Annotated in this window: 54 protein-coding genes (2 of these 54 only partly in view); 18 read left to right on the forward strand and 36 right to left on the reverse strand. The window is 62.4% G+C overall.

Annotated elements, in window-relative coordinates:
- Positions 1 to 302, reverse strand: partial view of a TetR/AcrR family transcriptional regulator gene (locus tag FR699_RS05360; protein WP_154551420.1) — the 5' end (the start) only. Its footprint begins 310 nt before the window's first position; only the first 302 of its 612 coding nucleotides appear in the window; its start codon is at positions 300 to 302; its stop codon lies beyond the left edge, outside the window.
- A gap of 777 nt (positions 303 to 1,079) precedes the next feature.
- On the opposite strand from FR699_RS05360, the gene FR699_RS05365 reads away from it, so the two are divergent.
- Together FR699_RS05365 and FR699_RS05370 are read left to right on the forward strand one after the other, a co-directional pair.
- Positions 1,080 to 4,106 carry an MMPL family transporter gene (locus FR699_RS05365; protein WP_154551418.1) on the forward strand — a complete coding sequence of 1,009 codons (3,027 nt, stop codon included), beginning with the start codon at positions 1,080 to 1,082 and terminating at the stop codon, positions 4,104 to 4,106.
- A gap of 226 nt (positions 4,107 to 4,332) precedes the next feature.
- Positions 4,333 to 5,103 carry an alpha/beta fold hydrolase gene (locus FR699_RS05370; protein ID WP_229770524.1) on the forward strand — a complete coding sequence of 257 codons (771 nt, stop codon included), beginning with the start codon at positions 4,333 to 4,335 and terminating at the stop codon, positions 5,101 to 5,103.
- 51 nt (positions 5,104 to 5,154) lie between these two features.
- Here FR699_RS05370 and map read toward each other — a convergent pair whose 3' ends face one another.
- The 8 genes from map to FR699_RS05410 all read right to left on the reverse strand — a co-directional run bounded on the left by map (position 5,155) and on the right by FR699_RS05410 (position 14,539).
- The gene (gene map / locus FR699_RS05375) at positions 5,155 to 6,051 is read right to left on the reverse strand and encodes a type II methionyl aminopeptidase (protein WP_154551417.1); all 897 of its coding nucleotides are present in this window, start codon (positions 6,049 to 6,051) and stop codon (positions 5,155 to 5,157) included.
- A gap of 65 nt (positions 6,052 to 6,116) precedes the next feature.
- Positions 6,117 to 6,743, reverse strand: coding sequence for a DUF6232 family protein (locus tag FR699_RS05380; protein WP_158854576.1), 627 nt, complete (start codon positions 6,741 to 6,743; stop codon positions 6,117 to 6,119).
- Position 6,744: 1 nt separating this feature from the next.
- Positions 6,745 to 9,984: a carbamoyl-phosphate synthase large subunit gene (gene carB, locus FR699_RS05385; RefSeq protein WP_158854578.1), complete on the reverse strand. Its 3,240-nt coding sequence runs from the start codon at positions 9,982 to 9,984 to the stop codon at positions 6,745 to 6,747.
- Between the two features lie 85 nt (positions 9,985 to 10,069).
- Positions 10,070 to 11,776: a flippase activity-associated protein Agl23 gene (locus FR699_RS05390; RefSeq protein ID WP_158854580.1), complete on the reverse strand. Its 1,707-nt coding sequence runs from the start codon at positions 11,774 to 11,776 to the stop codon at positions 10,070 to 10,072.
- Between the two features lie 72 nt (positions 11,777 to 11,848).
- Positions 11,849 to 12,076, reverse strand: a complete 228-nt coding sequence (locus FR699_RS05395; RefSeq protein WP_370515546.1) for a hypothetical protein — start codon at positions 12,074 to 12,076, stop codon at positions 11,849 to 11,851.
- A 136-nt stretch (positions 12,077 to 12,212) separates the two neighbouring features.
- Positions 12,213 to 12,743: a DUF5815 family protein gene (locus FR699_RS05400; RefSeq protein WP_158854584.1), complete on the reverse strand. Its 531-nt coding sequence runs from the start codon at positions 12,741 to 12,743 to the stop codon at positions 12,213 to 12,215.
- Positions 12,744 to 12,810: 67 nt separating this feature from the next.
- Positions 12,811 to 13,227: a hypothetical protein gene (locus FR699_RS05405; protein ID WP_154551411.1), complete on the reverse strand. Its 417-nt coding sequence runs from the start codon at positions 13,225 to 13,227 to the stop codon at positions 12,811 to 12,813.
- A 67-nt stretch (positions 13,228 to 13,294) separates the two neighbouring features.
- Positions 13,295 to 14,539, reverse strand: a complete 1,245-nt coding sequence (locus FR699_RS05410; RefSeq protein ID WP_158854586.1) for an NAD(P)/FAD-dependent oxidoreductase — start codon at positions 14,537 to 14,539, stop codon at positions 13,295 to 13,297.
- A 207-nt stretch (positions 14,540 to 14,746) separates the two neighbouring features.
- Here FR699_RS05410 and FR699_RS05415 point away from each other — a divergent pair, with 207 nt between their 5' ends.
- Positions 14,747 to 15,352: a DUF6149 family protein gene (locus FR699_RS05415; RefSeq protein WP_154551409.1), complete on the forward strand. Its 606-nt coding sequence runs from the start codon at positions 14,747 to 14,749 to the stop codon at positions 15,350 to 15,352.
- 22 nt (positions 15,353 to 15,374) lie between these two features.
- On the opposite strand, the gene FR699_RS05420 is transcribed toward FR699_RS05415, so the two are convergent.
- Together FR699_RS05420 and FR699_RS05425 are read right to left on the reverse strand one after the other, a co-directional pair.
- Complete coding sequence (locus tag FR699_RS05420) at positions 15,375 to 15,725, reverse strand: VOC family protein (protein ID WP_158854588.1); 351 nt, start codon at positions 15,723 to 15,725, stop codon at positions 15,375 to 15,377.
- A 127-nt stretch (positions 15,726 to 15,852) separates the two neighbouring features.
- Positions 15,853 to 16,005: a hypothetical protein gene (locus FR699_RS05425; RefSeq protein WP_158854590.1), complete on the reverse strand. Its 153-nt coding sequence runs from the start codon at positions 16,003 to 16,005 to the stop codon at positions 15,853 to 15,855.
- A 55-nt stretch (positions 16,006 to 16,060) separates the two neighbouring features.
- Between FR699_RS05425 and FR699_RS05430 the strand changes: the two genes are divergently transcribed.
- The gene (locus FR699_RS05430) at positions 16,061 to 16,468 is read left to right on the forward strand and encodes a hypothetical protein (RefSeq protein WP_158854592.1); all 408 of its coding nucleotides are present in this window, start codon (positions 16,061 to 16,063) and stop codon (positions 16,466 to 16,468) included.
- Between the two features lie 70 nt (positions 16,469 to 16,538).
- On the opposite strand, the gene FR699_RS05435 is transcribed toward FR699_RS05430, so the two are convergent.
- From FR699_RS05435 to FR699_RS05445, 3 genes are all read right to left on the reverse strand, one after another.
- On the reverse strand, positions 16,539 to 16,754 hold the full coding sequence (locus FR699_RS05435) for a hypothetical protein (protein WP_154551406.1): 216 nt from the start codon (positions 16,752 to 16,754) through the stop codon (positions 16,539 to 16,541).
- Positions 16,755 to 16,950: 196 nt separating this feature from the next.
- On the reverse strand, positions 16,951 to 18,261 hold the full coding sequence (locus FR699_RS05440) for an NAD(P)/FAD-dependent oxidoreductase (protein ID WP_158854594.1): 1,311 nt from the start codon (positions 18,259 to 18,261) through the stop codon (positions 16,951 to 16,953).
- A 78-nt stretch (positions 18,262 to 18,339) separates the two neighbouring features.
- Positions 18,340 to 20,553 (reverse strand): histidine kinase N-terminal 7TM domain-containing protein, encoded by a 2,214-nt coding sequence (locus FR699_RS05445; protein ID WP_158854596.1) that lies wholly within the window; start codon positions 20,551 to 20,553, stop codon positions 18,340 to 18,342.
- A gap of 135 nt (positions 20,554 to 20,688) precedes the next feature.
- Between FR699_RS05445 and FR699_RS05450 the strand changes: the two genes are divergently transcribed.
- Positions 20,689 to 21,567, forward strand: coding sequence for a homoserine kinase (locus FR699_RS05450; protein WP_154551403.1), 879 nt, complete (start codon positions 20,689 to 20,691; stop codon positions 21,565 to 21,567).
- Positions 21,568 to 21,582: 15 nt separating this feature from the next.
- Here FR699_RS05450 and FR699_RS05455 read toward each other — a convergent pair whose 3' ends face one another.
- Entirely contained in the window at positions 21,583 to 22,812 is a 1,230-nt protein-coding gene (locus FR699_RS05455) for a mechanosensitive ion channel family protein (RefSeq protein WP_158854598.1), read from the reverse strand.
- A gap of 221 nt (positions 22,813 to 23,033) precedes the next feature.
- Here FR699_RS05455 and FR699_RS05460 point away from each other — a divergent pair, with 221 nt between their 5' ends.
- A complete protein-coding gene (locus tag FR699_RS05460; protein WP_158854600.1) occupies positions 23,034 to 24,794 on the forward strand; it encodes a hypothetical protein in 1,761 nt (586 codons plus the stop codon).
- A gap of 67 nt (positions 24,795 to 24,861) precedes the next feature.
- On the opposite strand, the gene pdxS is transcribed toward FR699_RS05460, so the two are convergent.
- From pdxS to FR699_RS05475, 3 genes are all read right to left on the reverse strand, one after another.
- Positions 24,862 to 25,767: a pyridoxal 5'-phosphate synthase lyase subunit PdxS gene (pdxS, locus tag FR699_RS05465; RefSeq protein WP_154551400.1), complete on the reverse strand. Its 906-nt coding sequence runs from the start codon at positions 25,765 to 25,767 to the stop codon at positions 24,862 to 24,864.
- Between the two features lie 76 nt (positions 25,768 to 25,843).
- Positions 25,844 to 26,053: a helix-turn-helix transcriptional regulator gene (locus FR699_RS05470; protein ID WP_154551399.1), complete on the reverse strand. Its 210-nt coding sequence runs from the start codon at positions 26,051 to 26,053 to the stop codon at positions 25,844 to 25,846.
- 12 nt (positions 26,054 to 26,065) lie between these two features.
- Complete coding sequence (locus FR699_RS05475; protein ID WP_154551398.1) at positions 26,066 to 26,629, reverse strand: hypothetical protein; 564 nt, start codon at positions 26,627 to 26,629, stop codon at positions 26,066 to 26,068.
- Positions 26,630 to 26,726: 97 nt separating this feature from the next.
- Between FR699_RS05475 and FR699_RS05480 the strand changes: the two genes are divergently transcribed.
- The gene (locus tag FR699_RS05480; protein ID WP_154551397.1) at positions 26,727 to 27,968 is read left to right on the forward strand and encodes a tripartite tricarboxylate transporter permease; all 1,242 of its coding nucleotides are present in this window, start codon (positions 26,727 to 26,729) and stop codon (positions 27,966 to 27,968) included.
- 23 nt (positions 27,969 to 27,991) lie between these two features.
- Here FR699_RS05480 and corA read toward each other — a convergent pair whose 3' ends face one another.
- The 4 genes from corA to FR699_RS05495 form a co-directional block, all read right to left on the reverse strand.
- Complete coding sequence (gene corA, locus FR699_RS05485; RefSeq protein ID WP_158854603.1) at positions 27,992 to 28,969, reverse strand: magnesium/cobalt transporter CorA; 978 nt, start codon at positions 28,967 to 28,969, stop codon at positions 27,992 to 27,994.
- Positions 28,966 to 29,127: a hypothetical protein gene (locus tag FR699_RS13120; protein WP_195837620.1), complete on the reverse strand. Its 162-nt coding sequence runs from the start codon at positions 29,125 to 29,127 to the stop codon at positions 28,966 to 28,968. Before FR699_RS13120 ends, corA begins: the two co-directional genes overlap by 4 nt.
- Positions 29,128 to 29,184: 57 nt before the next feature.
- Entirely contained in the window at positions 29,185 to 30,675 is a 1,491-nt protein-coding gene (gene cysS, locus FR699_RS05490) for a cysteine--tRNA ligase (protein WP_154551395.1), read from the reverse strand.
- Between the two features lie 110 nt (positions 30,676 to 30,785).
- Positions 30,786 to 31,253: a hypothetical protein gene (locus FR699_RS05495; RefSeq protein WP_158854605.1), complete on the reverse strand. Its 468-nt coding sequence runs from the start codon at positions 31,251 to 31,253 to the stop codon at positions 30,786 to 30,788.
- A 77-nt stretch (positions 31,254 to 31,330) separates the two neighbouring features.
- Here FR699_RS05495 and FR699_RS05500 point away from each other — a divergent pair, with 77 nt between their 5' ends.
- Both FR699_RS05500 and FR699_RS05505 read left to right on the forward strand, forming a co-directional pair.
- Positions 31,331 to 32,200, forward strand: coding sequence for a CbiX/SirB N-terminal domain-containing protein (locus tag FR699_RS05500; RefSeq protein WP_158854607.1), 870 nt, complete (start codon positions 31,331 to 31,333; stop codon positions 32,198 to 32,200).
- A 101-nt stretch (positions 32,201 to 32,301) separates the two neighbouring features.
- Positions 32,302 to 33,411 carry a DR2241 family protein gene (locus FR699_RS05505; protein WP_158854609.1) on the forward strand — a complete coding sequence of 370 codons (1,110 nt, stop codon included), beginning with the start codon at positions 32,302 to 32,304 and terminating at the stop codon, positions 33,409 to 33,411.
- A 6-nt stretch (positions 33,412 to 33,417) separates the two neighbouring features.
- On the opposite strand, the gene FR699_RS05510 is transcribed toward FR699_RS05505, so the two are convergent.
- The 3 genes from FR699_RS05510 to FR699_RS05520 form a co-directional block, all read right to left on the reverse strand.
- Positions 33,418 to 33,975 carry a hypothetical protein gene (locus FR699_RS05510; RefSeq protein ID WP_154551391.1) on the reverse strand — a complete coding sequence of 186 codons (558 nt, stop codon included), beginning with the start codon at positions 33,973 to 33,975 and terminating at the stop codon, positions 33,418 to 33,420.
- Between the two features lie 33 nt (positions 33,976 to 34,008).
- Positions 34,009 to 34,203, reverse strand: a complete 195-nt coding sequence (locus tag FR699_RS05515) for a methytransferase partner Trm112 (protein WP_154551390.1) — start codon at positions 34,201 to 34,203, stop codon at positions 34,009 to 34,011.
- A gap of 158 nt (positions 34,204 to 34,361) precedes the next feature.
- Positions 34,362 to 35,741 (reverse strand): adenylosuccinate synthase, encoded by a 1,380-nt coding sequence (locus tag FR699_RS05520; RefSeq protein ID WP_154551389.1) that lies wholly within the window; start codon positions 35,739 to 35,741, stop codon positions 34,362 to 34,364.
- Between the two features lie 164 nt (positions 35,742 to 35,905).
- Here FR699_RS05520 and FR699_RS05525 point away from each other — a divergent pair, with 164 nt between their 5' ends.
- Entirely contained in the window at positions 35,906 to 36,211 is a 306-nt protein-coding gene (locus FR699_RS05525; RefSeq protein WP_154551388.1) for a hypothetical protein, read from the forward strand.
- A 23-nt stretch (positions 36,212 to 36,234) separates the two neighbouring features.
- Here the strand turns inward: FR699_RS05525 and FR699_RS05530 are convergent, their stop codons facing one another.
- Positions 36,235 to 38,817: a hypothetical protein gene (locus tag FR699_RS05530; protein WP_158854611.1), complete on the reverse strand. Its 2,583-nt coding sequence runs from the start codon at positions 38,815 to 38,817 to the stop codon at positions 36,235 to 36,237.
- 118 nt (positions 38,818 to 38,935) lie between these two features.
- On the opposite strand from FR699_RS05530, the gene FR699_RS05535 reads away from it, so the two are divergent.
- From FR699_RS05535 to FR699_RS05550, 4 genes are all read left to right on the forward strand, one after another.
- A complete protein-coding gene (locus tag FR699_RS05535) occupies positions 38,936 to 39,325 on the forward strand; it encodes a cox cluster protein (RefSeq protein ID WP_158854613.1) in 390 nt (129 codons plus the stop codon).
- A 79-nt stretch (positions 39,326 to 39,404) separates the two neighbouring features.
- The gene (locus FR699_RS05540) at positions 39,405 to 39,677 is read left to right on the forward strand and encodes a DUF6684 family protein (protein ID WP_158854615.1); all 273 of its coding nucleotides are present in this window, start codon (positions 39,405 to 39,407) and stop codon (positions 39,675 to 39,677) included.
- A gap of 188 nt (positions 39,678 to 39,865) precedes the next feature.
- Entirely contained in the window at positions 39,866 to 41,629 is a 1,764-nt protein-coding gene (locus tag FR699_RS05545) for a cytochrome c oxidase subunit I (RefSeq protein WP_158855713.1), read from the forward strand.
- A 168-nt stretch (positions 41,630 to 41,797) separates the two neighbouring features.
- Complete coding sequence (locus tag FR699_RS05550) at positions 41,798 to 42,070, forward strand: hypothetical protein (protein ID WP_158854617.1); 273 nt, start codon at positions 41,798 to 41,800, stop codon at positions 42,068 to 42,070.
- 19 nt (positions 42,071 to 42,089) lie between these two features.
- On the opposite strand, the gene acs is transcribed toward FR699_RS05550, so the two are convergent.
- The 6 genes from acs to FR699_RS05580 all read right to left on the reverse strand — a co-directional run bounded on the left by acs (position 42,090) and on the right by FR699_RS05580 (position 50,134).
- Complete coding sequence (gene acs, locus FR699_RS05555; protein WP_158854619.1) at positions 42,090 to 44,102, reverse strand: acetate--CoA ligase; 2,013 nt, start codon at positions 44,100 to 44,102, stop codon at positions 42,090 to 42,092.
- A 170-nt stretch (positions 44,103 to 44,272) separates the two neighbouring features.
- Positions 44,273 to 45,073, reverse strand: coding sequence for a CBS domain-containing protein (locus tag FR699_RS05560; protein ID WP_154551384.1), 801 nt, complete (start codon positions 45,071 to 45,073; stop codon positions 44,273 to 44,275).
- 63 nt (positions 45,074 to 45,136) lie between these two features.
- Entirely contained in the window at positions 45,137 to 46,699 is a 1,563-nt protein-coding gene (locus FR699_RS05565; RefSeq protein WP_158854621.1) for a DHH family phosphoesterase, read from the reverse strand.
- A 64-nt stretch (positions 46,700 to 46,763) separates the two neighbouring features.
- The gene (lrpA1, locus tag FR699_RS05570; protein ID WP_154551382.1) at positions 46,764 to 47,192 is read right to left on the reverse strand and encodes an HTH-type transcriptional regulator LrpA1; all 429 of its coding nucleotides are present in this window, start codon (positions 47,190 to 47,192) and stop codon (positions 46,764 to 46,766) included.
- Between the two features lie 105 nt (positions 47,193 to 47,297).
- A complete protein-coding gene (locus tag FR699_RS05575; RefSeq protein WP_154551381.1) occupies positions 47,298 to 48,233 on the reverse strand; it encodes a thiamine pyrophosphate-dependent enzyme in 936 nt (311 codons plus the stop codon).
- 2 nt (positions 48,234 to 48,235) lie between these two features.
- Entirely contained in the window at positions 48,236 to 50,134 is a 1,899-nt protein-coding gene (locus tag FR699_RS05580; protein ID WP_158854623.1) for a 2-oxoacid:acceptor oxidoreductase subunit alpha, read from the reverse strand.
- Positions 50,135 to 50,491: 357 nt separating this feature from the next.
- On the opposite strand from FR699_RS05580, the gene FR699_RS05585 reads away from it, so the two are divergent.
- Together FR699_RS05585 and FR699_RS05590 are read left to right on the forward strand one after the other, a co-directional pair.
- Entirely contained in the window at positions 50,492 to 51,523 is a 1,032-nt protein-coding gene (locus FR699_RS05585; RefSeq protein ID WP_158854625.1) for a sensor histidine kinase KdpD, read from the forward strand.
- A 138-nt stretch (positions 51,524 to 51,661) separates the two neighbouring features.
- Positions 51,662 to 52,075 carry a universal stress protein gene (locus FR699_RS05590; RefSeq protein ID WP_158854627.1) on the forward strand — a complete coding sequence of 138 codons (414 nt, stop codon included), beginning with the start codon at positions 51,662 to 51,664 and terminating at the stop codon, positions 52,073 to 52,075.
- Between the two features lie 12 nt (positions 52,076 to 52,087).
- Here the strand turns inward: FR699_RS05590 and FR699_RS05595 are convergent, their stop codons facing one another.
- The 4 genes from FR699_RS05595 to FR699_RS05610 form a co-directional block, all read right to left on the reverse strand.
- Positions 52,088 to 52,690, reverse strand: a complete 603-nt coding sequence (locus FR699_RS05595; protein WP_195837619.1) for a chemotaxis protein CheC — start codon at positions 52,688 to 52,690, stop codon at positions 52,088 to 52,090.
- An 81-nt stretch (positions 52,691 to 52,771) separates the two neighbouring features.
- Positions 52,772 to 53,434, reverse strand: a complete 663-nt coding sequence (locus tag FR699_RS05600; protein ID WP_158854629.1) for an O-methyltransferase — start codon at positions 53,432 to 53,434, stop codon at positions 52,772 to 52,774.
- A 113-nt stretch (positions 53,435 to 53,547) separates the two neighbouring features.
- On the reverse strand, positions 53,548 to 54,126 hold the full coding sequence (locus FR699_RS05605) for a thioredoxin family protein (RefSeq protein ID WP_158854631.1): 579 nt from the start codon (positions 54,124 to 54,126) through the stop codon (positions 53,548 to 53,550).
- A 104-nt stretch (positions 54,127 to 54,230) separates the two neighbouring features.
- Positions 54,231 to 54,668: a hypothetical protein gene (locus FR699_RS05610; RefSeq protein ID WP_229770520.1), complete on the reverse strand. Its 438-nt coding sequence runs from the start codon at positions 54,666 to 54,668 to the stop codon at positions 54,231 to 54,233.
- A 264-nt stretch (positions 54,669 to 54,932) separates the two neighbouring features.
- Here FR699_RS05610 and FR699_RS05615 point away from each other — a divergent pair, with 264 nt between their 5' ends.
- Together FR699_RS05615 and FR699_RS05620 are read left to right on the forward strand one after the other, a co-directional pair.
- On the forward strand, positions 54,933 to 56,015 hold the full coding sequence (locus FR699_RS05615) for a CNNM domain-containing protein (RefSeq protein WP_158854633.1): 1,083 nt from the start codon (positions 54,933 to 54,935) through the stop codon (positions 56,013 to 56,015).
- Between the two features lie 291 nt (positions 56,016 to 56,306).
- Positions 56,307 to 57,006 carry the 5' portion of a hypothetical protein gene (locus tag FR699_RS05620; RefSeq protein WP_158854635.1) on the forward strand. The gene runs 65 nt beyond the window's last position, so the window shows 700 of its 765 coding nt (coding positions 1-700); its start codon is at positions 56,307 to 56,309; its stop codon lies off the right edge, out of view.

Genomic DNA, 57,006 nt, shown 5'->3' on the forward strand with positions numbered 1-57,006 from the left:
TCGTGGTGGTCCCGCGGGTCCATGAGTAATTTGTCGACGAGTAATTCGAGGCGTTCCTTGGGATCGGTCGCCTGTACCTCGTGGAGCGTACTCACGTATTCGCCGAGTATGTGATCGAGAAACGCCAACAGGAGATCGTCTTTCGTGTCGTAGTGATAGTGGATCGCCGCAGTGGTTTTGCCGTATTCCTCGGCGATCCGTTTGATCGTCAGATCCGCATACCCGTACTCACACAACGCTCGATAGGTCGCACCCATGATTTCGTCGTGGCCATCTGTGGGGGCTTGCGGAGAATGTTCCATCCTACAGAGAGATAGCGAGATCACGCAATTAATTGTTTTGACTGCTTGATAAGTATCGCGCCACGCTGGGAGTCTGCCGTGAGGGACTCATCAGTCGACCCGAAAGTAGCAGTCTTCCCAGTCGTCGTACCCGAAACTGAACCAAAAAGTTGATACTGACCAACCAGTCAGTAAGTTACGGAGGGAAACACAGTCAGCAAGTGATTCTCGCGCTCGTTACACAGTCACTGTCGGCATGAACCCCCTCCCGCCCCTCACCGACGGGATCACGTTCTGTCGGCCGGTCACGACCTGCACTGCTGTTGGGCTTGTCACGAGTGGCGGTGCACAGAGCGTGGGGATGTCCCCCCACCCCACTAGCTAAGTGCTACCACACTTCGATCCTGTGTCTGAACGTTTCCTTCCTCGAACCCGTATCCACGGTTGGCGAACCAAGTACGCTCCCCATCCTCGGGTACACATCCCGGCAGCGTTGCCGACAACCCACATACTAACTAACTGTTCAGTAGGTAATGAACCGTGTGGCGCGAAAGAACTTGGGCCGGCAACCCAACGACAGAGACGACCACGGGACCGGGCAGGAACCGGGCGACAGACGAAACGGAAACAGGCGCGATAGAGACGCTGGACGGCTATACTGTGGTGATAGAGTACTGATTGAACTGTTCGCACATGCAATGTCGTCACGGCTTCCGAGACCGTCACATATATGCTGACTAAATGTTTAGTCAGTCCGAGAACAGACAATGACTGCAGACAGTGTACGGAGGCCAGACAGTGGGACTCAGTGACCGACTGTTCGAGCAAGTAATCGAGCACAGCAAGGTCGCGATCGTGGTGCTGTTGGTGTTGACGGTCGCCGTCGGTGCCGGCGCAACACAGGTATCACAATCGTCGTCGTTGGATCAGTTTCAGGGCCAAACAACGGAGTCAGCGAAGCTAGATTACATAGAGACGAATTTCTCCGCAGGAGAGTCGAATACGACGTCAGTACAGGCAATCATCCGGGACGAGAACGTCCTCGATAAGGATTCACTGACGGAGATGCTGGCAATGCAGGCCGAACTCCGCGAAAACGAGACAGTCAACGGGACGTTGGCCGAGCAAAATGCGATTGTCGGTATTCCCAACATCGTCGCGACGGCCGGCATCCGAGCGGAGATTGGCCAGCAGTTACGGACGACCGCAGCCGAATTCGAGCGACTGAACAGGACAGTCACGCGCGAGCGGACAGCGATCGCAAAACGGGCCACACAGCTCGAACAACGCGCTGTCCGACTCAACGAGACAGCAAAGAGACTCCAACGCGCCCTCCAGACAATCCAGCGCAGGCCCGCGGCGGACGCACGAACGCTGTTCGAGCAGGTCGACGCGAACTCGACGGTGACGCTGGACGAGGAGCACTTTTCGACGTTCAATCGATCGGTTCAGCAACTCCGGGCCGCAACGAACGAGTCACAGCGTAAAGCAGCCTACACGCTTGGAACCCAGGGTGTCTTGCGCTCGGAATACCAGCAACTACAGCGCAATCGGACGGCACTCACAGACCGGACCGACGACCTCGAATCGAAAGCACAACGGCTCAAGTCAGTCGGTGCAGAGCTCCAGACACGACAGTCACAGCTGGAGAACGCGAGTGCCGCGTCGTTGTCCGCCCAGCGTGAGCAACTCGCTTCGATGAACGAGTCCGAAATCGACGCCGTCCTCGGTCAAATTCTGAGCCAAAACGGTGGGAGCGGGCAGGCGTTCGCGTTCATGCCGACCGGGTACGAGCCCGGGAGTCCGAACGCAAACGCCACGATGTGGCTTATCACCCAGACCTCCGGTGGAGAGCGCTCGGCCGGTGCTGTCAGTGATCGACTGATGGACTCTCAACTCGCGATGGAGACAGTCCTTTCGGAGGCGGCCACCGAAAACGACGACGCGATCGTCTTCGGCACGGGGAAGATATCCGACGAGATCAACCGGTCGATGACAGACTCTCTGGCCATCGTGGGGCCACTTGCACTGTTGTTCGTCGTCCTAGCCCTGATTGTCGCCTATCGGGACGTCCTGGACATTCTCCTCGGAGTCGTCGGGATCGGTGCTGTCCTCATCATGACCTTCGGGTTCATGGGCTGGGCCGATATTCCGTTCAATCAGATGTTCATCGCCGTCCCGGTGCTGTTGATCGGGCTGAGCATCGACTACGCGATCCATACCTTCATGCGCCACCGTGAGGAGCGCCACAACGACCACACCGCCAGTAGTGTGCGTGGCGCGATGGGCGTCGGGCTAGCTGGGGTCGGTGTCGCGCTGGTCTGGGTAACAGCGACGACAGCCATTGGCTTCCTCTCGAATCTCACGAGTCCGGTGCCGCCGATTCAGGACTTCGGTATCGTGAGTTCGGTCGGGATCGTGGCCGCACTGCTCGTGTTCGGGATCTTGATCCCCGCACTGAAAGTCGAAATCGACGAGTTCCTCGAAGGCCGCGGGTTCGACCGCAAAAAGCCCGCCTTTGGAACCGGTGGTGGACGGTTCAGTTCCGTGCTCAGCATCGGTGCGACGGCGGCACGCAAGGCGCCGTACCTCCTGCTCATCGGTGCGGTCCTGCTCAGTGCGGCCGGTGCCGTCGGTGGGTCACAAGTCGATACGAGCTTCGATCAGGAGAGTTTCCTGGCCGAGGATCCGCCAGACTGGTCGAAAAATCTCCCAGAGCCGTTCAAGCCCGGCGAGTACTCCGCAAAAGAGAACCTCGAGTACGTAAACCAGAACTTCTTGCGCCAAGACTCCCAGGCACAGATCCTGATCGAAGGGCCGGTCGCCACGAGCGAGGCGATCGGGGAAGTACACGATGCACGCCTGGCTGCTGGCAACGATTCGGTAGCACCGAACGTCCAGGTGCTCTCAGATGGGGAGCCAGATATTCGGAGTCCGCTGTCGGTCATGCAGTCGGTCGCGGCCGACAACGAGACGTTCAACGCCACCTTCAGACAAGCCGATACGAACGGTGACGGTGTGCCCGATCAGAATGTGAACGCGGTGTTCGACGACCTGTTCGCGATCGCACCGGAACCCGCTGCTGGCGTCATCCACCGGACGGACAGCGGCTACGAGGCAGTGCGGATGGTCATCTCCGTGGAAGGTGGCACCTCAGGCAGTGCAGTGACGACTCAGATGCGAGACATCGCGGAGACAGTCGACAGTGAGCGCCTCACTACCACTGCGACGGGCCAAACGATCTTGTTCAAGATCGTTCAAGATCAGCTCCTCCAGACGGTCATCGAGAGTCTGCTCATCACCCTCGTTGCCGTCTTCGCCTTCCTGATGTTCACGTACCGCATCACGGAGGGAAGTGCCTCGCTGGGTGCCTTCACACTGCTCCCGGTCGTGATGAGCGTCAGCTGGATCCTGGGGACGATGTACCTGCTCGATATCCCGTTCAACATTCTCACGGGGATGATCACGAGCCTGACCGTCGGGCTCGGGGTGGCCTACAGCATCCACCTCAGCGAGCGGTACAACCAGGAACTCGAACGCGCCGAGACGATGTGGGACGCCATGGAGACCGCCGTCACCGGCACTGGCGGTGCGCTGTTAGGCAGCGCCGCCACGACGGTCGGTGGCTTTGGCGTGCTCGCGTTCGCGATCCTGCCACCACTCCAGCAGTTCGGCATCATCACCGGTCTGACGATCATCTACGCGTTCCTCGCGAGCGTCCTCATCTTGCCAAGTCTGCTCGTCATCTGGACGAAGTACTTTGGCCCCGACCACGCGAGCGTGGACGACACACCGAGGGCAGAAGCTGTGTCGACTGAGGAGTAAGCCCCGGATCAACCGCCCCACGCGGGCGGAGTTCTCGGACCGAGCGTTCCTGACGGGCACGAGTTTTCGGGACGAACGGTGTCCGTCGCCCACGCGAGGGCAAGCGGCCGGAGGGAGTCTCCGTGTGGACCGAAACCATGGACTGTCCCGAGAGCCAATGTGGGGACCGCCCACCCGACACTCGTCGGCGATACTGTTAGGAGGGTCTCGATACCAGTGTCGAACAATGGGACGCGTTCGGACGTGGCTGAGACGGAATCGGGAGCGACTAGTCGTCTGGGCAGTCGTCGTCGCGATGGTCGCAGTCGTCGGGATCACACTGTACTTTACGACGCCATTTCACGGGAGTCCCGAGAGCGTCAGGGCAATACAGGACAACGACGCCATCGACTCCCACACCGTCGACGGTGACTACATTCTTGAACCCGCAAACGCAACCACAAAAGCTGGACTGGTGTTTTACCCAGGGGCGCGCGTCCATCCGGATGCGTACCTCTCGTCACTGTCACCGCTGGTCACGGAAGCGAACGTTACAGTCGTTGTCGTCAAACTGCCGTTGAACCTGGCGATTCTCGAACAGGGCGCAGCTACCGGCATAATGGACGAGGACATCGAACAGTGGTACGTCGGCGGCCACTCGCTGGGCGGGGCGATGGCCTGTCGATACGCCAAGCGCAATCCGGAACGCGTCTCGGGGGTCGTGCTGTTCGGTTCCTACTGTGACCAGTCGATCGCGGCGACCGATCTGCGTGTGTTGAGCGTCGCGGGCGAAGCGGACAGGGTGCTCGACTGGACGACCTACGAGCAGAGCATAGCGAATTTACCCACCACCGCAACTGTAGAAACCATTCCGGGCATCAATCACACACAGTTTGGCAGCTACACCGGGCAGCCAGGCGATCGACCGTCAGGAACGGCCTATGCGGTCGCCCACCAGCGGCTGGCAAACGTGACAGTCCCGTGGTTCCAAGACGGCCACACTGAGCGAGGTACGTGACCGGCAACGTTCGATCGCCGTATCTTGGACAAACGACGAGTATCCACCGCGTTATCGGCTACGCGTCGTCACGTCACACCCATCCTCGGTGACGATGAGGGTGTGTTCTTTCTGGCTGACGTAGTGGCCGTCGTCTTCTTTCAGGACGGGATAGCCGTGGATGATGTCTTGCTGTTTCAGCCGTCGGAGCGCCATCTTGGGCCGCTTGACGTCGAGCCAGCGCGTCGCAAAGGGGAGAGTCTTGAACTCCTCGGCGATCTGTTCTAAGGCCTGTCTGGCCCGCCGGTCTCGAACGTTGCCTTCGCGTTCGAGCGCGAAGATCTCCTCGTCGCTGCCTTCCCGAACCTTTCCAGGGCCGTCGGTGGCGAACGGTTCGATCGCCACCACGTCACCAGCTTCCAGGGAGACACTCTGGTCGACCGCCCGGTTGGGGATGTTCGGTGTGGTGTGTTGCTCGTACTGGCCGAGACCGTGGCCCGTGAGGTTGACCACTGGGTTGAAGCCGTAGCCCTCGATCGTTTCCTCGACGACGGCCCCGATCTCGCCGGTTTCGACGCCCGCTTGGACGATATCGAGGGCTGCATCGAGGGCCTCTGCGGGGGCCTCGGCGAGTTCGTCCCGGCCGGCGAGGTCGACCGTCACGGCCGTATCGGCCAGCCAACCGTCCACACTGACACCGATATCGAGGTTGATCAGTTCTTCACCGAACGTCGCCTCGTCATCAACGCTTGGCGTCGCATGGGCAGCCTCCTCGTCGACGCTGATATTGACCGGAAACGCCGGTTCCCCGCCGAGTTCGCGGATCCGATCTTCGGCCCACTGGGCGACTTCGAGGTGGCTGACACCGACCTCGACGCGCTCGGCTGCTTCGTCACGAACTTCGGCGAGAATCTTCCCGGCTTCCCGGTGTTTCTCGTACTTCTCTGCCGTCAGGTCCACGTCGCTCATACCCGCCCTACGGAGGGCCGGGGGAAAGTGTTTGCCGATCCGTTCGATGCGACAGTTGGCTTCGTCTAGGTCTGCTCGCTGACTTCCTCGTCAGTGGTCGTCTCCTCACTGACTTGTTCCTCGGTGGCGTCCACCTCGGCGGTCGTCCCGTCAGTAGTCGTCCCCTCGGTGGTTGCCGCAATTGTCTCACGAATGTCGTCGACGTCCGCGTCGTCAGCGAACACCTGGACGGTCGCCTCGCTCGTTCTGATCTGGAGGTAGTGTTGGGCCGGCTGATCGTCACTGTCGTCACGCAGCCGCGACCCGGCCAGGCCGGCGGCAAACAGCACCGCGCCAATGACGATCGGAGACAGCGCCACCTGGGCCGACACGTCGACGAAGAGCCAGAGGATGGGTGTCACCAGCAAGCCAAATACCAGCGCCAGACCGCCAAGACCAGCTAGCAGTCCAGCCCCGGACGGCTGCATCGACGTCGATTCGAGATCTCGGACCTGCTCGAGAGCGACGGTTTCGAGTTCCTCGTCGAGCCAGAGCAATCGCTGATCTGTCATCCCCAGCGTCTCCGAGCCGCCCAGTGTCGGGACTGAAAGCGAGAGACCGCGAGTGATCCCGTCGACGACCCAGGTTTCGCGCAGTTGCTCGTCGTCGCCGAGAAACGAGCGCAGCGCTTTCTCGGTTCGGTCGGTACTCATCTCACTCGTCGCCCCACTTTCGGGCCGTTTTGGGCCGTGAATCGATATCTTGGACGTTCAGCGGTTCGTCGGCTGACTCGATCGCTTCGAGGGCGGCCTCGGCACTTTCCAGCGTCGAGAAGTACGTGATCGTCTCCTCGACACAGACCTCCAATACGTCCCGGTCGCGGGAGACCACGAGATCGATCTCGCCGTCACGCAGTGCCTGCTCGATGGCCGCCGTATCTTCGAAGTCCGCAAAGTCAAGCGTCTCGAAGTGTTCCTCGAAACCGAGGATCGGGAGGTCGACGATCGCCGTCCCCTCTAGGGGAATTGCCTTGCCAACCGCCTGTTGGGCCTTCTGATAGGCTTTCCCGAACGAGCCGGCGGTGCCCATGACCTCGCCCGTCGACTTCATCTCCGGACCGAGGCGTGGGTCCGATCCCGGCAGACGGTCAAAGGGCAACACGACCTCCTTGACGCTGACTTGCTCGGGCTGGTTCTCCTCGATGTCGAGATCTGCAAGATCGGTCCCGGCCATGACTTTCGCAGCGATCTGTGCGATCGGGACACCCGTCGTCTTCGAGATGAAGGGGACCGTCCGCGAGGAACGCGGGTTCGCTTCGAGGACGTAGACCGTCCCGTCCCGGACCGCAAGCTGGACGTTGAGCAGCCCTTCGGCATCGAGTTCGCGGGCGATCTCCTCGGCAACCTCGCGGATGCGCGGCATGACCGCTTTGATCTCTTCGCTGCGGGGCGGGATCATACACGCCGAGTCTCCAGAGTGGACCCCAGCCGTCTCGACGTGTTCCATGACACCACCGATGAGGACATCTCCGCCCTCGCCGGCAGCGTCGGCAACGGCATCGACGTCGAGTTCGACAGCATCGGCGAGGAAGTCGTCGACGAGGATCGGCTTGTCCGGGCTGACCCGAACGGCCTCCTCGATGTAGGTTTTCAGGTCCTCGTCGTTGTAGACGACATCCATCGCACGGCCGCCAAGCACGTAGCTCGGGCGGACGAGCACCGGGTAGCCGATGTCGCGAGCCAGTTCCAGGGCTTGTGCTTCGCTGGTTGCCGAGCCACCCTCGGCCTGGGCGATGCCCAGCTCGTCCATCAGGCGGTTGAAGCGGTCACGGTCCTCCGCGAGGTCCATCGCATCGACCGAGGTGCCAAGAATCTCACAGTCCAGTCCGCGGCGATCGAGTTCCTTCTCTAAGGGATGGCCGATGTCGACGGACGTCTGGCCACCGAACTGAACCATCACGCCGTCGGCACCGGTCTCCTCGACGACATCGGCGACTTCCTCGGCAGTGATGGGCTCGAAGAACAATCCGTCGGAGGTGTCGTAGTCCGTCGAGACCGTCTCGGGATTGTTGTTGACGACGTGGGCCTCGATGCCCATCTCCTCTAGGGCGCGGACGGCGTGGACCGAACAGTAGTCGAACTCGACGCCCTGCCCGATCCGGATGGGACCGCCACCGACGACGACGACGCTCTCGACGTCGGGATCGACCTGCACTTCGTTGCGTTCCAGCCCCGAGATGGGTTCACGAGCCGAGTAGTAATACGGCGTCGTGGCCTCGAACTCGCCGGCGCAGGTGTCGACCTGCTTGAACGAGCGTGGCGGGGCCGCTTCCTCGACATCGTCGACTGCGACGGCTCCGGTGCCGCCATCGGCCTGTGGCGTGGCTTCGTCGCCCTCGTCGACGACACCACGCGCATCGAGCAAGCGGTCAGGCAGCCAGGAGGCGTGGGTGTCCTCGAAGGCCCCGCCGCCAGCCAGCGTCGCGACTTCGTGGTTCGTGAATCCTTCCTGGGCCGCGAGTTCGAGAGTCCCGTCGTGGGCGGCCTCGGCGGCGTCGGCGATCCGTTTGTACCGCTGTACGTACCACTCGCGGATCTCGGTCAGTGCCGACACCTCCTCGACGCTGTAGCCGCGCTCGAAGGCCTCGAACATCGCGTAGGGACGATCAGGCGAGGGGCGCACGAGATACTCCGATTCGAGTTCCTCGTCGTCGATCTCGGCCCAGTTGACCGCCGGATCGTACTCCGTCGAGCGCAGGGCTTTCAGCAGTGACTCCTGGAAGGTTCGCCCGATCGACATCGCCTCGCCGGTCGACTTCATCGCTGGCCCGATCTCGAAGTCGACGTCGGTGAACTTGTCGATCGGCCAGCGCGGAATCTTCGTGACCACGTAGTCGATCGCTGGCTCGAAGGCGGCAGTGGTCTCGCCGGTGATCTCGTTTTCGATTTCGTGGAGGCGCTTGCCCATCGCGACCTTTGCAGTAACGCGGGCGATCGGGTAGCCGGTCGCCTTCGAGGCCAGTGCCGAGGAGCGTGAGACGCGCGGGTTGACTTCGACGACACGATACTCGCCGCCCGGCGTGCCGTCGTCACGCCAGGCGAACTGGATGTTACAGCCGCCGTGGATCTCCAGTTCGCGGATCACCTTCAGTGCCGTGTCCCGCATTTCCTGGTGGCCTTCGTCCGGGATGACCTGGGACGGTGTAACGACCATCGACTCCCCGGTGTGGATGCCCATCGGGTCCAGATTCTCCATGTTGCAGATGATGATACAGGAGTCATCGGCGTCGCGCATCACCTCGTACTCCAGTTCGATCCAGCCGTCGATGGACTCGGTGATCATCACGCGGTCGTCACGCGAGAGGCGCAGCCCCTTCCGTGTGGCCTCCTTGAGCTCGTCCATGTCGTCGATGACGCCCGAGCCAGCCCCACCCAGTGTGTAGGTCGTCCGCATGATGACTGGCAGACCGCCGACCGCCGCAACGGCGTCTTCAACCTCGTCGATGGCCTCGATAGTCGTCGAGGCTGGGACCGGTTCGCCGATCGACTCCATGCGCTTTCGGAACTGCTCGCGGTCTTCGGTCGCATAAATCGTGTCCAGGGGCGTCCCCATGACCTCGACGTCGTGCGCTTCGAGGACGCCTTCTTCGGCGAGTTCCGCGGTGACGTTCAGGCCAGTCTGGCCCCCGAGCCCGGCAATAACGCCGTCAGGGTCCTCTTTGCGGATGATCTCGGCGATGGCCTCCGTGTTGATCGGTTCGAGGTAAACCTCGTCGGCCATCTCCGGATCGGTCATGATCGTCGCCGGATTGGAGTTGACCAGGACCACGCGCGCGCCTTCTTCCTGAAGTGCGCGACAGGCCTGTGCCCCCGAATAGTCGAACTCGGCTGCCTGTCCGATCTGTATTGGGCCGCTCCCGATCAGCAAGATCGTTGGATCTTCGTCGTCCGTCATTGTGCATCTGGAGTTCGTTCGTCGTAATAAATCCGGCGAAGGGTTACGATACTCGCAAGTGAATTTCGAAAATCGTATTCGGTGCTTACCCGTCGGTCGCCAGTGCAGCCCGGTCGACGAAGAACACGTACGTCTGGCCGCCGAGTTCATACTCGAAGCCGAACGCACCGATCGTCACGGGACCGGGACGTAGCAAGACGGCTTCCTCACGGACGCTGTACCCCGGAAGCCGGGCGTGGAGCACATCGCGCTGGGTACTATCGGCGATCACGACCGGCGGTGGATCGGCCGGCAGCGAATCGATATCGGCCGCGCTGGTCACGGTCGCACCGGTCGCCTCGGTGTACCACGGCAGCGGGAGGCGATCGTACCAGTTGCTCGCGGCCGGCGGCTGGTCGTTATGAGACTCGTTGGCGACGGCGATATCACCGTAGTATAGCACGTCGGCCCCCTCGTTGGTGGCCGCGGCCGTCTGGAGATCCTCGACGATCGGCCGGAGGTCGCCGCCCGGCTGGCCACCTTGTGCGACGACATTGAGTCCGTGTGGCGGTTGCTGGTAGGTGATGAGGGCACTGGAGCCGACGACGAACGCCCCCGAGCTGACCAACAGCGCTGCGAGCCCAACAGTCGCGACAGTGTGGCCGTCGAGACCCACCGTTGGGAGCCGATCGAAGACGGCAACGAGTCCGATCGCCGCCGGGATCGCCAGCGCGACGACGACGTGGACGGCGAGCCACGGGGCCTTGATGTCAGCGACATAGGGGTAGCCGACGACCGCCGACAGCGCCCACCAGCCACAGAAAGCCACGAGCGGGCGCGGGTGCCAGCGAATCGCAACCACCGCGAAAACGACCGTCGCCGCGGCGGCGAGGGCGAGGACGGCCCCGAAGTGCGCCAGATAAGGAGCGTACGGATGGGCGTGCATATCCGGCACGAGCCAGAGGTCGGCGAAGGCACCCGCCGAGCCGACGGTCGCGTCCCACACAACCCGCGGGAGAAGCGACGGGTCGGCGAGGGCGCTCCACAATCCAGCGTCGGGGTCCGGCGACCGTGGCGCATAGAAAAACACGAGAACGGGGAGCATCTCAAGCGGGATGAGGAGTAGCGTCCGCCCCCACGATCGCACGCGTCCCATCGCGGCAGCGAGCCCCGACCGAACGGGATCGATCGGATCACGGCCGTGGCGACGAGCGGCCACAGCAGCGCCGACACCGACCATCACGATCGCACCCAGCCAGGAGACGGGATAGAGAATCGCGTTCTCCTTGGTGGTCAACGCCAGCGCGAAGGCGATGGCCGCCAAGTGCAGGTAGCGCCGTCGATCAGTATCGATCGCGGCCACGAGCGCGCCGAAGGTAACGAACGCGAAGACAGCCAGGGGTAGATCGCTCCGCATGAACCGCGAGTAATACAGCAGGAGGGGGTTGAGAGCCAACACGACACCGAGCGCGATTGTTTCAGTATCCTGCAGACGCGTTCGAAAGAGCAGTGCCGACAGCGGGAAGAGGCTCCCAAGGATGGCGACCGGGAGCCGCATGACGAAATCCGACGCGCCAGCGACCGCGATCACCCACCGCGTGACGTGCTGGACGAACGGCCCGTGGATGATCGGGCGATACTCCCAGTGCCCGCTCGCGGCAGTCCGGAGAATCCAGTACCCGACCCGTCCCTCGTCCCAGTGGGCGACGCGAACGCCGAGTCCAGCCAGCCTGACGGTGAGCGCGACCACGACGACGAGGGCGAGTGCTCGATGCGGATCTCCCAGCCAGGGACGATCACGGAGACGCTGCACGGCTTCGGCCACGAATGAGGGCTAAAAACGTGTTCCGGTCGGCGATCGAGCGGACACCGCCAGCGGTCCGCCTCACCGACCCCGCTCGTCGAAGCGATAACGGTACGGCTGGTCCCGAATGACTTCGATCTCGCCCGTCTCGGCGTGTCGACCCAGAACAGTCGCCACCTGATGGGCACTGTCGAAGGATTCGCCGTGGTCTTCGAGCAAGTCGAGTATCTCCCGGGCGGTGAGGGGACCGTCGCGATCGGCCTCGCGGATCACGGCTCGAATCGTCTCGAAGTCGCCGTGATGTAGCATGGTACGACATACAGCCTCATACCCCATTAAACACCGTCAGACTGGCGTCTGACGACCGTTCAACCCGGAACGCCGGACGCGGACGGAATTAGGTGTCACACAAACGAGACGGATCGTGATACTGTCACACACCCAGTCACGCTGCCGAGTCGTACTCGCCTTCGAAGTCCCGCTGGTGGCGGTAGGTCTCGACGAATTCGCCCACGTCGAACTCGGCCATTTCGGTTTCGAAGGCGTCGATCGCGGCCTCGTCGTCGGCGTGGCTGACGGCGTGTTCCATCAGTTCGACGACGAGCTCGACGACGATTTCGTGGAGTCGCCGGGAGTCAAAGTCAGTGACCCACACCAGTCCGCAGCCAATGTCACCGTCGTCTTCGACGTCTTTGGCGAGGACGGCGTCGGGAAACTCCTCTAAGACGATGCCCATGAGGTGGACGGTGCCCAGCTGGTCGGCTTCGTCTGTCGTCTCGACGGTCTCTCTGAGCACGTCGACGAGAAACTCCGGGAGGAAGCGACCGGGCGGGTGGACATCCATGACCACGGCGTGGGTGTCACCACAGTCACAGTCGAACTCCCGCATGCCCATGTCGAGTGTCGACAGGCCGACGGACTCGCCACAAGGGAGTTCGAGACGGTCACCCGCACCGGGAACGCGAGGCGATGTCATCGGCGGATGTTGCTCGCCAGCGGGGTTAAACGGCTCGAAGGGTGCAAGGCCACCCGAGACCGGTGGTTCAGGGCCAGTCCTCGCGCGTCTCGTCTTGCTCGGCCTGGGCCGGCGATTCCGGCTCGCCAAGCTCCCACTCGGCAGCCTCGGCGGCGTCTTCGACGTCGAGATACTCCCACCCCTGCTCGTTGGCCAGTGCCTTTGCGTCCTCGTCGGTCCCGACGTAGACGTACCGCGGGGTTTCGAACTGGCCTTTGACCGACTCGAGACTGTCTTTGCGCCCGCGCGGCCCGGAGAAAAAGTCCTGACGGACCCGATGTTTACGGGCGAAATTCGTGACGACGTAGGTTGGCTCCTCGGAGACGATGCCGACGTACTCGCTCCACGTCCGAGCGTCGTTGAAAACAGCGTCGGGGTGGGCGAATCGCTGCAACGCGTCCAGATCGAAGGCGAGAGTCATCTCGCCGCCCGAATCGCCGTGCATACCCCAACCAGCGGACTGGTGTGCAAAACGGTGTCGATACGCCCGACTGGAGGGGTCAATCGACGACCTACTGTTCGACCGCAGGAGCAGCCAGAGCGTCCAGATCGACCTCGGGTTCGAGAAGCAGGTCCGTCTGGTCGCCGACGGGCCGTTCCTGACGGATGATGCGTTTGAATGCACTCTGTTGAGAGAGATCGCCGACCAGGACGCCACCGATCAGCCGCCCGTCTTTGAACGTGAGTCGGCGCCACTCCTCGTCGCTGTACGTGCGCTGGGCGGACTGGTCGCCAAGCGTCGGGTGCCCAAAGGAGAGAAAGGGGAACTCAAAGTGCGTGATCGAGTACGTCGGCACGTACCGGAACGTCGCTGCAGGCTCGTCGGCGACCATGTTCTGGCCGGCGACGGCACCCTGCTCTTTAGCGCTGCCCCAGGAGCCATTCTGCGCGCGCTCGTCGAGAATGACGTCGAAGTACCGTGTGAGATCGCCGGCTGCATAGACGTTCTCGACGTTCGTTCGCATGTGCTCGTCGACGACGATCCCGTCGTCCAGTTCGACGGGCGTCTCCTGGAGAAACTCGGTGTTGTAATCGAGTCCGACGGCAACGGCCGCAAACTCCGCGTCGTGGAACTCGCCGTTGGAGTCGATTGCCCCGGAGACGTGTCCGTCGTCGTCGACTTCGAAGCGTTCGATGCCGCTCTCGAAGACCGGCGTCACGCCTAAGTCTCGAAGGGCCTCGTGGATCATCTCGGCACCGTCGAGCGTGAGCGCGTACCGCCACCAGCGGTTGCCCCGCATGAGATACTCGGCGTCGACGCCCTGAGCGCCACAGATCGCCGCGAGGTCGATCCCGAGCAGTCCGGCCCCGACGACGACGCCAGTTTCGGCCTCGCTTGCGTGCTGGCGGATGCGACGCGCGTCCTCGAAGGTCCAAAAGTGATGGATCCCGTCGGCGTCGCTATTTTCGACGGGCAGTCCGATCGGCGTGCCACCGGTCGCCACGAGGAGTTTGTCGTAGGCGATTGTCTCCCCGTCGTCGGTCTCGACGGTCTGGCTATCGGTGTCGACGCTCGTGACGCGCGTGTTGAGTCGGAGGTCGATGTCGCGTTCGTCGTACCACTCTTCCTCGTGGATCGCGATGGGGGCCTCCGGGAGTTTCCCCTTGGCGAACTCCTTGATGAGGATCCGATTGTAGAGGGGTTCGCCTTCCTCGGTAATGACAGTCACGTCGGCGTCGGGAGCAGCCTCGCGGATCGTCTCCGCGGCAGAACTACCCGCGATGCCATCGCCGAGGATTACGTGGGCCGTGGTCATGCTCGCGGTATTGGAACCGGGGCCTAATGTGGATTGCTATCGCTGCAATCGGCAGTAGTAGCTGGTTCCCGATCGTCTGCCCGGATCTGCCACGGACCGACAATGCGGGCGATCACCCACAGAGGGCCTGGCGTGCTCGGCAGTCGACGGGCGGCGAGCTACCGACTCCCGGACGTTGATGTACCTGGCCAGCCAAGAGTCAGGCACATGAAGATCAAGCAAAGTGTCAAACACTGGGCGGCAAAGCAAAGCCTGACGGCACCAGTCGTCGGCGACATGGTGGCCGACCGTCTCGTCGATATTCATACCGATTTCTTCTTAGACTGGGCCGACGAGGACCGCCGCGAAGAACGTCGCGAGCGCCTCGAAGCGCTGTTCGACGCGACGATGGACACCTACGTCGTCGCGCTGAGAGAGGGGTATCCGGAGGCCGAGGCCCGCGAAATTACCCACGCCCAGGCCAACTTCGACTTCTACAACCACGGCTGGACCGAAATGATGGAGTTCCCCGTCGACGAGATCGAAGCCCACTACGACCGCTACGCCGACTTCTTCGACGCCCACGGCATCTCGATCGACGATCCCCTCGGCGACTTTGCGCCCGCGGGCGGATTACCCGACGCCCCCTCGACGCCGGAAAAACTCGACGATCCCGACCACCCACACGCGATCGGTGGCTTTGCCGACGACGTGTACGTCGAGACCGACGACGGCGAGGTCGTGATCGGTGGCGGGGAAGAACCCGAGGAAGTCGACGTCGAAAAAGCCCCAGGCGTCGACCCGACTTCCGTCGACAGCGAGATCGAATCCTGAGTGGCCGGTCGGGTGACCCCAGCTATACCGGGTCCGTATCGTGGCGGAACGTCTGGAACTCCATAGTCCGTCCCTCGGGGTCCTCGGCGAAGAACTGGTAAATGTCGTACTCCTCGTTTACCGTCGGTGGGCCACGAGCCCGGTCGGCGAGTCGCTCGTAGTAAGTGTCGACGCCGTCCCGCGTCTCGGTGACGAAGGTCAACACGCCATCGGTCTCGGCCGTCTCGCGGTCGCAAAACCCGAACAGAAAGGAATCGTACCGGAGAATCGTGCACGCAGACTGTTCGAGCCAGACGGTCGCGTCGACGGCCTCGACGTAAAACGACGCGATCGATTCGTACTGCTCGGAGCCGAAGAACACGATCCCTGGCATGGGTTCGTGGACGGTGACAGCGTGGAAAAGCGTTTGTGTCAGCGAGAGATCGGTGGCAATCTCGATCGGAGAAAACCCTTGTGAGTCTGCATACAACGTATGCACATGTCCAAAAACCATTCGTCTCTCAGAAGATGCCTGCAAGCGCTTTGCCGGCCATAAGAGAGACGACGAAAACGATAGCAGCGGCAACCAGAACCTCGATGTAGTCGATAACGAGCCTCCGGCGCTGTGTTGCCGCTGTGAAAACGACAATATCCGGGAGTGAAGACGATATCATTGGGCATATTTGCAAGGCGAAACCTTTTTTGTTCCATTATGTTATCATTTCTAGCGTGTCATCCAACAGCCAGCCAGCGGACCGATCGAACCCCCAACCGGTCACATCGTTCAAAGAAAGCTGGCAACGTGGGAAACGCATTGTGTTTGCATACGTCTCGATCAACATGGTGCTGTTCCCGGTAGCCATCGCGTTTGGTCACGCACCTGGTTTGTCGATGACACAGACAATCGGTACAATCAACCTTGTCGCAGCCGGGGCAGCGCTGGCACTCTCACGCTGGCGTCCGAACACCAAACCAACCGGTTGGTTGACTGCCGTCGTGACGCTTCTCGGGTACGGAATCGCGGAGATGTGGCTCGGAATCACAGCTCAGTCGCCAGGATGGATCGCCGTTCGCAACGCGCTCGGTCTCTATCTCGTTTTGATTGTATTGGTTGTCGTCTATAGTCGTGAACAATGATCAGAGCGTGTCATAGAAAGATTCCCACGGAGTTCGTGAGTCGCTCAGTACAGTTGAACAGACTACCGGCTTATCTTTCCTGCAGGCCTTCGATAAAGAGCGAGAGTATCCAGTAGCCTGTCCCAAGTGTAACGATCACACCGATAATACCGATCAGGTACTCCCCTACCAGAAGTCTCCCTGCTAATTGGAGAGCAATTAAACCAACTATTCCGAGAAACAGCCCTAAGAGCCCGCGGTGAAGTGATGACGCTAATTGTTCAGTCGCGGATTCTGGGGAAGCCATGTCAGTATAGAATAACACACGACTTGTTGAACATTCCGGTGCTTGATCAAAGCTTCAATGAGCAATACGCACATACAGTGAGCATCTCTACGATAGCTGTGTATTATTCTATGACAGGCTATGATCAAGTAACCAGTCGGCGAATCCAGAAGATTGCGGTGGCGAGTAGTCGACTCACAACTCAACGCAAAGGGAACTACTGTGATTCCTGGATTAGGTCAGCACACCGCTCGCCCGCGACGATCGCGCCGTTGAGCGAGCGTTCCGGATACTGGGCCTGGGAAGCCATCCCGGCGTAGTAGACGCCCGCGGCCACGTCTTCACCCAGATCGTAGGGCACCACCATATCGAGATAGCCGCGCTCGTAGACGGGTGCCGTCTTCGGATTCCGTGCCGTTTCGATCCAATTGACCGTCTCGCGGTCGAACTCCGGGAACAGGTCCTCGATCCCGGAGAGCCAGGTTTCCTCGACGCCCTCGTCGTCCTGCTGCCAGAGGTCGTCCTCCAGATCCTGGACGTACTTGACGGCGTACAAGAGGTGTTCCCCCCCGTATCGCTCGGGCGGGACGTAATTGGTGTGTTCGATCAGTGCGCCGAACGGTGCCTCGTCGGCGATGTTGAGCCAGTAGGTATCCGTCAGCGACGCCTCCATGCTGATGACCGAACAGACCGTCCCCTGGAAATCGATCGCACACTCGTAGCCAGTCAGTTGCTCGAGGACGTCCGGCATCGTCGCGACGACGACGCTATCGACGTCGTGGGTCTGGGTCTGGCCAGTTTCGACCGTCAGCGAGTCGACCCTCCCGTCGTCGATCCCCACGTCAGTTACGCGAGCGCCCGTGACGATGTTCTCACGACCGACGGATTCGATCAGCGCGTCGATCACCCGGCCGAACCCACCGTCGAGGTAGCCAAGCAGTTCTCCCTTGAGGATGTCCCGCTCGCCACGGAACTTCACACGACCGAGCAACCAGGCCGCACTGACGTCCGTCCACCGGTCACCGAATTTGGCCTCCAAGAGCGGTTTGAAGAAGCGCTCGAAACAGCCACGGGAGGTGTGATCGAGGATAAACTCCTTGACCGGAACGTCCTCGAAGTCCTCCAAGCGCTCGTAGGTGTCAAAAGAGGGGATCCCGCCGCGAACGTCGACATCGAGGACGAGCATGCCCAGCCGGAACTTGTCGTAGATCGAGAGGTGTGGATAGGCCAGAATCTCCCAGGGCTTGTCCATCGGATGGACAACACCGTCGACGTAGTAGGCGTCGCTGCCGTAGCGCCACTCCAGAGCCGAGTCCAGGCCCAGTTCGTCGATCCACTCGACGATCGTCTCTTCGGATTTCGAGAGATGGTGGTAGAACTGCTCGATTGGATCGCCGGCGGTCTCGTAGGTCGCTGCGAGACCACCGAGGTCCGTGTTCGCCTCGAAGACACGAACGGCTCGACCCTGCTCCTGGAGGCGGTGGGCGGCCGCCAGTCCAGCGATTCCGCCCCCGACGACGCCGATCATGGCTCGGCTTGTGCTGGTTGGTGAATAGGCCTTTCCCTGTTGGCTTGTCCCGGAATGGGACGAAGCCACTTGCCCACGCTACTCGGCTGCTGAGAACGCCTGCTCTGTGTCGCCTCGCTGAAATTCGAGGACGGCGATCGCACCCCGCGGATCGTTGTCTTCGAACCAGACGTCCCCGCCGTATAGATCCATCATGATGGCGACGAAGTACAGTCCGAACCCGTGGGCCGTGTCGCTGATACCGACGTTGCGCTCGAACAGCGATTCCTTGAGGTGGTCTGAGACCCCGGGGCCGTTATCAGCGATATGGACCTGGACCCACTCGCCGACGTCCTGAACCGTGATCTCGATACGAGTCGTCTCACGGTCGTTGTGCTCGATAGCATTGCGGACGACGCTTTCGAAGACGTCCGCCAGGAGGTCGTTTGCCAGGACCGTCGTTTCGTCCGCGATGTCGGTCTCGATGGAAACGTCGTGCTGGTCGGACACGTCTCCGAGGCCTGTCGTGAGCGTGCCTTCGAGCGGGACTGGCCAGAGCCGCTCGTCAGTCTCGTCGGTCAGTGTATCCGTGATCGACCGGATCGTTTCAGTTAGGGTCGCTAGTTCGCTCGACCGCTCTTGGATCCGCGTGAGATGGCGCTGGCCGTCACTGTCGGTGTCGACGAATCGCGCCAACAGATCGGCGTTGCTGTCGATGACTTGCATACCGTTGCGGATGTTGTGTCGGAGGACACCGTTGAGAAAGTCGAGTTGCTCGGTTCGCTGGCGGACGATCCGTCGATTCTCCCGCAGTTCTTCCTCCCGAGAGACCCGTTCGATCGCCGTCGCTGTCGCGCCCGCCAGGATGTTTGCAAACTGTCGATCCTCGGCGGAGTATTCCTCGGCTGACCCCGAGCCGACGAGCAGGAGGCCGGCCTCATCAAGCGGAATGACGAGCAATAGCCCCGAGCCGTCAACACAGTCGCTGATCGGAGACCAGGTTGCCCCGTCGGTTTCGATCACTCCCGGCTGTGCATGCTCGTATGCGTCCCACAACGCCCCGTCTTCGGGCGTTACGTCCGGCGGACGCCCGTCGATAATCGACGCCATTTCCGTCGACAGCGCTGCCGGGCGCAGGCGATCGTCCTCGGCCAGCAATACCGCCGCGATCTCCTGGTCGAGGACGCCCTCGACGAACGAGACCGCGATTTCGGCGACCTGATCGTCGATGCGGGCCTGGATGAACTGCTCGGTCGTCGCCTGCAAGGCCTCGACCCGATCGAGTCGCCGTTGCTGGACGGTTACGTCCCGAAGCAAGAGCAGTCGTCCACGAACGCGGCCGGCCCGGTCAGTGATGGTCCGCGTCTGTGGTCGAAAGACAGCGTAGGAACTGTCGCTGCCTGCAGCCCCGAGATCCGAGACGAGCCGATCCGTGCCGAGTCGATCGCGCAATTCCGGGGCGACATCCGCCAGCGCTCGCCCGCAAAGCGCCTCGACACCGAACGCGGCGACAGCCGCCTGGTTGTGATCGACGATCCGATCGTCGGTATCGAGGACGAGCACCGGATCCGGTAGCTCTTCGACGAGAGCGTCACTGGCCAGCGGTGCCACGGTCAGGAAGTCGTACTCGAACAGCGCCCACCCGACGAAAGCACCGGCCAACGCGAACGCCAGCGGCGTCATATCCACGCCAGGATGGGGCGAAAATCCGAGTACGTCCACACCGTTGGCGATCAGTGGGAAGAGACTCGCCCCGACGATCGTCGCCGTCTGCCGACGATATACGCGTCGCGAGCGGACAGAGAATTCGACGAGGCGGTAGTACCCAAAGACGAGCAGCAAGTAGGCAACGGTGGTAAACAACCAGAACGGCGCTCCCCGCGGCCTGACGGGGGCCACGATGCCGTTCACCGTCTGAAACGTCACGGTGACGTCAGCCAGCGAGTGGAGGGGAGCGGTAACCAAGACGATCGAATAGACAAGCGGTGCGACCAGGAGTGCAGCGAGGATCCGTGGCCGATCCCACTGGTCGTACCCGGTATACGCCAGGGCAAACAGCACCCAAAGGGGTGCAACGTGTGAATCAGCGATCGTCGAGACGACAGTCGACACAGTGGCGACCGTCGGGTTCGTGGTGAGCAACGCGACGGTATCGGCAACTGCCCAGACGCAGACGACAGTCGCGAGTCCACCGAACGGGATGGCTTCGGGGACGTCACGGTGACGCCAGGCGTAGACGGCGAGCCAGCCGGTCACGACCCCGGCAGCGAGATTCCCGGCCACGAAGACGAGACGTGCGAGGTCTAACTCCATTGAGCGCCAGGTTGGCGATTGCGGGGATGGAGGCTTATCAGTTGTGCGTTCGATTAGCCAACCGACAGGTTGAGCCACCCGAGGGAGCCTCGACAGTTCGCTACCTTTTTCCCAGCAGTCCGGCAACAGCGAGGCATGTTGACGGCGCGGGCGCCAGCCACGAGCGCGAACCTCGGGAGCGGCTTTGACGTCTTCGGGATCGCACTTGCCGCCCCGGCTGACGTCGTTCGCGTCGAACGCGCCACAGAGACGACGATCGACGTGACCGGTGCCGGGAGCCAGTATATCCCGGAAGACCCAGAGAAAAACACCGTCGGTGCCGTCGTCGACGCACTGGACGCGCCCGCACGCATCGAGATCGACAAGGGGATTCGCCCGGCCTCCGGACTCGGGTCTTCGGCCGCCAGTGCGGCCGCAGCAGCAGTCGCACTCAACGAACTCTACGATCGAGGGAAAACCCGTAAGGAACTGGTCCCGATCGCTGCCAAAGGAGAGGCAGTCGTCTCGGGAGACGCCCACGACGATAACGTCGCGCCAGCGATCCTCGGTGGCTTCACGATCGCTACACCGGACGGTGTCACGCAGATCGACGCGAACGTCTCCCTGGTCGCCTGTTTGCCCGAAATCGTCGTGTCGACGCGTGATGCACGGCGTGTCGTCCCGACGGAGACGTCCGTCGACCAGTTGGTCGAGACGGTCGGGAACGCTGCAACGCTGACAGCAGGCATGGCGCGTGACGACCCGGTTTTGATCGGCCGAGGGATGGAAGACAGTGTTGTCACGCCGGCCCGGGCGAAATTGATCGATGGGTACGACGCTGTCCGAGAACACGCGCTGGCGGCAGGTGCAACTGGCGTGACGATCAGCGGTGCCGGTCCGGCTGTCCTCGCGGTCTGTCGGGACCGCGATCAACGGGCCGTCGCGACCGCGATGCTCGATGGGTTCGACGACGCTGGGGTCGATGCGCGAACCTATCAGACCCAGATCGGTAATGGAGCCCAGCTATACAGGTGACCGTACCCCGATCGATCAGGTCCGGCCGTCACCGCTGGCTGACTCGTGAGTAGACCGACTACTGCTCTCTGGCGATCCGGCCGCCGCGTCCCGAACGGTGAATCCACCGGATTCGGCTCGCCCGGTGAGTTCACGCTGTGGGAACGGGATCTTGATATCTTCGCGTTCGAAGGCCGATTTGACCGACGTCACGACATTCTCGACTGCGTTCCACTTCCGTGGCGGTGTGGGATGATCGATCCAGAACCGCATCTCCATGACGATCGCCGAATCGCCAAACGCCTTTGGTACGATTTGGGGCGGGGGTGCGTCGGCGATCACGTCGATAGTTTTGATCGTCTCCAGGGCCACTTCTTTTGCACGTTCGGGATTGGACTCGTAGTCGATCCCGACGTCGACGCGTAGCCGAAGAAGGCCACGTTCACTCCGATTGACGATTGCCTTATCGCTGACGCGATCGTTGGGGATGACGACGACCTCACCGTCGAAGTTTTCGAGTCGCGTGTTGACGATCGTAATATCCGTCACGACGCCTTCCTCCTCACCGATCTGGACCCAATCGCCGATGGTAAACGGGCGAGAGAACATCAACACGAACCCGGCGATGATCGAGCCCAGCGTCTGGCGGGCCGCGAACCCGACGACGATCCCGAGGAACCCGGCGCCGACGAGCAGTCCCTGGAGGTTGATGTTCCAGATCGTCAGTCCGAGCAAGCCAGCGACCACGAGGATCGTGAGTTGGCCCATCCTGACGACGATTTCCTGTTGGTGGTCGGTCATCCAGTCGGCTTGTTGGCTGATTCGATCGATGGCCTGCTCTAGCTGGTCGATAGCGATGTAGGCCCCAATCGCCAGCCCGATCGTCAACAGCAACTGCGTGAGCATCGGGATCGAGTCTTTGAGGAGCACGAGCAGGTCCCAAGCTTCCGTCATGCCGCCCCAGACAACCAGCAGTGCTACACCAGCGCCAAAGAGGATGACAGACTGCAGCCCACGCACCAGGAGGGACGGCGCCGTCGTCGGGACGTACTGATCTAGCACGTTCGCACCCGCCACAATCCTGCCGCCGACAAATCGGTCAGTGAACAGCGACCAGACGCGGCGAATGACACGCGGGACGATGACTACCGTGAGTAGAATCGCAACGAGCAGAACGATCGCCGACCACGCCAGCTTCGCTTCGGTACTCGTCAACGCAGAGAGAAAGTCACGGGCTTGCGTCACGACGGACGCGACGGATTCCATGTGCTACATCCCGGGACGAACAGACTTGACGATTGCCCTCGTGGACGACCGACTGGACGAGGAGACAGACCGACCGAAATACGCGGTTTCGACCAGAAGAGCCACCGCTTGGCGGTCACTACCTGGCGAACCTGGCTACCGCTGGCCAGACACGATTGCCGTCCCAGCAACCCACTCGCCCAACACGCATCTTTATAAATTCGGTGGGTCATGTCAGGAACATGTATTGCCACGAGTGTGGGGACGAAGTCCCCGAGTCGGCCGGGATTTGTCCGTCGTGTGGGGCGACGTTGACAGTCGAGCCCACGGCCGAGAGCGAACCGAACGAGCGAACAGCTCCGGACGAACCCGACCAGGAAAGTGAACCTCCAGACCAACCCCCAGCCGGACACCATCCGTCGCCCGAGACAGACACGGAGCCCGAGACTGCCGACGAACCAGCGGCCCAGCAGCCGTCCGACCCGGCTGGCGGAAAACAGCGATCACCGGGCACACCCGGGCAGAGAGAGCCAGGAGATCCAGCGGGCCAGCCATCTGGAGGCGCGCCACGGCAACAGCCTGCTCGACCGGGACAGAGCGGGCCACCACCGCACGAAGCAGGCACAGAGCCCACACAGGGCCAACCGCCCGGCACACAGCACCCGCAGGGTGGCGGCCCCCAACAGGGCCGGGGACAACCCCCACGAGGCGGACAACCCCAGGGTGGGCAGCCACAACGGGGCGGACAGCCACCGCAAGGTGGCCAACAGCAGTCACCGACCCAACCGGTCCAGGGACGGCCGGGCGGCCAGGCCGGTCGCCCTGGACAGCCAGCCCCAGCAGGTGGTCCGGGCGGCGGCTACGGCGGTGGCTTCGATCTCGACCGACTCCGGGCAACGCTACCGCTGGTGTCTGGTGGGATCGCCGGGGCCGTCGTCGGAGCAGTCATGTTCGTGCTCGGGATCGGTATTACCCTGGCCTATCCGGATGGACTGTCGACGTTCTTCGATTCGACGCTCGGAAGTGGAGCGGCAACGGCACTCGACCTACACTTTGGGACGCCCCAACACATCGTGCCAGGCTTGTTCGGGAACTTCGAGACGTTCCAGGCGGGCGAAGCAACGTTCGGGTTCCTGTACCTGCTTGCGCCGCTGTTGCTCTACCAGACAGCGAAACTCATCAGTGACTCGAACCGCCCCGAGAACGCGTCTCTGACTACGGGCGTTCTCACGGGGGCGACGGTCACGCTCGGGTACTTGCCGGTCGTGCTACTGGCCGCAGTGCTCGTCCCAGCAGACCTCGGCTGGGATTTCTCGCTGGTCACGGCAGTCGTCCTCGCTGGGCTCGTGTATCCACTCGTGTTCGGTGGGCTCGGCGGGTTCGTCTCGTGGTACTTCGAGCCGAGTGAGCGCAAAGCCGGCACGTCATACGGTACGCTCGCTTTCGTTGGCGTCCTGATCGGCCTGTTCGCGACGAGCTACATCTACATGGACGTCCCCGAGTTGGTCGAAGTCGGGACGCTCGATCGGCTGCTGGCTTCGTTCGTCGTCTTTGCACAGGTTCACGGCTTCTCAGTCAACGAAGGCGTCGGCACGGCAGCGATCCCCTACCTGGTGACAGCCCTGATTATCGGGTTCGTCGGATTCGTTCGCGTCCGGCGGAGCAACTACGTTCGCTCGCTGACCGACGCCTTCGCGAAGGGGACGACGCCAGCGGTCGCGTACCTGACGCTGTTCGGGCTGTTCACCAGTCTGACGGTCGTCACAACCAGTAGCTTCGTGATCGAAGACCTGGAGCTCGGCCGCGTGTTTGTCCTCTTTGCCCGCTCGTTCAGCCAGGAGGCAGTCGCCAGTATCGGCGAGTACGTCAACCTCATGCTCGTGGGAACGATCGTCTATCCCGTCATCGTCGGCGGTGCCGGCGGCGCGCTGGCCTGGTGGCTCGAATCGCGCGACCGTGCGCCGGCCACGAACCAGCAAGCGCCACGAAACCCGCCTCAGTAACGAGTGCTGACTGGCCAAAAGTGACTGTGACGAAACCGATCAGCGAATAAATTACGGCGATCGACGTTCAGACGCCGCGACCTTGCAACTGCTCTTCTTCGGGCAGGTCCGCGTTGGCGTCACCTTTCATCCCCGAGCCGATGTTCGAGGCGATATCGGCCAGTGTCTCGGGATCGTCCCAGTTGTTGACCGCCTCGACGATCGCCTCGCCCATGGCCTGTGGGTCCTCGGCACCGAAGATCCCCGAGCCAACGAAGATACCGTCACACTCGTGGTGCATCATCAGTGCCGCGTCGGCGGGCGTGGCGATCCCCCCTGCGGCGAAGTTCACGACTGGGAGCCGCCCCATCTCAGCCGTTTCGTGGACCAGCTCGGCCGGTGCTTCGTGTTCGCGCGCCCAGGCCTCGCGTTCCTCGTGGCTCATGCCGTCCAACTGCCGGATCGCAGCCTTGATCGTCCGCTGGTGGTGGACGGCCTGATTGACGTCGCCAGTGCCGGCCTCACCTTTCGTCCGGATCATCGCCGCGCCCTCGTCGATACGCCGGAGGGCCTCGCCGAGGTTGCGCGCGCCACAGACGAACGGGCTGGTGAACTCCCGCTTTTCGATGTGGTAGGCGTCGTCGGCTGGTGTGAGGACTTCGCTCTCGTCGATCATGTCGACACCGATCGCTTCGAGGATCTCGGCCTCTTTCGTGTGGCCGATACGGGATTTTCCCATCACCGGAATCGAGACTTCCTCGATGATCTCCTCGACGTCTGCGGGGTCTGCCATCCGTGCGACGCCCCCGCGCTTGCGGATGTCCGCCGGGACCGCTTCTAGGGCCATCACGGCGACCGCGCCCGCGTCCTCGGCGATGCGGGCCTGTTCGGGGTTGACGACGTCCATGATGACGCCGCCTTTCTGCATCTTCGCGAAGCCACGCTTGACCAGATCGGTGCCGCGACGCAGGTCTTCGAGATCGGTTTCCGTCATTGGGCCTAAGTTGTCCGTGGATTCACTTAACGAGTCGCTTTCGGCCGGCACCGACCAGTGGTCGCGCGGCCGGCAGTCACGCTGTCTCGGGCGCGTCTTCGCGCCAAAACAGGTCATCAACCGTCGTGTCGAAAAAGTCTGCGAGGTCGAAAGCCAGTTCGAGACGGGGGTCGTAGCGACCCTGTTCGATCGCACCGATGGTCTGGCGTGTCACGTCGAGGGCTTTGGCGAGGTCCTCCTGGGTCAGATCGTGCTTGACCCGTCGAACTTCGATGTCGTTATCCATGCGTCCAACCCGTCAATTGTGTGTCTGCAGGTAGCGAAACGCGCCGTACCACCCGAACAGACCGATACCGGTGATCCCCGCCAGTATCGTCTCTCCCGAGAACGTGTACAGCCCGACGTCTCGTGCCCACAGTAACACTCCGCCCAACAACACGACTCCCATCAGCACCCAGAACGCGGCCTTGTACGCGAGTAGTTGTATCCGCTCGTCGGTCTGGGTGACAGTCGTCTCTCGCTCACGCTTGTGGACCCAGTAGACGACCGCTGGAATGAAAAACACCAGAAATGCTTTTCGAGCGAGGTCGCCCGAGCCGAGAACTGGCGTGATCGCGACTGATCCCACGCCAACGCCCAGAAACGTCGCCACGAGCGCTAGCGTCCGTCGTCGCGAGACCGTGCCCGTCCGCAAGCGGAAGGCAGCCGCTCCCGCCAGGCCGATGAAAGCACCACCCACGAGCGTCAAGCCGACTCCCGGCAGATAGCTGAGGCTCGATTCCAGTACCAGCGCGTACCCGGCCCCAAACGCCAGTATCCCGACGGCGAACAAACCGATCGATACCCACATATTGCGGTTCATATGTTACATTTGTTTACCGTGATGTTAATGTAACTTTCCATCATGTCGGCCAGGTGCTCCCGCGTCTTTATCCGTGAGTGGGCGACCAACGGGTCCCGTGCTCGACCTCGGCGTCAGAGTCGCGTTCGCCCCAGAGGCAACCGCAGTCGCCGTCGCAGCTATCGCCGGTGGAATCTGTCTGGGGACGATCAGCGGGCTGACGCCGGGGCTGCACGCGAACAACTTCGCCTTGCTGCTCGCCGCGGTCGCACCCAGCGTCCCCGCCCCGCCACGCCTGGTCGGAGCGGCGATGCTCGCCGCTGGCGTCGTCCACACCTTCCTCGATTTCGTCCCCGCGCTGGCCCTTGGCGTCCCCGATCCAGCGATGGCCGCCAGCGCACTCCCGAGCCACCGGCTGGTACTGGCCGGCCGCGGGCGTGAAGCGCTCCGGCTGTCGGCACTGGGCAGTGGCCTGGCCGTCGTCTTTGCACTGCCACTCGCTGTCCCGGTGACCCTCGCAATGCTTCGGATCTATCCCACACTCGCGGCCCATCTGCCGGTCGTCCTGACGGCGATCGCCGCGGGGGTGATCGCTACGGAGCCGACAGCCCACGCCAGGCGGGCCGCGCTACTCTCGTTCACCGCAAGTGCCGTCCTGGGCGTTCTGACTCTGGACGTCCCCGCCGAGGGGATACTGCCGATCGGGAGTATGCTCGCGCCGCTGTTTGCCGGGCTGTTCGGTGCGCCGGTATTGCTCGACGCCATGCGCGGGGCGGGGATCCCACCCCAGGACGACCCGACAGTCCGGACGACACAGCGCTCGATAGGCGGGCTCGCCTTCCTCGGGACGGTCTCGGGCGCGATCGTGGGTTACCTGCCTGGCGTCTCCAGTGCCGTCGCAGCCACGCTCGCTCTGGTGAGTACACCAACGAACCAGGGCACTCGTGGGTTCGTCGTCACGACCAGCGGCGTGAACACGTCGAATACGCTGTTTGCCCTGTGTGCGTTGATCGCGTTTGGCAATCCCCGGACTGGTGTCTTGGTCGCGCTCGATCGATCCGGTGCCCCCCTCTCGTGGCCGCTCCTGCTGGCTGCCGTGTTGATCGCGGCAGCGATCGGGTTCGTGCTCGTGGTCGTCGTGGGGGACTGGTATCTCCGGACCGTCCGGAGACTCGACCACGCCCGGCTCTCGATTGCCGTCCTCGGCGCGTTGGTCGTGCTCTGTGCGCTGTTTGCCGGCCCGGTCGGGGTCGCCGTCTTCATCGTGAGTACCGTGGTCGGACTGATTCCGGCGCGTCTGGGTGCCCGACGCGTCTCGCTGATGGGCGTGTTGCTCGGTCCACTCATCCTCGGCGTCTGACCGCGAGCGAGCCACAGTCCCGCTCAGAGGTAGGACTGTCGCCGAAAGTACACCACCATCAGACCTGCGACGATCGCCATACCGATCAAAACGGCCGGGTACCCAAAGCGCCAGGACAGTTCGGGCATGTTGTACGGACCACCCGAGAAGTTCATGCCGTAGACGCCGACGACAAAGGTGAGCGGAATGAAAATCGTAGCCACGACCGTCAACACCTTCATGACCTCGTTGGTGGACTGAGAGAGGGCGTTCAGGTAGATATCTCGTGTGCCGACGATCAGGTCGCGATACGTTTCGATGAGATCGACCAACTGAATCAGGTGGTCGTAGACGTCTCGATAGTACTTCTCGGAGTCCGCTCTGATCCCGTGTGCGTCACCACGAGCGAGAACGGCCAGTGTTTCCCGGACCGGCCAGACGACTTTCCGAAAGGAGAGGAGTTCACGCCTGACGCTGTTTATGTCTTCGAGGAGCCCAACGTCCGGCGACTCGACGACCTCGTCCTCGATGCTCTCGATCTGCGTTTCGAGGTGATCGAGGATCTCGAAGTATTCGTCGACAATTGCGTCGAAGACGCGGTAGGCAGTGAAGTCAGGCCCACGTTCGAGCAATCGCTCGTCGCCCCGACGAACGGATGTCTGAACACGACCGATCACGTCGGCACTGCCGGTCGAGACGGTCACCAGCCAGTCGTCGCCGATGAAGATACCGACCGGTTCGTCGTCGATTTCTTCTTCGAACGTTGTCTCCCCACGAGTCAGGCGGGCCGTCTTGACCAGCGCAAAGGTATGGGTGTCGAACTCCTCTGCCTTCGCACGAACGTTGTTCTGGACGTCCTCGACCGCCAGCGCGTGGAGAGAAAAGGCCTCGGCGACGGTATCGATCTCGGCGGTCGTCGCCTCGCTGACGTGGACCCAGGTGGTGCCTGCTGCCGCCCGCGCGGCGTCGAGATCCGCGTGGGCCTCGACCCCAGTGCCGTCGTAGACGAGCGTGTCGATCACGGCGCACCCCCCGTGGCACGACCGATCGCCAACAACGTCACCCCGCCTATCACGCTCGTCCCCGAGAGCTCACGACCGGGATGGGTCACGAACAGCCCCGCCAGAGACGCACCGATCCCGAGCGCAGAGCGGACACTTCCGACGATCAGCAGACGCATACCCGCTTCTCGGCAGGCTGCTAAAAAAGCGTTCGCCCGCGGCGATAGCAACTCGCCTCAGGGCAATCGGTACGTCGGCCCGTCGTCGCTATCCTGGACTTCGACGCCCAGGGCAGCGAGTTCGTCCCGAAGGTCGTCGGCACGTTCGTAGTTGCCGGCTTCGCGTTCGGCTTCGCGGACGTCCAATACGAGTTCAACGAGGTCCTCGGCCAGTCGAACGTCGCCGCCGTCGCCACCTGTCTCGCCAAGCGGCAATCCGAGCACCTCGACCCCGAACGCTTCGTAGGTCTCGATCGCCCGCCGGAGTCCACGGTAGTCGGCAACCTCTCGCTCGTCGACGTGGCGGTTGACCGCGTTGGTCAGTTCCTCTAGGGCGGCCAGCGCCTCACGGGTGTTGAAGTCGTCGTTCATCGCCTCGGGGACCGCCTCGCGGGTATCCTCGATGGCTTCCCGCAGAGCATCGGCTTCGACTTTCGTCCCCGCGTCGACGCTGTCTGCCGCCTTGAGGGCCCGCTCGTAGCCGCGCTTGAGGCGCTCGAATCGATCCTCTGCCTCCGTGAGGGTCTTGTCGCTGTAGGTCGCCCGAGAGTGATAGGCCGTCGACAACAGGAAGGTTCGCACGACGCCGGGGCCGTACGCCGCGATGGCTTCCTCGACGGTCGCGAAGTTACCCAGCGAGGAAGACATCTTCTCCGCTTTCGTTTCCAGCAGGCCGACGTGCAGCCAGTAATTGGCGAAGGGCTGGCCAGTCGCGGCCTCGCTCTGGGCGACCTCGTTTTCGTGGTGGGGAAAGACGAGATCCTGGCCGCCGACGTGGATGTCGAGGGTCTCGTCGAGATGGGTCATACTCATCGCCGAGCACTCGACGTGCCAGCCTGGCCGCCCCTCGCCCCACGGTGAGTCCCACGTCTGGGCCGTCTGGCAGGCATCGTCGGCGGAAGCAGCCTCGGGGTGTTGGTGCTCCTCGATGTCCTCGGGAGCGACGCCGTCGGCCTTCCAGAGTGCGAAGTCCTGGGGATGGCGTTTCTCGCCACGCTCTTCGGGATCACCCTGGGCGTCAAGTTCCTCGACAGTCTGGTTCGAGAGGGTGCCGTAGTCCTCGAATTCAGTCACGTCGAAGTACACTGAACCGTTGGTCTCGTAGGCGTAGCCCCGGTCGATCAACGTCTCGACGAGGTCGATGATCTCGGGGACGTGTTCGGAGACACGGGGATAGACATCGGCCCGCTTGAGGTTGAGCGACCGCATGTCCCGGATGACGTCCTGGATGTAGGTACGAGCGACGTCAGCTTCGCTCTCACCGGCTTCGCCGACGCGGGCGACGATCTTCTCGTTGACATCCGTGAAGTTCTCGACGTGGCGAACCTCGTAGCCGAGCCACTCCAGCCAGCGGTGCATGACGTCGACGTGAACCCACCCGCGGGCGTGGCCGAGATGGGGCGGGTCAGAGGTCGTCAAGCCACAGTAATACAGCAGTACCGAGTCGGAATCGCGTGGCTCGAAGGCCTCTTTCTCCCCGGAAAGCGTGTTCGTCACGCGAAGGGTCATTGGCTGAAGGTTCGGCGGCGGGCGTTTCAATCCGTCGGATCGAGAGACCCGACACTGCAGTGGCGAGAGCGGACCGCCTCCCTCGCCGGCAGTGGCAGTTGCGACGCCCACTACACCAGTGCTTCGAGAAACTGCACGACCTGTGGGCCGTCCCGGCGATCGACCACGACGACGAGCGATTCGTCTGCGACGCCCGCCGCTTGCACAACCACGTCTTCGGCCACCAAGCGGGCGCACACACGAGTCAGCAACGATGGGTCGACGTCCCCATCGACCAGCACTGCCGTCAGAGACCCCTCTCCCGAGGCGAATGTCGCGTCATCGACCATCAGGAGGCCGTCGTCGGCATCCTCGACACGGCCAACCCCGCTGTGCATCGTGACGCGTGCCGACCGGTCCGGTTCGTCGCGGTCGGCCAGTTCCTCGCCGTACCGACGGAGCGCGGCGGCGACAGCATCTTCCTCGCCCACGTCGAGGAGCCGAGCGGCCGCAGAGTAGTTGATCACCCCGGCCCGCAACGCCTCGTGGACGAACGGCCGTGCCCGGACGGCCTCTCGGGCCTGCTCTGCGAGCGTCATATCCATCCGTGTGACCGGTAGTCGCATAAATCCCCAGTAGGCCAACGGCTAAGACGACCCTCGGCCAACAGCCGGCCATGCCCGCACTCGTCGTCGCTGCCCACGGTTCCCACCTCAATCCGGCGTCGAGCCGGCCGGCCCACGAGCACGCCCGGCGGCTCCGTGCGACCGGGGCGTTCGATACCGTCCAGCCCGCCTTCTGGAAGGAACAGCCCCACTTCCGGGAGGCCCTCCGGACCGTCCCCAGCGAGGAGGTCTATCTGGTGCCGCTGTTCATCAGTGAGGGGTATTTCACCGAGCAGGTGATCCCCCGGGAGTTCCGCCTTGCAGGCTGGAGCGGCTGGGAGTCGGATGGGACCAGCGCCGTCGCGGCGACGCTCTCGGCCCAAGACACCGCCCAGACCGTCCACTACTGTGGCCCCGTGGGGACTCACGACGCGATGAGCGACGTGATCGTCCGCCGTGCGGAGTCGGTCACCGGCGATCCCGACGTGGGTGAGGGTGTCGGACTGGCCGTTGTCGGCCACGGCACCGAACGCAACGAGAACTCGGCGAAGGCCGTCAGGTATCACGCCGATCGGATCCGTGCTCGGGACCGCTTTGGGGAAGTCCAGGCGCTGTTCATGGACGAGGAGCCGGCAGTCGACGACGTGACGGATTACTTTGAGAGTAATGACGTGGTCGTCGTCCCCCTGTTCATCGCTGACGGCTATCACACCCAAGAGGACATTCCCGAGGACATGGGGCTGACAGACGATTACCGGACCGGTTGGGACACGCCCGCTACCGTCGACGGCCATCGGATCTGGTATGCCGGTGCCGTCGGGACAGAGCCGTTGCTGGCCGAAGTCGTCGCCGAGCGGGCAGCCGACGCCGGGGCCGAGGTCAACGATAGGCTTAGAACCGAGCCTGAACGAAGCGGCGACGATACCGTATCGTTCTGTTGAGAGAGCGACCACCTCCGGAGCGACGGCGAGATGGCCCGCGCGTGTCAGCGAACAGTTGCCGGTGGCGGAGTGTTTTATCCGCTGTCGGCCCTGGAACGCGTATGGACCGCGATCCGGTCGAGGCGCTTGCCAAAGCGGCAGCGGATGGCGTCGAGTTCGATGGACTCTCGGCTCGTCTGGACGGAGAGAGGCTCCACGTGGCCACAGAAGGATCAACGACGACCGTCGCCGCCGACGGGACGCTTGCGGACCTGCCTGCCCCCCTGGCGGCCTCCGTCACCAACTGGTTCTACTGGGACGCCATCGCCCCCGAGCAATCGGCCGGACGGGCGTTTCTTCGGTGGCTCGAAGGGGCAAGCGAGGGCGAGCAGTCGACGGTCCCCGAACGCTACGACGCCCTCGAAACTGGCGTGAGCCGGGAATGGGGGCAACTGCTACTGACGGCGCGGCTGGCCGACCAGGGGACACGTCGATACGAGGTCCGGCACGTCGACGACCAGGACGTTCCCATCAGCGAGCTTGCAGTCAAGACGGCTCTGGACGACGCGACGGCGATCGCCAGACGCGACGACCGTGATCGGTACCGACCGCTCAAAACCGCACCGACGTTGCCAAGGGGCTGGGTGTTCCCCGACCTCGACCCCGACGCCGTACTCTCGATTGTGGGCGAGTTGTATCCGGCGACGATCGAGAACTGGTATCGCGAGCGCGAGGGCGACCTGGACGTGACTCACTACCGCGAGGCCGCCCAGCGCCAGACGGGTCGGTATCAGTCGGTCTCAGAACTCCCGTCCGAAGCCCTCCAGTGGGCGGCCGAGGCCTGCTGTGTCGACCCAGAGTGTCTCAAGCGACGCGAGTGGGACGAAACCGAAGACGAGGTACTCGACGTGCCGCGAGGTGACGGGTCGTTCCCCTGTCGAGAGCCGTGTTCGCTGTTCGTCGCTGCCGCCAAGGAGTGGACGAGTCTCGAAGACGAGGCGACACGGACCTACGAGATCGAGCTCACGCCAAGCGAGCGCGACCAGCTCGAAGCCATCGTCGAGGCCGTCGCCGGCGGCCAGACTGACCAGATTCGGGAAGCCGATCTTGGCGCGGGTGCCAACCGATACCGAGCGCGATATCTTCGAGCCAAGCGCTTCGAGGGCGACGCGTCGGGTGCGTTCGAGATGGCTGACGGAAGCGACCCAAGCGAAGAGCACACGACGGAGTGAGCTTTATCACTCGAAAACGAGGACGTACCCGGCCACGAGGACACCAATCAGAACGGCGACCGCGCCGACCGCAACGACGAACTGTTTGAGGAGGACGGCAACAGCGAGGGCGAACACCAGAGCCACGAGAGCCAGGCCAATCACCGGGAGTGCTGGACTCGCTTCGAAGACGCTGTCAGTGGACTCCGGCTCGGTGGGCTGGGGGTGGGCTAAGGACTCGTCGACCGTGACTGAGCCGTTGGCCTCCTCGGGTTCAGTGAGCACGATATCGACGTACCGGGTCGTCGCCCCGTACCCGCTGACGATCTTGAGTTTGCCCCGTTGGGTAACGCCGTCCTGGACTGAGACCGTAACGAAGCGTTCGTGATTGCCGTCGACGTAGTGATTGGTCGCTTCGAGTCTCGCAACGTCAGACAGGGAATCATCGAGGTGGAGGTGGACGTGTGACGGTTCGCCGTGATTGATCAGCCGGATCGGGAACGTTCCCGTCGTTTCGTAAGACGGAGGCACCCCTAGGTCGTGGAGTTGCTCACGGTTGACGTGGACGGGAAGCGGATCAGCCACACCTGATAGTCCGCAGGGACTGGTAAAAAAGCTTCAGGCCGGGGCATCCTCCCGCATATCAGGCGGGAGGAGGTTCGGAATGCCGTCTTCGATGGGGTACGTTTCGCCACACTCGTTGCAGGTCAACGTGCCGGCGACGATCTCGCCGTCCTCGCGTTCTGCCACGTCGAGTTCGAGGTCGTGTTTGTCCAGCGGACAGCAGATGATGTCCATCAGCTCTTCGTGCATACCACATGCCTGGCTCCCGCGGGCCAAAAGCGTGCCGCTCGACGTGAAGGCTGAAGCAGGACGGTCCCCATCTCACCGGGCCAGCGATGGCACAACTCCACTGACGTGCATGTCGCCGAGGCCGTCCAGAGACAAGCGACCGCGAGTATCGAGGCCACTCAGTACGGGCGCTGGCGGACGATCGTATCCTCACGCGAGGGGCCGATCCCGATCGCGTAGATCGGGACGTCGAGATCGTCGCTCAGGAACTCCAGGTAGGTGCGGGCATTCTCCGGCAGCGCCTCGTAGCCATCCTCGGCGATCGCGTCCCAGTCGTGGTCCTCCCAGCCCTCGAAGCGTCGGTAGACGGGCTCACAGTCAGCCCACCGCTCGGTCGTCGGAGGGATCGTCTCCACACGGTCGCCATCGAGTTCGTAGGCAGTCGCGACCTGCAGTTCGTCCAGTCCGGCAAGCGTATCGACGTGGTTGATCGCCAGTCCAGTGAAGCCGCTCACTCTGGTCGAGTGACGCAACATCGGCAGATCGAGCCAGCCGACCCGTCGCGGACGGCCAGTGACAGTGCCGTACTCGTCGCCAGCCTCGCGAATGTACGTCGCGAGTTCCTCGTCGTCGCCATCACCCTGTTGGTCGTAGCCGGGCGTGTCACCGACGACGCCGCCCAGTTCTGTCGGCAGGGGGCCGCTCCCGACCCGCGTGAGGTAAGCCTTGACGATCCCGATGACCTCACCGTCACCGATAACGCCCGGTGCGAGCCCGGTGCCGACTGTCGCCCCACCTGCGGTCGGATTCGAGGAGGTCACGAACGGATAGTTGCCGTGGTCGATATCGATGACCGTCCCCTGAGCCCCTTCGAGCATGAGGTTGTTACCCGACTCGCGAGCGTCAGTAAGGTACGCCCCGGCATTGACGGCCATGCCTGCACGTTCGATGCGGCGGCCGTACTCGCTGAACTCCTCGAACAGTGCGTCGATGTCGAAGGCATTGGGATACTCCTCGAAGCCGTCGGGATCCAGACCGTACACGTCCTCGACGACGGCTCGTTTCTGCGGGACGATATACTCCAGGCGCTCGCGGAGGACCGCGGGGTCGAGTAAGTCACCGATCCGGACCCCGCGGCGGCCGGCCTTGTCCTCGTAGGTCGGGCCGATGCCGCGGCCAGTCGTCCCGACTTCCTGGTCGTCTTCGCTTTTGACGTCTTCCTCGATGCCGTCGAGCACGCGGTGGAACGGGAGAATGACGTGTGCCCGCTCGGCGACTCGAACGTCCGGGTCGAGGCCACGATCGGCGAGCATTTCCAGTTCGTCGAACAGCGTCCGTGGATTGATGACACAGCCGTTACCGAGGACGCCCACTTTACCCCGGATCGCACCGCTGGGAACGAGTGAGAGTTTGTACTCCTCGCCGGCATGACACACGGTGTGTCCGGCGTTGTCTCCGCCCTGATAACGGACGACAACATCGGCGTCGTCGCTGTAGAGGTCGACAACGCGGCCCTTCCCTTCGTCGCCTAACTGCGACCCGACAATCGTGACAGTCATTATCTCCGGGTTTTTTCCCTCCCGATAAACCGATTTCGGTCCCGTAGCTCTGGTAGTGACTCTATCACAAGGGTTATATCCCCGCTCACTCAAGCTCACACGAGGAAATTCTTCGTGGACGGACAACAACCTTTAAACCCTCCGAACACAAGTTAACACGTGCCATGATAGATAGGCTTGAGAAAGAAGTGGACATGCTGGAGCGACATCTGCAGGTTCTGCGGATGGTCATCGAGAATGAACCGATCGGCATCGTGAAGATGTCCAACGAGACAGGCTACCCGCATCACAAGGTGCGGTACTCGCTTCGCGTACTCGAAGAAGAGAACCTCATCGAGCCGTCCAGCCAGGGAGCGATCACGACCGAGCAGACCCAGGAATTCGTCGACGACCTCGACGAGAAAGTCGACCAGACGATCGAGAAACTGGAAGGCATGAAGATCGAGGACGCAGCCCAAGTCGAGAGTTAATCGGGACGGTTCTACCCGTTGACTCACAGTTCGGGGACAGCCATGTGGAACTGTTCTTCGCGCGCTTCGACCAGACAGAGGTGAAAGCCCTGCTTGCGGGAGATTTTGACGTAACTCTCCCGTTTGTCTCGGCTCAGGAGACCGCCACCAGTCGCGTCGGCAGCCGTCTCCAGAGCACCGGGTTCGAAGAAACTCGACGTGACGAACATCGCCGCGGCGAGGCTGGCGTTCGATTCGCCGATGCGAGTGGCGGCCGTGACCAGCGAGGACATCTGGTCTTCGGTGGCAGCCTGTCGGGAATCGTTGATGTTTGCGACGATCAGTGGGTTGCCCATCCGGTCACGCAACACCACGTCGAAAGATTCCTGTGACCGTTTCGTCTGACCGTCTTCCGTGTATTCGACAGCCGTCGTGCCGTTGAGTTCGATCCGGTCGATCCGGGGCAGCGCGTCGTAGAGGTCTGCAAGCGCGTCCTGGTGTCCCGTATCGCGTATCTCGAAGAGTAGCTGCCGGACGATCCACGAAACGTAGCGATGCTCGACAGTACTGTGTAAGAACGATTCGAAGGAATCCCCGGAAACGACCGTCCCCTCCGTCTCGAACTGGGTGTGGGATTCGACATCGAGGTTTTGGTTGACGTCGGCCCGTGTAGCGCCGTTCTCGTAGGCTGATTTCAGCGTCGGCTCCCCTTTCGAGGCGTATCTGACAAACAGGTCAGTACCATCTAAGGCCTCCTGCTGTCCGAGCCGTCGTTCGGGGGTCTCGCCGTCGGTGCCGTCGTGGGCCTCGAGTTGGGATGAGAGCATCTCCCGTTCCTCACGGAGATCAGACAGTTCCTCACGGAGTTCGGACAGTTCGTCCTCCAATCGCTCTACTTGTGCCTGTAGGTCGTCACGCTCGGTTTCGAGTTCGTCACGTTCCCGTCGAGTCGTTTCGAGATTCGCTTCGAGGGTTTCGATGCGCTGTTCACGGTCCGCGATGGTTTCTCGAAGCGCCGCGACCGTCTCGGTCTCAGCTTGTGGCTCGGGTTCGGGCTCGGTGGCTGATTCGGACTCACTTGACGGGGGGGCCGCCGCGTTGGGTTGTTGCTTCTCAGACGTGCCAGCCGTGGCCGTGTCCGTGGATTGGCTCGCCTCGGTGGCTTCACTCTGGCCGCTTGAACGGTGCTCGTTTGCCGGTTCGGGTTCGCTGGTTGATGGTAGGTTGGCTGACTCCCCAGTCGGGACCTCGGGCTGGCGCTCGCGCTCGTCGCCGTTCCAAGTGCGGTCGGGATCCAGTGATGGAAGCGTCCGGGTTTCTAATTCGACAGCCTCCCCGGACGAGGGCGATCCACCGGAACGGGACGGAGACCGGTCGGCCGGACGATCGGCACCGCTCGTTCCGGTCTCCCGTCGCTGGTCGGCCGTCGGCGACTGCCCGGACGAAGCAGGCCCTTCGGTGGCCGTGTCCGCCGACTGGTCGCGATCCCCCGACGGACGATCAGTCGTCGTTCTCTCCGGCGTGTCCGTGTCGGTTTCCGTCGTCGGTCGTGTCGACTCGGCCGCCGCTGTGGACCCTTGTGCGCGTCGGTCCGCTCCGTCGAGGCGCTCCTGGGTAGCCGTTTCGGCAGGCGTCGTCGATTCGGGATCGGTCTCCGTCGTGGGCGATTCAGCCGCCGTCTCGGGGGGAGCCGATTCGCCCGCCGCCGACTCACTGTCTTGTGCGACCGGTTCCGTCCTTGCTGCAGCGTTGGCGTCCGTTCCGGTCTCGCTCCTCGACTCGGCAGTTGGCTCACTGGTCGAGTCGTCTGTCCGAGCACGTTCGGTCGAGACAGCCCCATCTGACGTGGCGGCCTCGGGCTGCCCACCGGTGGTGTCGGGCTCTTGGACCGTCGACGGCGTTGCTGTCTCGTCGGTTGGCGTTTCCGCGGGGTCGGCCGAATCCGGCTCGGAATCGTCGGGTGCGGTATCGTTGGCCGCCTCGGCGTCAGTATCAGCGGAGACGGGCACGTCAGAATCCTCGTCCTCAGCCGCCGGTGTGTCCGAGGACCCGGCGGCAGCCTCGGCTGAGGACGCAGGCGGCGTCTCGGGCTCGGGGATCTCGACTGGTTCGATATCGACCGGCCGAACCTCGTAGATCCCCACTTCGTCGTCGGCCCGCTGGAAAGCCTCGTCTTCGACGAGCAACTGGGCACTCTCACCGACGAAGGCAACGCTCATCGAGCGGCCACTGTGATAGACGACGTAGTAATCCCCGCTGAGAACGTTCTCGGAAAGTTGGATGAAACCCGTGAATCCGCCGTCCGAGAGCGTCGAGTCGACCTTCGAAAGTGGCGTATCCTCGGTGTAGTACTTCCCTCGAACCTCGTCGCTGCGCTCTTGCATGACGATCAGCAGGGGAAGGGCCGGCGTCGGGGCGGTATACGCGGTCCCATCGGCATCTTCGAAATCGTCGATAGATCCACCGACGATGCCGACGACAGTACCGTTGAGCATACAGAGCGTGCCGCCGGTGGCCCGAACAACGCCGGAAAACTCCCGGTCTGTGAGCGTCTGCAGCCCCCGATAGCCTCCCTCGAACGAGCGGGTCTCCCACTGCTCGACTCGCTCGATGGCTTGTGTGGTCATTGTGACGAACAAGTCCCATGCGAGCCATATACTTTGCGCCCGCGTGCCGTGCAGCGTCGATCCCCGCCAGACCGGCCGCCTCCGACGGACCTTTCCGGTCGGCAAGCCAACCAGGAGTATGAGCGAGCAGGCCAAGGCAACGGGAGAGTTTCGCCGCGCGAGCCCCTGGCCGGTGTTCATCGCGCTCGGCTTCGCGCTCGCGGAGCTGGGTATCTTCGTCGGCTACTTCGCGGTCGCCGTCGGCGGCCTGCTGTTGCTCGGCGGGAGTGTCGCCGGTATCCTCGTCGAGTCGGGCTACGCGAAGCGCCTCTGGCGGCCCCTTGCCGGCCTCGGCGTCGCATTCGGCCTCTTCGGCGTCGGAATGGTGGCAAGTCAGGTTGACCCCGCAACCCTAGATGTCCTCGGCGTCGTGACCGATCCGAACGGCATCGTGGGGCGAGGGCTCGCAGTCGTTGGGAGTGGCGCGATTCTGGTCGCCATCGGGATCGCTGGCTCTCTGGCGGAGTGAACGCGGAGTGAGTGAGCGCTGGGACGGCGCGATTTCCGGTTCCAACAGTCTATTTATCCGTACTGCCGAACGTTCGGGCATGGAAATCGGTCCGCTCGACCACGAGACCCTACTCGATCTGACCGTCAACGTCATTCCGTTGGGGATGCTCGTGTTCTTCTTCGTCGCGTTCATCGTCGCCAGCCCCTTCGGCTGGAACAGCGTCACATCCGGCCTGCAACTGGGGATCGTCGGTACGATGATGGTCCTGCTCACCATCTTGACCTACTACTCCGGCCGGGCGATCGCCAACGCTGAACGCGATGGCGAATCCGAAGAGCCCCCGGGCGTACTCCCCGAAACACGGGAGTGAAACGGGAGAGTGTGGCGACAACGGACGACCGTGAAGACAGTATTTTCCGTTCGCCGAACAGCCACGATAAAACCCCTCAATATCAGGGGACGGTCACGTAAGGGAATGGTGCCGCCAACACACACTTTTTGTACGGCCCACGCTGACTGACGTCTATGGCAGGACAGCAGCTCGCGTTGACGGTGCTGATGGGGCTCGTCCTGGTCGGGGTCGCTGCGATCCTCACGCGGATCGAGGATTGGCGGCGATACACGCCCCTGGCCGGTGGCGGCGCCGTCGCCGTCGGCGAGGATACCGGATACGGCCACCGCGAAAAGCCCTCGGGTGTGACCAGGTGGCTCACGACCGTCGATCACAAGGACATCGGCATTCTCTACGGCGTCTTCGCACTCCTCGCGCTGGCGATCGGTGGACTGATGGTGATGGTCATGCGGTTCGAACTGATCACGCCAGCATCGGACGTGGTTAGTCCCCAGTTCTACAACGCGTTGCTGACGAGTCACGGCATCACGATGCTGTTTTTGTTCGGTACGCCGATCATCGCGGCCTTCGGGAACTACTTCGTGCCGTTGTTGATCGGGGCCGACGACATGGCCTTCCCGCGGATCAACGCCATCGCGTTCTGGTTGTTGCCCCCCGGCGCGCTCCTCATCTGGGGTGGCTTTCTCGTCCCCGGGATCGCACCCGCCCAGACCAGCTGGACGATGTACACGCCGCTATCGGTCGAACAGGCCCACGTCGGCGCGGACCTCATGCTTCTGGGGTTGCACCTGACTGGCGTCTCGGCGACGATGGGGGCGATCAACTTCATCGTGACAATCTTCACCGAACGTGGTGATGATGTCAGCTGGGCCAACCTCGACATTTTCTCCTGGACGATGCTCACCCAGTCGGGACTGATCCTCTTCGCGTTCCCGCTGCTTGGCAGTGCCATCGTCATGCTGTTGCTCGATCGGAACCTCGGGACGCTGTTCTACGCGGTCGGAGAAGGTGGCGGCCCGATCCTCTGGCAACACCTCTTTTGGTTCTTTGGCCATCCGGAAGTGTACATCCTCGTGCTCCCCCCGATGGGCCTGATCAGCTACATCATTCCGCGCTTTGCCGGCCGGAAACTGTTCGGGTTCAAGTTCGTCGTCTACTCGACGCTGGCGATTGGGGTGCTCTCCTTTGGCGTCTGGGCCCACCACATGTTCTCGACCGGGATCGATCCACGCCTGCGAGCCTCGTTCATGGCAGTGTCACTCGCCATTGCGATACCCAGCGCCGTGAAGACGTTCAACTGGATCACGACGATGTGGAACGGCCGAATTAGACTGGCGGCACCGATGCTGTTCTCGATCGGATTCATCTCGAATTTCATCATCGGTGGCGTGACCGGTGTCTTCCTGGCTGCCATTCCGGTCAATCTCGTTCTCCACGACACCTACTACGTCGTCGGGCACTTCCACTACATCGTCATGGGGGCGATCGCCTTCGCGGTGTTCGCGGGCATCTACTACTGGTTCCCCATCTTCACGGGGAAGATGTACCAGCGGACCTTGGCGAAGTGGCACTTCTGGCTGTCGATGATCGGCACCAACGTGACCTTCTTCGCGATGCTGTTGCTCGGGTACATGGAGATGCCGCGCCGATACGCGAGCTACGATATGGTCACGGTCGGCCCACTCGAGGCCCAAACACTGCTCCACCAAGCCGCGACCGTCGGCGCGGTCATCCTCCTGATCGGGCAACTGATCTTCGTCTGGAACGTCGTCTCCTCGTGGCTCGACGCCCCGAAGGTGACCGACGCCGACCCGTGGGATCTCAAGCAGTCCGGGCTGTACACCCGCGAGTTCGGCTGGCACGCCGACCGGCTCACTGCAGCCGACGGCGGCCAACAACAGGCCGTTACTGATGGCGGCCAACAGCCCACAGTAACCGACGACCCGCCGCGCCGCGAAACCGACGAGTAAGCGAGTCACTCCTGTCGCATTTTGTTACCCGATCACGAGAACGAACGCGGCGATGCCCATCATCAGCGCGATCGCAACCAGTGCCACAAACAAGAGTTCTTTCTCTTCCATACCGGCTCTTTGGTCGGGACGTGAAAAGCCTAATCGGCTCCGGCACGTAGTGTGGCTGTGTCAATCAGGACTGTCAACAGGGGCCGCCGAGTCGTTATCGCCATCTATCTCGTGGTCATCGCTATCGCCGGACTGATGGGGGCGATCCTCGGAGCCACACGACCGGATATCGTCGATCCGGTACTGTTTGGCGTGGTGTCACTCCCGGCCTCCCCGCTGGGCATGGCCGCGTACGGAATGATTACAGTTGCCCTTGCTCTCGGTGTCCTGTTGGGTGCCGTCGCGTACGTCGCCGCACGGTTCGACACGCACGAGCCCGGAAGCGAGTAGTCCAGCCCAGCAGTCGGCTCTAGGTTCGCGGCGGTTGGCCGCCCGTTTGGACCTGTTTCCGGATCTGCTCGGGGACCGTTGGGTCCCGCAGCGTCGTCGTGTCGCCGAGGTCATCGCTGTTTGAGATGTTCTCCAAAACTCGTCGCATGATCTTCCCCGAGCGGGTTTTCGGCAGATCGGAGACGAACAGCACACGATCGGGGCGGGCGAAGGCACCGATCTGGTCTTCGACGGCCGCGACGACCTGCTTGCGGACGTCCGCACCGGCCTCGTCGCCGTCCCGAAGGACGACATAAACGTCCGGCACGTGGCCGCGCTCGGTATCCTCACGAGCGACGACAGCGGCCTCGGCAACGGCTTGGACTTCCGTGACGGCACTTTCCAGTTCCATCGTCCCGAGGCGGTGACCGGCAACGTTCATCACGTCATCGAGTCGGCCGAGAATGCGGTAGTACCCATCCTGGCCGTGGACTGCACCGTCGCCGGTCTCGTAGACCCACTCGCGCCAGTCGTCACTCTCAGTGTCCGAAAAGCGCTGCCAGTACTCGGCGATGAATCGCTCGTCGTCGCCATAGACCGTCTGGAGCATGCCCGGCCAGGGCCGTTCGATCACCAGATTGCCGGCCCGGCCACTCTCGGGTTCGATGTGTGTCCCATCGTCCTCGTAAAGGGCGGGCTGGATCCCCGGGCACGGGCGGCCCGCGCTGCCTGGCTTCATGTCGGCAAGCGCCGGGAGATTCGTGATCAGGTGGCCGCCAGTCTCGGTTTGCCACCAGGTATCGACGACAACCGCCTCGGCGTCGCCGACGTGCTCGTAGTACCACTCCCAGGCTTCGGGCTGGATCGGTTCACCGACGGTCGTGAGATGGCGAAAGTCGAAGTCGTGTCCCGCGAGGTGGTCGCTGCCCCACTTCATGAACTGCCTGATCGCCGTCGGTGACGTATGGAAAATGTCGACGTCGTAGCGTTCGGCAATCTCCCAGGTTCGCGATCGGTCGGGGAAATCCGGGGCACCTTCGTACATGAGGCTGGTCGTACCGAGTGCCAGCGGGCCATACACGATATACGAGTGGCCGGTGATCCAGCCGATGTCTGCACCACACCAGTAGGTATCCGTCGGCTTGATATCCAGCACGTACTTCGAGGTGCCCGCAGCGTAGGCAAGGTACCCACCAGTCCGGTGCTGGCAGCCTTTGGGCTTGCCCGTCGTCCCCGACGTATACATCAGGAACAGCGGATCTTCGGCATCGCGGGCGACCGGCTGAACGTCGGCACCCGCTTTCTCGGCGAGAACGTCGTCGACGAGGACGTACGGATCTTCGCCCGCGAGTTCGACCCCCGCTTCGAGATCGTCGTGGCGGGACCACAGCAGAGCCGTTTCGACGTCGGTAGCCGAATCAGCGAGGGCCTGATCGGCTTTGTCCTTGTGATCGAGCCACTCTCCGCGGCGATAATAGCCATCGATCGTCACAAGTACATCGCTGTCGGCGTCGGCCAGCCGGTCGGCCAGGGCGTTCGCCGAGAAGCCGGCAAACACCACCGAGTGGACGGCCCCGATCCGGGCACACGCGAGCATCGTGATCGGCAAGGCTGGCACCATCGGGAGGTGAAGCGTCACAACGTCGTCTTCGGACACACCGACTTCACGGAGAGTCGCTGCAACCTCGTTGACCCGGCGGTGGAGGTCCTGGTACGTCACGGTCCGTTGCTCACCGTCTTCACCCTCCCAGATGAGTGCAGCCTGGTTCTTCCGGTCGGCAAGGTGTCGATCGACGCAGTTTACCGACGCGTTGAGTGAGCCCCCGACAAACCACTCGAAGAACGGCGGATCACTTCCGTCGAAAGTCTCGTCCCACCGTGTCTCCCACGTTAGCAAGTCGGCGTATGCCTCGAATCCGTCGGGAAAGTCCCCGACACGATCGTAGATCGCTGGATCGCTGGCATTTGCCTGGCCGACGAACCGTGGCGGCGGCCGATGATAGTTCCGATCCGACAACCGTGCTTCCAGCCCCACTCCATCATTATCATTCATTAGTAACTCACGACAGTGACCTGCACACTCAGCTACATGAGCGTCAGCAAAGCGGCGACATTCCCTGGTATCAGGATCGTACCCGCAGGTATCGGGCGACGCGAAACCGCCACGAATCGGAGACCGTCAGGGCAGAGCCAACTCGCGGTGGATCAGACGCGCGAAGACGGTCACTCGTCGTCCTGGTACCGTTCGGTCTGCTCGACGAGTGGGTGACGGGCGTAGTCGACGATCGTGATGTCTTCGATCGAAGTCATGTCTTCGTCCTCGGCCGTCTTGGCCATCTCTAAGTCGACTGGTTCGTCGATGGTGATGACGTAGGCGTCCATTTCTTCGGTTCCGAGTTCGACAGCAGCGGTGGTCCGGTGGTGGCCGTCGGCCAACAACAGCTCACCGGCGTTGTCGATAACCACGAGCGGTTCAGCCAAGCCCCGCTCGATTTCGTACATACGGCCTTCGAGTTCGTCCCCGTAGACTTTCGTCTGGGTCGGCTTGAGGGTAGATAGTGAGACGACGCGACGTTCCTGGCCGGTTTCGGCGTCGTGGACGTCCTCGATCGTCTCTCGGAGCTCGTCGACCTTCTCGGGGGTCGCTCGCTCGATCTGGCTGCGAAGGACGTCAGTATTCGTGATGATGCCAACCAAGTCTCCGTCGTCGTCGACGACTGGCAGACGCTGGATGCCCGATCGCAGAATGACGCGGGCCGCGTCGTCGACATCCATCTCGGGGTGGCCGACCATCAGATCGGTCGACATCACCGTCTCGATCGTCACCGACTCATCAGCGAGGAGGAGATCGCTTGCGCTCACAAATCCCTGCACTTCTCGTCCGGTACAAACCGGAAATCCGCTGTGATCGCCACTCTCGGCGATCCGTCGTGCGACCTCACCTACCGTCTCGTCCGGGGCGACTGTCGCGACCTCGTGGGTCATGTATTCCTCGACAGTCGACGAAGTATCAGCACTGGCCATCGTCGTCACTGATGGTGTCTCGGTTGAAAAATCCCTCGCCAGCGCCCGCGGGACCGACAGTGGCTATTCCTCATCCGGTTGGGTGTCTCGAACACGCCACTCGCCTGCGTTGGACTCACGGCGATCCGGTTCGGACCCACCGGTGACCCAGCTGTCACTTTCGGGCACGTCGACTGCTGATTCGTCGCTTTGCCCGTAGGTCCCCAGGGACGCCCGCGAAGGATGTAAATCCAATACGTCCAGAAACTGATCGGCAACCAGCTCGTCGACGATATCCACGAGAGAAGGGTCGTCACCGTCGATCGATTCCAGTACCCCCAGTTCGATCTGTGCCCCCGCCATCTCCGCATGGCCGCCGGCACTCCCGATCTGTCCGAACGCAGCCCGCAGCGTCTCACCGAGGTCGAGATCGGTTCCACGAGAGCGCGCCGAGATGTAGACCGTCCCGTCGATGATTCCATACACGAGGGTCGTCGTGATCTCTTCGAGATTGAGGAGCCGATCAGCGGCCTGTGCCAGCGTATCGCGGTCGTTGATCGCCCCCACGCCACTCAACAGGACCGAGCCGTGGCGTTGTCGACGCCTGATCGCTGCAGCGATGGTCTCTACGGTGTCGGAACTGACGCTTGGATTCTCGACGCGTTCCAACCTGCCCAGATCGGCGTTCGCCAGGAGTTCAGCACCGGCCTCGAAGTCCGCGACCGAGACTTCCCGACTGAACTCGTCGGTGTCGACACGGATGCCGAACAAGAGGCCGGTTGCGACAGCCGGCTCGATATCGACCCCGAGTCGGCGATAGTAATCGACCAGTAGCGTACTCGTCGCGCCGGCATCGCTTCGGAGATCCGCGAACCGAGCGCTGACTGGCCCACGTGGCGGATGGTGGTCGATCACGATATCGACGGGCGTGTCCTCGGGCAGGCCATCGTTGACACCGGGCCGGGCGTGATCGACCAAGGCGAAGCCACCGAATTCGGTGAGGTCCGACTCGGCATCGAGGTTCCGAAGCTCGTATTCGAGGAGGTTGACCATCGCCCGATTCTCCTGATGGTTGATCGACCCGTAGTAACAGGCCTGTGCCGAACAGCCGAAATACTCGATGAGACGCCGTAATGCGACGGCGCTGGCGATCGCATCGGGATCGGGATTGTCGTGCATCACGACAGCCAGCGGACCGTCAATATCGGCCACCACTTTGCGCAGCTCGTGCATCGTCGTCTCGCCGGTCTCGACGCGTTCGGTCAGAAACGTCTCGAAGACAGCGGGAGGGTCGACGAGACGGTCGGCCAGATTGGCCAACGACTGACGAATGTCGGCCGGTGGTTCCAGACCGGCGTACGCCAGAAGAAACGCCGCTGGGAAAGCGTCGCGTGCGAGTTCGGCCGTTTCGAGGTTCCGTGCGGGGTCGTCCCCGGCAACGAGGACGCTGTCTGCGTCGGGGAGCGTTTCGAAGACGCCAGGCTCTGTCGGGTCCTCAACCGTCACGTCGACGGACGGAAATCGTTCGCGGAGCGCTGTTGCGCGCTCGCCGGGGACGACGACCACGACCCGGCCCGGACGGTCACTCAGGGTGTCGATCAGCGTCGCCCCGAGTCTCCCACAGCCCACCACCAGCCGGGTGCGCATGTCCCGACCGTGGGATCTACAGCCCCTAAAAACCTCCCTCCTGGCTCCGGCACGCGCCGGACGATCACTTCAGTCGTTCTTGAAGAAACGACGGATGAACGGCTGCAACCCCCTCGTGGGCCTCGATCTGGTCGTTGATGACGTCGCCAAGCGCGTCGCCGTCGGTCGCACGGACCTCGGCCATCAGCGTGTGGTCGCCACTGGATGTGTACAACGCTTCGATCGCCGAGACATCCTGTAGCGCGCGGGATACTTCGACGTAGGCCTCACTCTCGACGTCCACGCCGACGATAGCAATACTTTCACTCGGGAGTTTCTTGGGATCGACGTCTGCCGAATACCCGACGATGACGCCATCGTCTTCGAGTTGTTGAATGTACTTCCTGACAGTCGGCTTCGAGACACCTACCCGGTCTGCAATCTCGGCGTAGGAGGCCTGGGCGTCGTCCTCTAAGACGTCCAGGATACGCTCGGCCGTCGCTTCGGCGCTCATGAACCTGATTTTGTGATACGTGGAAAAATATCTTCCGAACGTGAAAGGGCTGGCCGGCTTTTTCAGCCGGCAACGCGTCCCATCACACGAGACGGGCCGCGGCGATTACGTGTGGTGTTCCAGCAGGTCGTAGCTGCGCTTCCACTCGGCGTCGTCGTCGAAGTACTTCTCTGCCAGGGGTTCCTCGGGCATCTCACCGGTAGCCTGCTTCTCCTCGGTGTAGGACGGCCGGTCCTCGTCGACGTAGAACCGACCGGTGAGGACCTCGCCCTCGTAGAGTTTCGATTCGACTTCGTACATCATCTGGGCCGCTTCTTCCCGATCAGTGTAGTCGAAGTCGTAGTCGTCGGACTGCTGGACGTCCGTATACGGGACGTACGATTTGGCGTCCTTGTTCCAGGTCGGACACTGGGTCAGGAAGTCGACGTGAGCGAACCCGTCGTGTTCGATGGCTTCCGCCAAGATTTCTGCCGCCTGGTTCGGGTTGGTGGCGGCGGTGCGGGCGACATAAGAGGCACCCGCGGTCAGCCCCAAACTCAGCGGTCGGATCGGATCTTTCGCCGAGCCGTGGGGCTGGGTCTTTGACTTGTGGCCCTTGGGGCTGGTCGGGGACGTCTGGCCTTTCGTCAGCCCGAAGATCTCGTTGTTGAACACGATATAGGTCATATCGTGGTTCTCACGGGCCGTGTGGATGAAGTGGTTCCCACCGATGCCGTAGCCGTCACCGTCACCGCCGGCGGCAACCACTTCGAGTGCCGGGTTGGCGAGTTTCGCTGCACGGGCGATCGGCAGCGACCGGCCGTGAATCGAGTGAAAGCCATAGGACTCGAAGTAGGAGTTGAGTTTGCTCGAACAGCCGATACCGGTCACCGTCAGCACTTCTTCGGGCGTCCGGCCGACTTCCGGCATCGCCTGCTTCAGCGCCTTGAGGACGCTGAAGTCACCACAGCCCGGACACCAGGTCGCCTGCGGTTCGATGCCGGGTGTATATTCTTCTGGGTCAATCTCGCGATCCTGGTCGATTGCGCTGAATGCACTCATGATTAGTCACCTGCCGCTGGGACGAACGTAGTCGAATCCCCCGGGACCTCCGGCTCGTTCTCGACGATCGCTTCGAAGCCCTCGACGATCTCGGCGGGTTCGAAGGGGTTCCCGTTGTACTTCAAGAGGCTCGACAGTTTGTCGCCGAAGCGACCGAGTTCCTTCTGGGTGAGTCCCTTGAACTGGCCACTGGCGTTCATCTCGACGACGACAGCTTCCTCGACGCTTTCGAGGAACTCGGTAACCTCGGTTTCGGGATAGGGCATCAGGTCGCTGACGCCGAGGGCCTTGACTGCCTGGCCGTTCTCGTTCAGGCGGTCGACGGCCTCGAAGACCGTACCTTGCTGGCTGCCCCACGTGATGATCCCGTAGTTGGCGTCGTCCGGGCCACGAGTGGCCTGATTGGAGGCGTCTTTCTCGTCGAGTTCCTCACGAATGCTGTCGAGTTTGCCCATCCGGCGGGCCATCTGTGCGACTCGGTTGTCCGGATCTTCCTCGATGTGACCGTACGCGTTGGTCTCGTTCCCGGACGTGAGATGGCGGCCACCTTCCTGGCCGGGGACCGTCCGCGGGCTGACGCCGCCTTCGACCTCGGCGTCGAAGCGTTTGAAGGTGCCCGATTCGTGGTGGGCAGCCTCCTTGATCTCTTCCTCGGAGAGGACCTCTCCAACGTCCGGATCCGGCTCCCGGTCGAAGAAGTCGATCGGGACCGACCGGAGTTCGCCCTCGATCTTCTGGTCGTAGACGACGATCGCCGGGATCTGGTAGTCGTAGGCGATCTCGAAGGCCAGTCGGGTCTGCTCGTAGGCTTCCTTGATTCCAGCGGGAGCAAAGACGACACGGTTGGAGTCGCCCTGGCTCGTATACAGAACGTGTTCGAGGTCGCCCTGCTCGGGCTTGGTCGGCATGCCCGTCGAGGGACCAGCCCGCATGGCTTCGACGAGGACGATCGGCGTCTCGGTCATCTCGGCGAGACCGAGCGGTTCGGACATCAGGGCGAATCCGCCACCCGAAGAGCCCGACATCGCCTTGACCCCGGTGTGGCTCGCACCCAGTGCCAGGGCCGCGGCGGCGATCTCGTCTTCGACCTGTTCGGCGATGCCACCGAACTCGGACATGTGCTGGGACATGATCGTGAACACTTCCGTCCACGGGGTCATGGGGTAGCCGGCGATGAACCGACAGCCGGCGTCCAGCGCGCCGTATGCGATGGCGTTCGAGCCGTTCATCAGGCCCAGTTCCTGTTCGTTCTCGCCGGTCGGAACAGTCAGATCGTGAGTGTGCTCGAACTCCTCGGCGCGCTCGTAGGCGTCTTCGAGGACGTTCAGATTGTCTTCTTGGATGTCGCCAGACATGTTCTGGCGGATCAGTTCCTCGAAGAACGACACGTCCATGTCGAGCAGCGCGGCCGTGACGCCGACACCAGCGGTGTTGCGCATGACGTCTCGACCGTGTTCCCGTGCGAGTTCCCGAAGGTTGACCGGATAGACGTGCCAGTCGTTCTCCTCGGCACGCTCTTCGAGATTCAGTTCCGCAACCTCGTCCTCGTCGAACAATCCTGTGTCGTAGACGATGATACCGCCCTCACGGAGTTCGTCCAAGTTCTCCGCGAGTGGCTTCAGTTCCTCGTTGCCATAATAGGCATCCTCGGAAGGGTTGCGAGCGAAACTATCGCCGAGCGATAGCAGGAAGTTGTACCCGTCGCCCCGGGAGGTGACTTCCTCGTCTTTGGCTCGTACTTCGACGTACGTGTGGCCGCCACGAATACGGGACGGATAGTGTCGATGGGTGAAAACGTTCAGCCCTGCCCGCATCAGGGCTTTCGCGAAGTTCTGGCTCGTCGAGTCGATTCCGTCACCGGAACCGCCAGCGATTCGCCAGATGAGTTCGTGTGCTGTCATTGAATATCATCGGCCCAGATGGTGCCGTACAGAACGGACGAACGGACCGACCAAAAGGGTTTGGCTTGTGTCAATTCCCGAATGATTGTGATAATACCTACGTAGGAACAGACCGAACGGTGTCGGGCGTGCTGCTGGGTGCCGGTATCGAGGGAGCTGAGAAGCTGACGCGGCGGTTACGGACCACGAAGCACACACCCGCCGACAGCCCTCAGAGATCGTTCTACGGGTCGAATGAGGGGGCGTATCACATGTCGACAGAGCTGTTCGTCCGGCCAAGACTACCAGGTCGCTCCGTAGAGAGACACTCCCAGTTGCCGACGCCAGCATTAACTTTGGGCTCACTCACGTATCAATATGGATAGCAAACGAATCCTGGCGGGCGCGTCAGTGAGTGCGACTGGGATGGCCGTCTTTCTCATTGCACTGACAGCCGCCACGGCCGGGCTCCCGAGCATCTACGATTTCGGGCTGGCCGGGTTGGGGATTGTGGTCGGCTTGCTATTGGTAGCGACCGGTGCTGGCTTGTTCGCCTTCGAAGAGCTACAGACCGCCCACGTGATCCGGGTGGCGGGCTGGAATGCGCTTGGCGTCGTGGTCCTCGCTCTCGTGCTCGGACTCGTCGTTGCCAGTCCGTCGATCTCACTACCGGCGGCTGTCATCGCCGACGTGCTGGGCGTGAGTGCCATCGCTCACGTCCTCATTGGCGTCAACGACGTGCGCCGTATCAGGGTCGGTGAGCTAGCCCGGGAACGCCAGAAACTGGCAGTGCTCAACAGGATCGTCAGGCACAATCTCCGCAACGACGCCCAAATTTTGCTGGGCAACGCCGAGACGCTAGCGACCAGTCTCGAAGACGAGCGACTGGCGAACATGGCAACGACCGTCGCCGAAACGGCAGACGGGTTGGCGACAATGAACGACAAACTCGGCCAGTTCCAGGCGGCGATCGATCACGACCCCACAGAGGAACGGACGGTCGATCTCACGGAGCCAGTCGGCGCTGTCGTCGAAGAGATACAGAACGCCTATCCGGACGCCACGGTCGACACCGACCTCTCCGAGGACTGTCTGGTCCGAGCCGACGACAAACTCGCCGTCGCGATACACGAGGCCATCGAAAACGCAGTCGTTCACGGTGGCGAGAACGTTCGGGTGACTAGCTCCCGGGAGGACGGCCGCGTCGAAGTTACCATCACGGACGACGGGCCTGGCATTCCCGACCACGAACTCACGCCTCTCGAAGACGACACAGAAATCACGCAACTCGAACACGGAACGGGCGTCGGACTGTGGGTATTGGACACGATCGTCGATGCGTACGGCGGCACGCTCACATTCGATACCGACGACGGGGCAAGCGTCACGATCAGCTTGCCCGCCGCGTAACCGGGCTCTCTGGGTTCCTGCATCGAGAACGTGGCTTGTAGCCAGCGTACGGTCGGTGTGTCGCCGTTTCGAAACCTTAATGATTAATAATCGCAAAGTATTTGCTCACAGGCTACCTACGTCACGATGTGACGGGACATGACTACAGAGATACTGGTGGCGACTGACGGGAGCGAACGGGCCGAGCCCGTGACAACACGAGCGCTCGAACTGGCCGCGCGGATAGAGGCGACGGTTCACGTACTGTACGTCGTCGACACGCGTCGATACGGTGAGCCGGCGTTGAGCAGCGTCGAGATAGTCATCGACCAGTGTGAAGACGAAGGCAAGCAACACGTACAGACACTCATCGAAGACGGCAAGCGTCGCGGAATTGACGTCGAAGGCCACTGTCGGCGCGGCGACCCGACAGACGAGATCGTCGCCATGGCGGCGGAGGTGGACGTCGATCTCGTGGTTCCATGTCTGGAGGACGTCACGCCGACACACCTCCGACGTCACGGCCTCGACAGGGAGAAGATCGGCGCGACCCAACGGACACTCTCTGCGTGACTCTCTTGGGCCTTAGACTTCGATTGCCTGCATCAACTCGACGAGCTCGTCGAGTTGTGGGAACGTGTACACTTTGACGTCGACGTTCGAGTCGAGCGCCTGGACGTGGGAGTCGAACATGAGTGCCATCTCCGAATCCCGATCGCCAACGAGTTCGTCGATCATGCCGCTGCCCGGCCCGTAGGTGAACGTCGGCGTGGACATATCGATCGTGGTATCGAGGACGTTCGCCCAGCCGTCGATGAACCCCGAGGTCATGATGTTGCCGATCTCCTGGATCGCCGAACGCTCCATCTCGGTAAAGCCATCCTGGTCGGGATCGGCCCCGCCCATGTCGCCGATCATCCCGCGGGCGAGATCTTTCGCGCTCTCGGCGTTCAACAGAAAGAGAATGTGGCCGTGTGGGGGCTCCTCGAGTTGGATACTAATGCCGATCTGTTTGTCGTCACCGACGTGGGTCTTGATGTCGGGGATATCGATGAAGTTGATCTTGGTAATCTCCATCTCCGTCTCCATGTCGGTCATTTGGCTGAGGTGGCCAGCAACTGTGTTGCCGCCCTCTTTGGCCATCTTGTTGAACAGTGCGAGCTTCCGAATGTCGATCATCAAGCTCATGTGCAGTCGTAGAGTTCTGTTTCAAGCCCGCCCTAATAAGTCATGGACCTGCAGTTCTCATCGACGAGAATGACACGTCGGTCACTCGACGCGATAGCCGACCGCGACGCCTTCGCCAACAGGTAACAGTGACGCCTCGAAGGCCGGATCCTCCTGGAGCGCCTCGATGACGGCTGCGATCCCTGCCGACATCTCGTCGGCGTCTCCCCGATCGCCCGCCAGCAGACCACGAACGGCGTCAGCGTCGATCGAGCCGCCCGCGATCGCATTGTCCGCGACGACGATACCCCCGGGTGCAACCTTCTCGCGTATAGCCTCGAAGGCCTCCCGATAGCGTGTCTTCTCGTTGTCGATCAGGGCCACGTCGAACGGGCCGTCGTAGTCCGCGACGATCTCGATGGCATCGCCGTGTTCGTACTGAATCGTCGCTTCGAACTCGCCGCGATCGAGGTACTCTTCGGCGAGGGCGAGTTCGTCGGCATCGATTTCCGTCAGGACGATTTCACCGTCACCGGGGAGCGCGCGAGCGAACCAGTACGCCGAGTAGCCATATCCCGAACCGAACTCGAAGACGCGCTCGGCGTCGACCATCCGGGCGAGCAATTCCAGCCAGCCACCGACGGCGGAACCGACCGTCGGGAATCCCTCACGTTCGGCGTAGGCGTCCATCTCGACCAGTACGTCGTCCGGATCGGGCCCGACAACGGTCGCAAAATCCTCGATCCACTCCGGTACTGTGGGCATACGCGTACTGGGGCCACAGCGGGCAAAATGGCGTCGATCACACACTGTTTCGGCCGGCTGTGTGTGAGAAGGGCAACGAAAAACGAGTGGCCCGCTGACAACCAGAACGGCGTTCAGGGCCGGACGCTACCGTCCTTCCACTTGATGTTACAACCGCGCGAAGGGCGGAACTCCGCGGTAATCTCCTCGCCGGCCAGCAGATCCTCGACGATATTGCGCATCTCGAAGGTCTCGGCGTCCTCGTCGGGACTCATCGCGTCGTCGATCCGGCCGTGGTAGGCCAGACGGAACTCGCCACCGTCGTTTTCGAGCAGGAACGGATCTGGGGTACAGACCGCGCCGTACGCGCGGGCCACGTCCTGGGAGTCGTCGCGGAGGTAGGCGTCATACTGGATCGTCCCATCGTCGACGAGTTCGACCATGCGTTCGAAGGAATCGTCGGGATACTCCTCGGCGTCGTTAGCGTTGATGCCGACGACGGCCAGATCGTCGTACTCGGCCGCGAGTTCGTTCAGCGGGTCGAACTTCGCGATCGCGTACGGACAGTGGTTGCAAGTAAACACAACCAGGACAGCCTCATAGTCGTCGAAGTCAGCCAGTGCGTGGGTCTGGCCGTCGGTCCCGGGCAGTTCGAAGTCCGGGGCGACGTCACCGCGTTCGATCGCGTCCCGTTCGGAGTCGAGTGCAGTCATTGCATTTGAGAAGTACGCGCTCGTCACACAAAGACGTTGAGTCAGCGGAACCCAGCTGTGGTGTCAAGCCGGCGACCACGCGCCCGGACCGCCCAGCAATCGGTTCACTCGTCCAGGCGCTCGCCCAGTGCGCGATCGAACCGTTCTGCAGCTTCCAGTACCTCACTATCCGGATTGCGGACGTACGTGACCTCACCGTCCTGTTTGGGCTCGACGGACTCGAAGACGCCAGCCGAGGCGAGATCGGCGATCGTCTCGTCTAAGTACAGTTGCTTCAGCGTCACGTCGGCTACGTCCGCCAGTTCCGAGCGCGTCACTGGTTCGTCCGGTTCCAGATCCAGTGCCGCATCGAGCAACGCTGCCGCGGACTCACTCGATTCGACGAACTTCCAGCCAGCGCCGGCTGACTCGTTGTAACTCATATACCACGCGTTCGGCAGGTGTCGTGTTAAACGTGATCGTTCCTGGCTCGCCTGCTCGTCGATACTGGTCTGGGAGAGGAATACAACCGTCACCAACTGCGACCGTGTGTCGATCGCCATGGAAGACGTCGAGAGCGTGGCCCACACCGTCAGGGGTTCGCTCGGTAACGGCAGTCAGACGGCCGTCGACGGGCTGTCTCGATAGCGGGGGGCAGCCAGCCCGTTTCGGCCGCCGTTCATTGGCGGGATCCAGACCGCCACGTTTCCGCGAGACGAGGACAGAGCAGTGCAGTATCGACACAGTGTCTCCCGTCCCCGTCGGCGTGGGGTGAGGAACCCCTCCCAACGCCAGATATAACTTTCCGGTGACATAACGGTCGGTCGATGAATTCCCTCGAACTCTCCGTCCGGTTACTGGCAGGTCTCGTGTTGATCCTGACCAACGGTTTTTTCGTCGCGATCGAGTTCGCCCTGACCCGCGCTCGCCAGTACAGCGAAGAGGAGTTTATCGGTGACGGGTCCAACCGAGGACTCCGACGCGCCTGGGAGATGACCCAGGACCTCGAACTGTATCTGACGACCTGTCAGGTCGGAATCACTGCCTCCAGCATCGCCGTCGGGATCGTCGCCGAGCCCGCGTTGGCAGCGATCTTCGAGCCGCTGTTTCACAACACCGTGTTGGCTTCGATCGGTTCGGGTGGGATTCTCGCCTTCCTCATCATCAACCTGGTCCACCTGACTCACGGCGAGCAGACCCCGACGTATCTGGGCGTCGAACGCTCCCGGTGGGTCTCGAGATACGGTGCCCAACCGCTGTACTGGTTCCACTGGTTGATCTCGCCGATCATCACGTTGGGTGATGGGATCGCAAAACTCACGTTGAAACTGTTCGGCGTCGAGATGACCGGTGCGTGGCTAGAAGCCGAGCAGGACGTCATCGAGTCTCGGGCAGACCTGCGCAATCGCGTGGGTTCGGCCCTCGAAGAAGGTGGCCTCTCCACAGAGCGTCGCCAAGAAGTGATGAACGCCCTCGCGATCGGTGAACAACCCGTCCGTGACGTTATGATCGAGGCCGACGATATCGTCGCCCTCTCGACGGCGGTAGATTCAGCCGAGAACTTCCGTCGACTGGAGGAACAGCCACACACCCGGTATCCGTTGGTCGGCGAGGAGTTGACCGACTTCGAGGGAATCGTCTACGTCCCGGTCTTGACGCGCCATCGCGAGGAACTGGCTGCGGGCGAGGTGGACTTTCCGGACCTGGCTGCCCCGCCGATGACGCTCTCGCCGGACGTCGACGTCAGCGACGCCATCGATCAGTTCCAGGCCGAAAACCAGGAACTGGCCCTCATCATCGAGGACGGGGACGTCGTGGGCATGGTCACAGTGACCGACCTCTTGGAGTCCGTCATGGGCGACGTCGAAGATCCGATCGATACACGCCACCTCTCGGAGTTTGAGGAGTAAACACGCTGGCTCCACAGTCGAGTCCGTCCCACGCACAGCCCAGTTCTGGAAGGCTATCGTATTCGCGTGATGGTCGGCGTCCGTGGAGTCGAACGGCCGGATGCGGGTAGCTGTCGAGACACTGCTGTCGTACCGCCCCGTCTCGCGAGTGAGCTATATAGGGGAGTGTGGGGAATATAGTGCTCCTAGAAGCACCTTTTGAGCAGTGGCCGGTAGGTGGGAGCGACCAACGCCGAAAACAGCAGGTGATGTGACGTCATCTCCGCTGGGTTCGAATCACAGATGCCCCCCATGACCAAGATTAGCCAGCCGACGATCGACTGTGCGCGGCGAGCGATCGAGCGGGAGCGAACGTCTCTCGAACACGAGCGTGAGGCCTTCCGGACGCTCATCCGGCGGGTCAGTAACCTCCAGCCGGAGGCCGTCCCGAGCCCGGTGAGTGGATCCGGCGCGGCTGCCACCGCGATGACAGCGACAGCTTCGCGGCCGTCACGCGATCTGCAGGCAATCCGGGACGCCTATCGGGAGACCGTCATGGCCGTGCCCCATTACGAGACAGCGTACGGCGACACTCTCCGGGAGAGTCTAACCCTCGAGTGTGGCCCGTCCCTCGCCGGGCATCTCCTGGACGGCGAGCGGCTCACGCCGCCGACCTACGGTGCGTTCCTCACGGCGTGTAAACAGGCCCGCGACGAACGCCAGCAGACCCTTCAGCGTATCGAACGCGAACAGGAGAGTCTAGAACGATTCGCCCCGGCACTCGAGGACATCGAACGGGACGTGGCGAGGGCCGGCGAGCAGATCGACGCCGCCTCAAACACGGGGGAGTTGTCCGAGATTGACGACCAACTAGAGACACGAGAAACCGAGTGTGAGTCGCTGGCGAGCGAACGCCAGAGACAGATCCACGAGCGTGCCTGGACAGATATCGACGGGGTCGACCTCGGCTTTTTCGAGTATGTCTATAGCGAGCTAGAGACGACGACGCCAG

It is taken from the genome of Halorhabdus sp. CUG00001, assembly GCF_009797925.1.
In the GTDB taxonomy this organism is placed as follows: Archaea; Halobacteriota; Halobacteria; order Halobacteriales; family Haloarculaceae; genus Halorhabdus.

Bases quoted from the DNA above. Each gene is read 5' to 3' on its own strand.
- cysS (WP_154551395.1), bottom strand. From the start codon at position 30,675: ATGACCCTTCGCGTGACGAACACGCTTTCCGGGGAGAAAGAGGCCTTC.
- FR699_RS05410 (WP_158854586.1), bottom strand. From the start codon at position 14,539: ATGACCACGGCCCACGTAATCCTCGGCGATGGCATCGCGGGTAGTTCT.
- FR699_RS05405 (WP_154551411.1), bottom strand. From the start codon at position 13,227: ATGCACGGCGATTCGGGCGGCGAGATGACTCTCGCCTTCGATCTGGAC.
- FR699_RS13120 (WP_195837620.1), bottom strand. From the start codon at position 29,127: ATGCGTCTGCTGATCGTCGGAAGTGTCCGCTCTGCGCTCGGGATCGGT.
- map (WP_154551417.1), bottom strand. From the start codon at position 6,051: ATGAGCGACGTGGACCTGACGGCAGAGAAGTACGAGAAACACCGGGAA.
- FR699_RS05400 (WP_158854584.1), bottom strand. From the start codon at position 12,743: ATGACATCGCCTCGCGTTCCCGGTGCGGGTGACCGTCTCGAACTCCCT.
- FR699_RS05545 (WP_158855713.1), top strand. From the start codon at position 39,866: ATGGGGCTCGTCCTGGTCGGGGTCGCTGCGATCCTCACGCGGATCGAG.
- FR699_RS05520 (WP_154551389.1), bottom strand. From the start codon at position 35,741: ATGACTGTCACGATTGTCGGGTCGCAGTTAGGCGACGAAGGGAAGGGC.
- FR699_RS05455 (WP_158854598.1), bottom strand. From the start codon at position 22,812: ATGGAATCCGTCGCGTCCGTCGTGACGCAAGCCCGTGACTTTCTCTCT.
- FR699_RS05450 (WP_154551403.1), top strand. From the start codon at position 20,689: ATGTTGACGGCGCGGGCGCCAGCCACGAGCGCGAACCTCGGGAGCGGC.
- FR699_RS05380 (WP_158854576.1), bottom strand. From the start codon at position 6,743: ATGAGTACCGACCGAACCGAGAAAGCGCTGCGCTCGTTTCTCGGCGAC.
- FR699_RS05500 (WP_158854607.1), top strand. From the start codon at position 31,331: ATGCCCGCACTCGTCGTCGCTGCCCACGGTTCCCACCTCAATCCGGCG.
- FR699_RS05460 (WP_158854600.1), top strand. From the start codon at position 23,034: ATGTATTGCCACGAGTGTGGGGACGAAGTCCCCGAGTCGGCCGGGATT.
- FR699_RS05585 (WP_158854625.1), top strand. From the start codon at position 50,492: ATGGATAGCAAACGAATCCTGGCGGGCGCGTCAGTGAGTGCGACTGGG.
- acs (WP_158854619.1), bottom strand. From the start codon at position 44,102: ATGAATGATAATGATGGAGTGGGGCTGGAAGCACGGTTGTCGGATCGG.
- FR699_RS05525 (WP_154551388.1), top strand. From the start codon at position 35,906: ATGATAGATAGGCTTGAGAAAGAAGTGGACATGCTGGAGCGACATCTG.
- FR699_RS05600 (WP_158854629.1), bottom strand. From the start codon at position 53,434: ATGCCCACAGTACCGGAGTGGATCGAGGATTTTGCGACCGTTGTCGGG.
- FR699_RS05575 (WP_154551381.1), bottom strand. From the start codon at position 48,233: ATGAGTGCATTCAGCGCAATCGACCAGGATCGCGAGATTGACCCAGAA.
- FR699_RS05535 (WP_158854613.1), top strand. From the start codon at position 38,936: ATGAGCGAGCAGGCCAAGGCAACGGGAGAGTTTCGCCGCGCGAGCCCC.
- pdxS (WP_154551400.1), bottom strand. From the start codon at position 25,767: ATGACGGAAACCGATCTCGAAGACCTGCGTCGCGGCACCGATCTGGTC.
- FR699_RS05565 (WP_158854621.1), bottom strand. From the start codon at position 46,699: ATGCGCACCCGGCTGGTGGTGGGCTGTGGGAGACTCGGGGCGACGCTG.
- FR699_RS05540 (WP_158854615.1), top strand. From the start codon at position 39,405: ATGGAAATCGGTCCGCTCGACCACGAGACCCTACTCGATCTGACCGTC.
- FR699_RS05470 (WP_154551399.1), bottom strand. From the start codon at position 26,053: ATGGATAACGACATCGAAGTTCGACGGGTCAAGCACGATCTGACCCAG.
- carB (WP_158854578.1), bottom strand. From the start codon at position 9,984: ATGACGGACGACGAAGATCCAACGATCTTGCTGATCGGGAGCGGCCCA.
- FR699_RS05435 (WP_154551406.1), bottom strand. From the start codon at position 16,754: ATGGCTTCCCCAGAATCCGCGACTGAACAATTAGCGTCATCACTTCAC.
- FR699_RS05595 (WP_195837619.1), bottom strand. From the start codon at position 52,690: ATGAGCTTGATGATCGACATTCGGAAGCTCGCACTGTTCAACAAGATG.
- FR699_RS05530 (WP_158854611.1), bottom strand. From the start codon at position 38,817: ATGACCACACAAGCCATCGAGCGAGTCGAGCAGTGGGAGACCCGCTCG.
- FR699_RS05475 (WP_154551398.1), bottom strand. From the start codon at position 26,629: ATGAACCGCAATATGTGGGTATCGATCGGTTTGTTCGCCGTCGGGATA.
- FR699_RS05415 (WP_154551409.1), top strand. From the start codon at position 14,747: ATGAAGATCAAGCAAAGTGTCAAACACTGGGCGGCAAAGCAAAGCCTG.
- FR699_RS05370 (WP_229770524.1), top strand. From the start codon at position 4,333: ATGGGACGCGTTCGGACGTGGCTGAGACGGAATCGGGAGCGACTAGTC.
- FR699_RS05615 (WP_158854633.1), top strand. From the start codon at position 54,933: ATGAATTCCCTCGAACTCTCCGTCCGGTTACTGGCAGGTCTCGTGTTG.
- FR699_RS05560 (WP_154551384.1), bottom strand. From the start codon at position 45,073: ATGGCCAGTGCTGATACTTCGTCGACTGTCGAGGAATACATGACCCAC.
- FR699_RS05395 (WP_370515546.1), bottom strand. From the start codon at position 12,076: ATGCTACATCACGGCGACTTCGAGACGATTCGAGCCGTGATCCGCGAG.
- FR699_RS05505 (WP_158854609.1), top strand. From the start codon at position 32,302: ATGGACCGCGATCCGGTCGAGGCGCTTGCCAAAGCGGCAGCGGATGGC.
- FR699_RS05580 (WP_158854623.1), bottom strand. From the start codon at position 50,134: ATGACAGCACACGAACTCATCTGGCGAATCGCTGGCGGTTCCGGTGAC.
- FR699_RS05440 (WP_158854594.1), bottom strand. From the start codon at position 18,261: ATGATCGGCGTCGTCGGGGGCGGAATCGCTGGACTGGCGGCCGCCCAC.
- FR699_RS05445 (WP_158854596.1), bottom strand. From the start codon at position 20,553: ATGGAGTTAGACCTCGCACGTCTCGTCTTCGTGGCCGGGAATCTCGCT.
- FR699_RS05610 (WP_229770520.1), bottom strand. From the start codon at position 54,668: ATGGCGATCGACACACGGTCGCAGTTGGTGACGGTTGTATTCCTCTCC.
- lrpA1 (WP_154551382.1), bottom strand. From the start codon at position 47,192: ATGAGCGCCGAAGCGACGGCCGAGCGTATCCTGGACGTCTTAGAGGAC.
- FR699_RS05425 (WP_158854590.1), bottom strand. From the start codon at position 16,005: ATGATATCGTCTTCACTCCCGGATATTGTCGTTTTCACAGCGGCAACA.
- FR699_RS05495 (WP_158854605.1), bottom strand. From the start codon at position 31,253: ATGACGCTCGCAGAGCAGGCCCGAGAGGCCGTCCGGGCACGGCCGTTC.
- FR699_RS05515 (WP_154551390.1), bottom strand. From the start codon at position 34,203: ATGCACGAAGAGCTGATGGACATCATCTGCTGTCCGCTGGACAAACAC.
- FR699_RS05605 (WP_158854631.1), bottom strand. From the start codon at position 54,126: ATGACTGCACTCGACTCCGAACGGGACGCGATCGAACGCGGTGACGTC.
- FR699_RS05590 (WP_158854627.1), top strand. From the start codon at position 51,662: ATGACTACAGAGATACTGGTGGCGACTGACGGGAGCGAACGGGCCGAG.
- FR699_RS05420 (WP_158854588.1), bottom strand. From the start codon at position 15,725: ATGCCAGGGATCGTGTTCTTCGGCTCCGAGCAGTACGAATCGATCGCG.